General features: G+C 66.9%; 49 protein-coding genes and 4 pseudogenes (2 of these 53 only partly in view). 37 read left to right on the top strand and 16 right to left on the bottom strand.

The window, feature by feature from the left end; all coding sequences use genetic code 11:
* From folP to IMZ29_RS04830, 3 genes are all read right to left on the bottom strand, one after another.
* Window positions 1–195, bottom strand: partial view of a dihydropteroate synthase gene (folP, locus tag IMZ29_RS04840; protein WP_216181238.1) — the start only. It extends 642 nt beyond the left edge of the window; 195 of the gene's 837 nt are visible here — the first part of the coding sequence; its start codon is at window positions 193–195; its stop codon lies off the left edge, out of view.
* 77 nt (window positions 196–272) lie between these two features.
* A complete protein-coding gene (gene ftsH, locus IMZ29_RS04835) occupies window positions 273–2132 on the bottom strand; it encodes an ATP-dependent zinc metalloprotease FtsH (RefSeq protein ID WP_216181395.1) in 1860 nt (619 codons plus the stop codon).
* Between the two features lie 156 nt (window positions 2133–2288).
* Window positions 2289–2960 (bottom strand): RlmE family RNA methyltransferase, encoded by a 672-nt coding sequence (locus IMZ29_RS04830; protein WP_216181234.1) that lies wholly within the window; start codon window positions 2958–2960, stop codon window positions 2289–2291.
* Window positions 2961–3013: 53 nt separating this feature from the next.
* Between IMZ29_RS04830 and IMZ29_RS04825 the strand changes: the two genes are divergently transcribed.
* On the top strand, window positions 3014–3631 hold the full coding sequence (locus IMZ29_RS04825) for a YhbY family RNA-binding protein (protein WP_216181231.1): 618 nt from the start codon (window positions 3014–3016) through the stop codon (window positions 3629–3631).
* A 74-nt stretch (window positions 3632–3705) separates the two neighbouring features.
* On the opposite strand, the pseudogene greA reads toward IMZ29_RS04825, so the two are convergent.
* Window positions 3706–4181 (bottom strand): annotated as a pseudogene (gene greA, locus IMZ29_RS04820) (transcription elongation factor GreA).
* Window positions 4182–4375: 194 nt separating this feature from the next.
* On the opposite strand from greA, the gene hemC reads away from it, so the two are divergent.
* From hemC to IMZ29_RS04785, 7 genes are all read left to right on the top strand, one after another.
* Window positions 4376–5356 carry a hydroxymethylbilane synthase gene (gene hemC / locus IMZ29_RS04815; RefSeq protein ID WP_216181228.1) on the top strand — a complete coding sequence of 327 codons (981 nt, stop codon included), beginning with the start codon at window positions 4376–4378 and terminating at the stop codon, window positions 5354–5356.
* The gene (locus tag IMZ29_RS04810) at window positions 5353–6177 is read left to right on the top strand and encodes a uroporphyrinogen-III synthase (protein WP_216181225.1); all 825 of its coding nucleotides are present in this window, start codon (window positions 5353–5355) and stop codon (window positions 6175–6177) included. The genes hemC and IMZ29_RS04810 overlap by 4 nt, the downstream gene beginning before the upstream one ends.
* 63 nt (window positions 6178–6240) lie before the next feature.
* Window positions 6241–7461, top strand: coding sequence for a uroporphyrinogen-III C-methyltransferase (locus IMZ29_RS04805; RefSeq protein ID WP_216181222.1), 1221 nt, complete (start codon window positions 6241–6243; stop codon window positions 7459–7461).
* A gap of 2 nt (window positions 7462–7463) precedes the next feature.
* Window positions 7464–8903 carry a heme biosynthesis HemY N-terminal domain-containing protein gene (locus tag IMZ29_RS04800; RefSeq protein ID WP_216181219.1) on the top strand — a complete coding sequence of 480 codons (1440 nt, stop codon included), beginning with the start codon at window positions 7464–7466 and terminating at the stop codon, window positions 8901–8903.
* Window positions 8904–8946: 43 nt separating this feature from the next.
* Window positions 8947–9486, top strand: a complete 540-nt coding sequence (gene ppa / locus IMZ29_RS04795) for an inorganic diphosphatase (protein WP_216181216.1) — start codon at window positions 8947–8949, stop codon at window positions 9484–9486.
* A gap of 105 nt (window positions 9487–9591) precedes the next feature.
* On the top strand, window positions 9592–9729 hold the full coding sequence (locus IMZ29_RS04790) for an entericidin A/B family lipoprotein (RefSeq protein WP_216181214.1): 138 nt from the start codon (window positions 9592–9594) through the stop codon (window positions 9727–9729).
* Between the two features lie 147 nt (window positions 9730–9876).
* On the top strand, window positions 9877–10764 hold the full coding sequence (locus IMZ29_RS04785; protein ID WP_216181211.1) for a hypothetical protein: 888 nt from the start codon (window positions 9877–9879) through the stop codon (window positions 10762–10764).
* A gap of 49 nt (window positions 10765–10813) precedes the next feature.
* On the opposite strand, the gene IMZ29_RS04780 is transcribed toward IMZ29_RS04785, so the two are convergent.
* Genes IMZ29_RS04780 through ompR form a run of 3 tightly spaced genes read right to left on the bottom strand, consistent with a single transcriptional unit; the run spans window position 10814 to window position 13523 of the window.
* Window positions 10814–11362 carry a peroxiredoxin gene (locus IMZ29_RS04780; RefSeq protein ID WP_216181208.1) on the bottom strand — a complete coding sequence of 183 codons (549 nt, stop codon included), beginning with the start codon at window positions 11360–11362 and terminating at the stop codon, window positions 10814–10816.
* 32 nt (window positions 11363–11394) lie between these two features.
* On the bottom strand, window positions 11395–12732 hold the full coding sequence (locus IMZ29_RS04775) for an ATP-binding protein (protein WP_216181204.1): 1338 nt from the start codon (window positions 12730–12732) through the stop codon (window positions 11395–11397).
* A gap of 50 nt (window positions 12733–12782) precedes the next feature.
* Complete coding sequence (gene ompR / locus IMZ29_RS04770) at window positions 12783–13523, bottom strand: osmolarity response regulator transcription factor OmpR (RefSeq protein ID WP_216181201.1); 741 nt, start codon at window positions 13521–13523, stop codon at window positions 12783–12785.
* Between the two features lie 163 nt (window positions 13524–13686).
* Here ompR and IMZ29_RS04765 point away from each other — a divergent pair, with 163 nt between their 5' ends.
* The 4 genes from IMZ29_RS04765 (at window position 13687) to IMZ29_RS04755 (ending at window position 16272) form a co-directional block, all read left to right on the top strand.
* A complete protein-coding gene (locus IMZ29_RS04765; protein WP_216181198.1) occupies window positions 13687–14013 on the top strand; it encodes a hypothetical protein in 327 nt (108 codons plus the stop codon).
* Window positions 14014–14090: 77 nt separating this feature from the next.
* Window positions 14091–14864, top strand: coding sequence for a tRNA (adenosine(37)-N6)-threonylcarbamoyltransferase complex dimerization subunit type 1 TsaB (tsaB, locus tag IMZ29_RS22585; protein WP_253206831.1), 774 nt, complete (start codon window positions 14091–14093; stop codon window positions 14862–14864).
* The gene (gene rimI / locus IMZ29_RS22580; RefSeq protein ID WP_253206829.1) at window positions 14861–15325 is read left to right on the top strand and encodes a ribosomal protein S18-alanine N-acetyltransferase; all 465 of its coding nucleotides are present in this window, start codon (window positions 14861–14863) and stop codon (window positions 15323–15325) included. The genes tsaB and rimI overlap by 4 nt, the downstream gene beginning before the upstream one ends.
* Entirely contained in the window at window positions 15322–16272 is a 951-nt protein-coding gene (locus tag IMZ29_RS04755) for a hypothetical protein (RefSeq protein WP_216181195.1), read from the top strand. The genes rimI and IMZ29_RS04755 overlap by 4 nt, the downstream gene beginning before the upstream one ends.
* Before the next feature lie 75 nt (window positions 16273–16347).
* On the opposite strand, the gene lplT is transcribed toward IMZ29_RS04755, so the two are convergent.
* Complete coding sequence (gene lplT, locus IMZ29_RS04750; protein WP_216181391.1) at window positions 16348–17652, bottom strand: lysophospholipid transporter LplT; 1305 nt, start codon at window positions 17650–17652, stop codon at window positions 16348–16350.
* 245 nt (window positions 17653–17897) lie between these two features.
* On the opposite strand from lplT, the gene smc reads away from it, so the two are divergent.
* The 4 genes from smc to IMZ29_RS04730 are packed head-to-tail and all read left to right on the top strand — an operon-like array spanning window position 17898 to window position 25368.
* Entirely contained in the window at window positions 17898–21431 is a 3534-nt protein-coding gene (gene smc / locus IMZ29_RS04745; RefSeq protein ID WP_216181192.1) for a chromosome segregation protein SMC, read from the top strand.
* Window positions 21432–21452: 21 nt separating this feature from the next.
* On the top strand, window positions 21453–22586 hold the full coding sequence (locus IMZ29_RS04740) for a cell division protein ZipA C-terminal FtsZ-binding domain-containing protein (RefSeq protein ID WP_216181189.1): 1134 nt from the start codon (window positions 21453–21455) through the stop codon (window positions 22584–22586).
* Window positions 22583–24610, top strand: a complete 2028-nt coding sequence (gene ligA / locus IMZ29_RS04735; protein WP_216181186.1) for an NAD-dependent DNA ligase LigA — start codon at window positions 22583–22585, stop codon at window positions 24608–24610. Before IMZ29_RS04740 ends, ligA begins: the two co-directional genes overlap by 4 nt.
* Entirely contained in the window at window positions 24610–25368 is a 759-nt protein-coding gene (locus IMZ29_RS04730; protein ID WP_216181183.1) for an S-methyl-5'-thioinosine phosphorylase, read from the top strand. The genes ligA and IMZ29_RS04730 overlap by 1 nt, the downstream gene beginning before the upstream one ends.
* A gap of 70 nt (window positions 25369–25438) precedes the next feature.
* Here IMZ29_RS04730 and IMZ29_RS04725 read toward each other — a convergent pair whose 3' ends face one another.
* Complete coding sequence (locus IMZ29_RS04725; RefSeq protein WP_216181179.1) at window positions 25439–28039, bottom strand: [protein-PII] uridylyltransferase; 2601 nt, start codon at window positions 28037–28039, stop codon at window positions 25439–25441.
* Window positions 28040–28055: 16 nt separating this feature from the next.
* The gene (gene map / locus IMZ29_RS04720; RefSeq protein WP_216181176.1) at window positions 28056–28859 is read right to left on the bottom strand and encodes a type I methionyl aminopeptidase; all 804 of its coding nucleotides are present in this window, start codon (window positions 28857–28859) and stop codon (window positions 28056–28058) included.
* A gap of 157 nt (window positions 28860–29016) precedes the next feature.
* On the opposite strand from map, the gene rpsB reads away from it, so the two are divergent.
* The 16 genes and pseudogenes from rpsB (at window position 29017) to IMZ29_RS04640 (ending at window position 44767) form a co-directional block, all read left to right on the top strand.
* Complete coding sequence (rpsB, locus tag IMZ29_RS04715) at window positions 29017–29772, top strand: 30S ribosomal protein S2 (protein ID WP_216181174.1); 756 nt, start codon at window positions 29017–29019, stop codon at window positions 29770–29772.
* Between the two features lie 210 nt (window positions 29773–29982).
* Entirely contained in the window at window positions 29983–30867 is an 885-nt protein-coding gene (gene tsf / locus IMZ29_RS04710; RefSeq protein WP_216181171.1) for a translation elongation factor Ts, read from the top strand.
* Window positions 30868–30942: 75 nt separating this feature from the next.
* Window positions 30943–31668, top strand: a complete 726-nt coding sequence (pyrH, locus tag IMZ29_RS04705; protein ID WP_216181168.1) for a UMP kinase — start codon at window positions 30943–30945, stop codon at window positions 31666–31668.
* 9 nt (window positions 31669–31677) lie between these two features.
* Window positions 31678–32238 carry a ribosome recycling factor gene (gene frr / locus IMZ29_RS04700; RefSeq protein ID WP_216181166.1) on the top strand — a complete coding sequence of 187 codons (561 nt, stop codon included), beginning with the start codon at window positions 31678–31680 and terminating at the stop codon, window positions 32236–32238.
* 28 nt (window positions 32239–32266) lie between these two features.
* A complete protein-coding gene (gene uppS, locus IMZ29_RS04695) occupies window positions 32267–33049 on the top strand; it encodes a polyprenyl diphosphate synthase (protein WP_216181163.1) in 783 nt (260 codons plus the stop codon).
* A gap of 4 nt (window positions 33050–33053) precedes the next feature.
* On the top strand, window positions 33054–34040 hold the full coding sequence (locus tag IMZ29_RS04690) for a phosphatidate cytidylyltransferase (RefSeq protein ID WP_216181160.1): 987 nt from the start codon (window positions 33054–33056) through the stop codon (window positions 34038–34040).
* Window positions 34041–34044: 4 nt separating this feature from the next.
* Entirely contained in the window at window positions 34045–35244 is a 1200-nt protein-coding gene (locus IMZ29_RS04685) for a 1-deoxy-D-xylulose-5-phosphate reductoisomerase (protein ID WP_216181157.1), read from the top strand.
* A gap of 64 nt (window positions 35245–35308) precedes the next feature.
* Complete coding sequence (rseP, locus tag IMZ29_RS04680; protein WP_216181155.1) at window positions 35309–36388, top strand: RIP metalloprotease RseP; 1080 nt, start codon at window positions 35309–35311, stop codon at window positions 36386–36388.
* Window positions 36389–36503: 115 nt separating this feature from the next.
* Window positions 36504–38789 (top strand): outer membrane protein assembly factor BamA, encoded by a 2286-nt coding sequence (bamA, locus tag IMZ29_RS04675; protein ID WP_216181388.1) that lies wholly within the window; start codon window positions 36504–36506, stop codon window positions 38787–38789.
* A gap of 242 nt (window positions 38790–39031) precedes the next feature.
* On the top strand, window positions 39032–39526 hold the full coding sequence (locus IMZ29_RS04670) for an OmpH/Skp family outer membrane protein (protein ID WP_253206859.1): 495 nt from the start codon (window positions 39032–39034) through the stop codon (window positions 39524–39526).
* Between the two features lie 25 nt (window positions 39527–39551).
* Window positions 39552–40684 (top strand): annotated as a pseudogene (gene lpxD / locus IMZ29_RS04665) (UDP-3-O-(3-hydroxymyristoyl)glucosamine N-acyltransferase).
* 132 nt (window positions 40685–40816) lie between these two features.
* Entirely contained in the window at window positions 40817–41263 is a 447-nt protein-coding gene (gene fabZ, locus IMZ29_RS04660) for a 3-hydroxyacyl-ACP dehydratase FabZ (RefSeq protein WP_216181150.1), read from the top strand.
* Window positions 41264–41266: 3 nt separating this feature from the next.
* On the top strand, window positions 41267–42055 hold the full coding sequence (gene lpxA, locus IMZ29_RS04655) for an acyl-ACP--UDP-N-acetylglucosamine O-acyltransferase (protein WP_216181148.1): 789 nt from the start codon (window positions 41267–41269) through the stop codon (window positions 42053–42055).
* A gap of 2 nt (window positions 42056–42057) precedes the next feature.
* Window positions 42058–43218, top strand: a complete 1161-nt coding sequence (lpxB, locus tag IMZ29_RS04650) for a lipid-A-disaccharide synthase (protein ID WP_216181146.1) — start codon at window positions 42058–42060, stop codon at window positions 43216–43218.
* Window positions 43208–43882, top strand: coding sequence for a ribonuclease HII (gene rnhB, locus IMZ29_RS04645; RefSeq protein ID WP_216181144.1), 675 nt, complete (start codon window positions 43208–43210; stop codon window positions 43880–43882). Before lpxB ends, rnhB begins: the two co-directional genes overlap by 11 nt.
* Before the next feature lie 78 nt (window positions 43883–43960).
* Window positions 43961–44767, top strand: a complete 807-nt coding sequence (locus IMZ29_RS04640) for a TrmH family RNA methyltransferase (protein ID WP_216181142.1) — start codon at window positions 43961–43963, stop codon at window positions 44765–44767.
* A 155-nt stretch (window positions 44768–44922) separates the two neighbouring features.
* On the opposite strand, the gene IMZ29_RS04635 is transcribed toward IMZ29_RS04640, so the two are convergent.
* The 3 genes and pseudogenes from IMZ29_RS04635 to ppsR all read right to left on the bottom strand — a co-directional run bounded on the left by IMZ29_RS04635 (window position 44923) and on the right by ppsR (window position 48681).
* Window positions 44923–45840, bottom strand: a complete 918-nt coding sequence (locus tag IMZ29_RS04635; protein ID WP_216181140.1) for a DUF6999 family protein — start codon at window positions 45838–45840, stop codon at window positions 44923–44925.
* Window positions 45840–47824, bottom strand: a pseudogene (locus IMZ29_RS04630) (3-oxoacyl-[acyl-carrier-protein] synthase III C-terminal domain-containing protein). Before IMZ29_RS04630 ends, IMZ29_RS04635 begins: the two are co-directional and overlap by 1 nt.
* Before the next feature lie 20 nt (window positions 47825–47844).
* Window positions 47845–48681 (bottom strand): posphoenolpyruvate synthetase regulatory kinase/phosphorylase PpsR, encoded by an 837-nt coding sequence (gene ppsR / locus IMZ29_RS04625; RefSeq protein WP_216181136.1) that lies wholly within the window; start codon window positions 48679–48681, stop codon window positions 47845–47847.
* A gap of 228 nt (window positions 48682–48909) precedes the next feature.
* Between ppsR and ppsA the strand changes: the two genes are divergently transcribed.
* Window positions 48910–51273, top strand: a complete 2364-nt coding sequence (ppsA, locus tag IMZ29_RS04620) for a phosphoenolpyruvate synthase (RefSeq protein ID WP_216181133.1) — start codon at window positions 48910–48912, stop codon at window positions 51271–51273.
* A gap of 90 nt (window positions 51274–51363) precedes the next feature.
* On the opposite strand, the gene IMZ29_RS04615 is transcribed toward ppsA, so the two are convergent.
* Window positions 51364–51975 carry an arylesterase gene (locus IMZ29_RS04615; protein ID WP_253206857.1) on the bottom strand — a complete coding sequence of 204 codons (612 nt, stop codon included), beginning with the start codon at window positions 51973–51975 and terminating at the stop codon, window positions 51364–51366.
* Window positions 51976–52060: 85 nt separating this feature from the next.
* Here IMZ29_RS04615 and IMZ29_RS04610 point away from each other — a divergent pair, with 85 nt between their 5' ends.
* A complete protein-coding gene (locus tag IMZ29_RS04610) occupies window positions 52061–52765 on the top strand; it encodes an ABC transporter ATP-binding protein (protein ID WP_216181127.1) in 705 nt (234 codons plus the stop codon).
* 16 nt (window positions 52766–52781) lie between these two features.
* On the opposite strand, the pseudogene IMZ29_RS04605 reads toward IMZ29_RS04610, so the two are convergent.
* Window positions 52782–52952: pseudogene (locus IMZ29_RS04605) on the bottom strand (chemotaxis protein CheB); the annotation flags it as partial.
* A gap of 71 nt (window positions 52953–53023) precedes the next feature.
* Complete coding sequence (locus IMZ29_RS04600) at window positions 53024–53920, bottom strand: DMT family transporter (RefSeq protein WP_216181124.1); 897 nt, start codon at window positions 53918–53920, stop codon at window positions 53024–53026.
* Window positions 53921–53984: 64 nt separating this feature from the next.
* Here IMZ29_RS04600 and IMZ29_RS04595 point away from each other — a divergent pair, with 64 nt between their 5' ends.
* The 3 genes from IMZ29_RS04595 to IMZ29_RS04585 form a co-directional block, all read left to right on the top strand.
* Window positions 53985–54896: a LysR family transcriptional regulator gene (locus tag IMZ29_RS04595; protein WP_216181121.1), complete on the top strand. Its 912-nt coding sequence runs from the start codon at window positions 53985–53987 to the stop codon at window positions 54894–54896.
* A gap of 250 nt (window positions 54897–55146) precedes the next feature.
* Window positions 55147–56184 carry a TRAP transporter substrate-binding protein gene (locus IMZ29_RS04590; RefSeq protein ID WP_216181118.1) on the top strand — a complete coding sequence of 346 codons (1038 nt, stop codon included), beginning with the start codon at window positions 55147–55149 and terminating at the stop codon, window positions 56182–56184.
* Between the two features lie 79 nt (window positions 56185–56263).
* Window positions 56264–56273 carry the start of a TRAP transporter small permease subunit gene (locus IMZ29_RS04585; protein WP_216181115.1) on the top strand. The gene runs 611 nt beyond the window's last position, so the window shows 10 of its 621 coding nt (coding positions 1–10); its start codon is at window positions 56264–56266; its stop codon lies off the right edge, out of view.

Raw genomic sequence — 56273 nt, 5'->3', positions numbered from 1 at the left:
GGCACCGGGGCGCGTGGACTCGCCACCGATGTCCAGAATGTGGGCGCCCTGGGCCACGAGCGCCCGGCCATGGGCGATGGCGGCTTGCGGCGCGAAGAAGCGCCCGCCATCCGAGAAGGAGTCCGGGGTGGCATTGATGATGCCCATCACCAGGGGCGCATGAACGGGGAGGGTGAAGCGACCGCAGAGCAGCATGACGGGAGATAACGGGGAAGCTGAAAAAACAAAGCCGGGATCAGAGATCCCGGCTTCGTCACGACCGGACGAAAACGTCAGGCCGGTGCCGTGGCATTGTTGCCCGACGCCACGCCGCCCGCGGGCGGGGTGGCCGTCGAGTCGCCCGAGCTGTCGCTGGGCGGGCTCGGCGGACGCGGGTCGTTGCCAGCCATGATGTCGTTGATCTGGTCGGCATCGATGGTTTCCCACTCGAGCAGGGCACGGGTCATGACTTCGACCTTGTCACGCTGCTCTTCGAGGATGCGGCGCGCCGTGGCGTACTGCTCGTCGATGATGCGACGCACCTCGTTGTCGACCTTCTGCATCGTGGCTTCGGACACGTGCGTCGTCTTGGTGACGCTGCGGCCCAGGAACACTTCGCCTTCGTTATCCGCATACACCATGGGGCCGAGGCTGTCGGTCATGCCGTAGCGCATCACGATATCGCGAGCGATGGTGGTCGCACGTTCGAAGTCGTTCGAAGCGCCCGTCGTCATCTGGTTCATAAAGATTTCTTCGGCGATACGACCACCGAAGAGCACCGCGATCATGTTGAGCAGGCGTTCCTTGTCCATGCTGTAGCGATCGCCTTCCGGCAGCTGCATGGTGACACCCAGGGCGCGGCCGCGCGGGATGATGGTGACCTTATGGACCGGATCGGTCTTGGGCAGCATCTTCGCGACGATGGCGTGGCCGGACTCGTGGTACGCGGTGTTGCGGCGCTCTTCCTCGGGCATCACGATGGAGCGGCGTTCCGCACCCATGATGATCTTGTCCTTGGCCTTTTCGAAGTCCGCCATGTCGACCATGCGGCCGGCGCGACGGGCGGCGAAGAGGGCGGCCTCGTTCACCAGGTTGGCCAGGTCAGCACCCGAGAAGCCGGGCGTGCCGCGGGCCAGCACGGTGGCGTCCACGTTCGGCGCCAGCGGCACCTTGCGCATGTGCACCTTGAGGATCTGGGCGCGGCCACGGATGTCCGGCAGCGACACGACGACCTGGCGGTCGAAACGGCCCGGGCGCAGCAGGGCGGGATCGAGCACGTCCGGACGGTTGGTCGCGGCGATGACGATGATGCCTTGCGTGGTCTCGAAGCCGTCCATCTCGACGAGCATCTGGTTCAGCGTCTGTTCGCGTTCATCGTTGCCACCGCCCAGGCCGGCGCCGCGCTGGCGGCCGACGGCGTCGATTTCATCGATGAAGAGAATGCAGGGCGCGTGCTTCTTGGCCGTTTCGAACATGTCGCGAACGCGCGAGGCGCCCACGCCGACGAACATTTCCACGAAGTCCGAACCGGAGATGCTGAAGAAGGGCACCTTGGCTTCGCCGGCGATCGCCTTGGCGAGCAGCGTCTTGCCGGTACCGGGCGAGCCCACCATCAGCACGCCGCGCGGAATGCGGCCGCCCAGCTTCTGGAAGCGGGTCGGGTCGCGCAGGAAGTCCACGAGCTCCTGGACGTCTTCCTTCGCTTCGTCGCAACCGGCCACGTCCGCGAACGTGGTGACGTTGGTGGCTTCGTCCAGCAGGCGGGCCTTGGACTTGCCGAAGTTGAAGGCGCCACCACGGCCGCCACCCTGCATCTGGCGCATGAAGAAGATCCAGACGCCGATCAGCAGCAGCATCGGGAACCAGGACACGAAGATGCTCATGAGGAGCGAGGGCTCTTCACGCTGCTTGCCGGAAACCTGCACGCCGGATTTCATGAGGTCGCTGACCATCCACAGGTCACCCGGAGAGGTGAGCGAGTAGGGGCGGCCCGACTGCGGCGTGACATAGAGCACGTCGCCCTGGACGTCCACGCTGCGGATGCGTCCGTCGCGTGCGTCCTGCATGAACTGGGTGTAGGAAACCGAATCGGCGCTCTGACCGCGGCCTTCGAACTGCTTGAAGACCGTGAACAGTACCAGTGCGATGACCATCCACACTGCCACTTTGGAAAAGGTGTTGTTGTTCAAGCTCGATCTCCTGCTTGCCGACGCGACGGGCTTTCCCGGGACCGCCGTCCGGCCGATGGTACTGCTGAAGGGGCTGGGTGCTTGACCGGCACCCGGTCCGATTGCGATAGTCGCCTGATTTTACCCTTGTTGCTCGAGGCGAGCGTGCTCGCGCACGTTTGGTTTCAGACGGCGCGCCACGATGAAAGTTTCCGCGGACTTGTCCCGGGAAGCCTTGGGCTTGCGCTCAACCACGCGCGTGAAGTTTTGTTTCATGTCCTGGACGATCTGCGAGAACCCGCTGCCGTGGAACGCCTTGACGATCAGGGCGCCATCCGGCGTCAGGTGCGCGCGCGCGAAATCCAGAGCGATCTCGCACACGTGCTGGATGCGGGCGGCATCTGCCACCCCCACGCCCGACAAGTTGGGGGCCATGTCCGAAAGCACAAGGTCCACCGGCGCGCCCTGCAGCAGATTTTCAAGCGTGTGCAGGACGCTGTCCTCGCGAAAGTCGCCCTGGATGAACTCCACGCCCGCGACAGGCTCCATGGGGAGAAGATCCAGCGCGATGGCGCGCCCGCGCATCACGCCACCCGGGCCCACCAGACGCTCGCGCACCACCTGCGACCAGCTGCCCGGTGCAGAGCCGAGATCCACGACAACGTCGCCCGGCTTCAGGAGCTTCTCGGTGTCGAGGATCTCGGTGAGCTTGAAAGCCGCCCGCGCGCGATAGCCGCGCGCCTGCGCGAGCTTCACGTAAGGGTCGTTCATGTGCTGGCGCAGCCAGTCTTTGGAGAATCGGTTCTTAGCCACGTTGCATTCGTTCGTTTCAGCCGGCCGCTCGTGCCGGTACAATTCGGTCCATCATGCCCACCATTGAACTAGAGTCCAAGATGCGCAGCGCACTGCGCGCTGCTGCCCACCCCCTGCGGCCCGTCGTCCAGATCGGCGACAAGGGCTTGTCCGACGCCGTCGTGAAGGAAATCGACCGCGCGCTCACCGCCCATGGCCTGATCAAGGTCCGTGCTGGCGGCGACGAGCGCAGCGAGCGTCAGGCCATGCTCGACGACATCTGCGAGCGCCTCGGCTGCGCTGCCGTCCACCATCTGGGCAAGATCCTCATTCTCTTTCGCCCGACGGAAAGCGATCCCCAGGCTCGCAAGCTCCTCGATGGCCGGATGCCTGCACCGGCTGCCTCGCTCGGCGTGCAGCCGCGCAAGTCGGACGAGCCGCACGTGCCCAAGAAGCTCGCCGCCGAAGGCAAGCCGGCGCCTGCACGCCGCAAGACGGAAAAGCCCGTGCGCGACGATACGTCGCTGTCGCCTCGCGAACGCTACCTTGGGGCTGCTGCTGCCCGCAAGGCCTCGCCTGCGCGCCCGGCTCGTGCCGGCAGCGCCTTGTCGCTGCGCGCCGGCGCCCGTGGGCGTCCTGCCGGTGGTGCCGGGCGTCCGCTGGCGGCTGCCCGCAAGCGCAGCAAGCCCTGACGCATCACACGCCCCGGAGCCAGCGGCTCGCGGGGCGTGCGTGACGTGCCGGCGCCAGTCGCCGACACACGGCATTACACGTAGCGCACTTCCAGAACCGCGTATTCGCGGATGCCCGAGGGCGCTTGCACCTCGGCCACGTCGCCAGCGGACTTGCCGATGAGCGCACGTGCGATCGGGCTCGACACCGAAATCTGATTCATACGGATATCGGCTTCGGTATCGCCCACCACCTGATAGGTGACCGTGTCGCCCGTCTCCAGATCCTCCAGATCCACCGTGGTACCGAATACCACGCGGCCATCGGCCTCGAGTTGCGTGGGATCGATGATCGTGGCGTTCGACAGCTTGGCCTCCAGATCGCTGATCCGGCCCTCAATGAAACCCTGACGCTCTTTGGCAGCGTCGTACTCGGCATTCTCGGAAAGGTCGCCTTGAGCCCGGGCTTCGGCAATCGCATTGATGACCGCCGGGCGTTCGATCGTCTTCAAGCGATGCAGTTCTTCCTTCAAGCGCGCGCGCCGCGCACCGTCAACGGGATGGCAGCCATAGGGTGTCTTCCTGAGAATTCAACGTCAAAACGACAAAAGCAAAAACAAGCCCCGACTCAATGAGTCGGGGCCGCGGGTGTCCGCGCATTGTGGGGGAAGTCGCCCCAAGTTGCAAGACGCGAGGCGGCCTGCCGAGGGGCCTGGCGGCTTGCGTGTGGCACACTTCGGGCTGTCTTCACTTGATGCGCCTCGCATGTCCGACACCACTGCCTCCTCGCCTCGCCGTCTTGTCATCGCCACCCGGGAAAGCCGGCTCGCCCTCTGGCAGGCCGAGCACGTGAAGGCACGGCTCGAAGCCCTGTACCCGGATTGCACTGTCGAGCTGCTCGGCATGACGACACGGGGTGACCGCATCCTGGATCGCACGCTGTCCAAGGTGGGTGGCAAGGGGCTCTTCATCAAGGAGCTGGAGACGGCGTTGCTCGACGGGCGCGCGGATCTCGCCGTGCATTCGCTCAAGGACGTGCCGGTTGATCTGGAAGCCGAATTCTCCCTCGCGGCGGTCATGACCCGGGAAGATCCGCGGGACGCGTTCGTCTCGCCGCAGTACGCCACGCTCGCGGACATGCCCCCGGGCGCGCGCGTGGGCACCTCCAGCCTGCGTCGCGAATCCCAGATCCGGGCGCGCTATCCGCAATTGCAGGTGTTGCCGCTGCGCGGCAATCTGGACACGCGTCTTGGCAAGCTCGACCGTGGCGAGTACGACGCCATCGTGCTGGCGGCAGCCGGCCTTACTCGCCTCGGCCTGGGCGATCGCATCCGCGCCCTGCTGGCCGTGGAAGACAGTTTGCCGGCCGCAGGGCAGGGCGCGCTCGGTATCGAGGTGCGCGCTGACCGCGCCGATCTGCACGCGTGGCTGGCGCCCTTGTCCGATGCGGCAAGCCTGGCCTGCGCCACGGCGGAGCGGGCCGTGTCGCGCGCGTTGGGTGGGTCGTGCCAGGTGCCGCTGGCCGCCTATGCCGAGCACGACGCCGATGGCGCATCGCTCTATCTGCGTGCGCTGGTGGCGCGTCCCGATGGCAAGACTGTGATGCGTTCCGAGCAACGCGGCCCCGCCGCCGACGCCGACCGGCTCGGCCGTCTTGCCGCGCAGAGTCTGCTGGACGAAGGCGCCGACCGGCTGCTCGCCACCGTGGCGCAGGTCGTCGCTGACGACTCGGTGCAGTCGCGGTGAGCGCCGACGACGCCGGCGCGTCCCAGGCGCCGGGCAGTCACGTCGCCATCCTGACCCGGCCTGCCGGGCAGTCCGCAGAGCTCGCCGAATGCTTGCTCGCCCAGGGCTGGCAGGTCTACGACTGGCCCGCGCTTCTCCTGACCGGCTTGCCCGCGATCGACGTGCCGCAGCCGAGCGCCTTCGATCTCGTCATGTGCGTGAGCGGCAATGCGGTGCGCTTCTACTTCGAGCAGTTGGCCGCCGCCCGTGGCACGGCAGAGGCCGCCTGGCCCCGTGACGTGCCGATCGCCGTGGTGGGGCCGACCAGCGCGGCGGCGGTGCGCGCGGCGAGCAACGGCCGCATCGACGTCATCGCGCCCCCGCTCGATGCGCCGTCCTTCGATTCGGAAGCCCTGTGGGCACGGCTTCAATCCCTGCCGCAGATGCCGCGCAAGGTACTGATCGTGCGCGGCGGCGAGGGGCCCCAGGGCCACGGCCGTAGCTGGCTCGCGGATCGCCTGGTCGAATCCGGTGCGCAGGTGACGCTGCATGCAGCCTATCGGCGCACCGCGGCGATCTGGCCTGCCCAGCGCATGCGACAGCTGCGCGCCTGGCGCGCGAGCGGCCTTCGGCCGGTGTGGCATGTCTCCAGTCGCGAGGCGCTCACGTCCATCCTGCAGCAGGTGGGCACGACGGCTGCGATTGCGGGGTGGGCCGGCAGCCGCATCGTGGTCCCGCACGCGCGCATCGCCCAGGCGCTCGTCGAGATCGCCGACAGTTGCGGCGCGCGACACGCGTCGCGGCGGGTCCGGGGACGGCGGCAGACCCCGCATGCATCGTGATACAAACGAGCATGCCAACCGACGCTGCCGTGTTTGCAACCATCGTCAACTAGAATTCCACGCATGAGCATCCCAGACGACAACGATCACGCCGCGCGTACCGGCGACAGCGCGCCCGGCGCGCCCTTGGCGAGCCCGCAGCCGGTCTCGCATCCCGCGGCCCCGACAGCGCCGGATTCCACCCAGGAGGAGCGCCGCCGTTCGGTGTCGCGGTGGCTGGGTGCCGGCTTGGTGGTTGCCGTCATCGTGATCGTGGCGCTGGCCGCTGCACTGCGGCATCAGCAACAGCAGCTCGACAATTTTGGCCGTGAAGCCACGCGGCGTTTGAACGACATGAGCGCGGCCGTGGAAGAGGCCCGCACGCAGTCGCGCCAGGCGGCGTCCGTCGCCACCGGGCAGGATGGTCGCCTGGGTGCGCTGGATCAGCGCGTGCAGCGCGCCGAAGACCAACAAAAGGCCCTGGCGCAGTCCTATCGCGAACTCGTGAGCGGCAACGACGAGGCATTGCTCGTCGATGTCGAACAGAGCTTGATGATGGCGGCCGAGCAATTGCAGTGGACGGGCCGTGTGCCGAGTGCCATTGCCGCCCTTCAATTGGCCGAGGCGCGTCTGGCTCGCGCCGGACGTCCGGGATTCATCAGCGCCCAGCAGGCGATCGGCCGTGATGTGAATCGTCTCCAAGCCGTGCCGGCACCCGCCGTCTCCGACATCGCGGCGCGCATCGAGCGCCTCATGACGCAGGTCGATTCGCTCCCGCTCGCCGCCGTGGGCACGGGCGTGACGCCGGTGGAAGGCACTGCCGCACCGGTCGAGGCGCCCGTGGCGGAAACGCCGGAGGCCGTCGCGCCCGACGCGCCGTGGTGGAAGCGGGCCTGGGCGCCGGTGAGTGAATGGTCTGGCCGCGCCCGTGAGGCCACGCTTGCCGAGCTGCGCGAGCTCGTCAACGTGCGTCGCATCGATTCGCCGGACGCCTTGCTCCTGGCACCCGAGCAGGGCACGTGGCTGCGCACCAACGTGCGCTTGCGCCTGACCGAAGCCCGCATCGCATTGCTGTCGCGTCACGCCGACATCTGGCGCGCGGATCTGGCCAGTGCCGCCGATGCTGTGCGCCGTTACGCGGATCCGGAAGCGGCCGCCACGCGCCAATGGCTGCGCCAGGTGGAGGAGCTGGGCGAGATCGATCCGGCGCCCGCGCTGCCTGATCTGAACGAGAGTCTGACCGCCGTGCGCGCGTTGCTCAGTCGCGCCAGTGCCGAGGCATTGGACGCCCAGACGGGAGGCTGAGCATGAAAACCTGGGTCTGGACCCTGTTGCTCCTGATCGTCGCAGTCGGCCTGGCGGTCGTCGCGCGCGACCATGCCGGCAATGTCGTCATCATCGCCCCGCCTTACCGGATCGAAGTGAGCCTAGCGTTCGCGATCGCGGTCCTCGTGGGTCTATTCATCCTTTTGCATCTGTTGCTGCGCCTGGCTGGCTGGACGCTGGGTGTGAGCCAGCGCGTGCGTCTGTGGCAACAGCAGCGCGAGCTCGTGCGCGAGCATGAGCGCCTCGAGCAAGGCTGGATCAACCTCCTGCAGGGCCATTACGTGCGTGCCGAGCAAGGCTTCGGTCAGGTCGCGCTCGCCACCCACCACGTCGATCGGCGCGTGCTGGCGTATCTGTCCAGCGCGCGTGCTGCGCACGCCATGCAGCAGACGGACCGTGCCGAAGCCGCGCTGCAGTCGGCCGCATCGGCCGCACGCAACAAGCCGCCGCTCGCCCTTGCCGTGGCCTGCACCGGCGCGGACATCCGGCTCGCGCAAGGCCGCGCCGCCGATGCGCTGGCCACGCTGGAGCCCGTACGTCAGGGTGGCGCCCGTCACGTGCACGTGCAGCGCCTGCTCCTGCGCATCTATCTCGCGTTGCCGAACTGGGAGGAGGCGCTCAAGCTCGCGCGTACGCTCTCCCGTCATCGTGCGGCGGACATGGATGTGAATCCCACGATCGCCCAAGCGGCGGCGCAGTGGCTGCGCAGCGCCGGCGACGAGCCGGCTCGCCGTGCCGTGTGGAAGTCCTTGAAGGCCTCGGAACGCACCCAGCCGGAGGTGGCGCTGGCGGCCGCCGACGTGTTTGCCGACGATCCCGTCTTTGTGCGCAAGATCCTGCAGACCGCGCTCGAACCGAATCTCGATGCCCGCCTGCTGACGGCCTATGCCGTGTGCGGCCCCGAGGAAGCTGGCCAGCGCTTGCAGCGGGCCGAGACGTGGCTGCAGACGCATCCGCGTCACCCTGAGTTGCTGCGTGTGCTGGGAAGCCTCTGCATGCAGCGCCAGTTGTGGGGGCCGGCCACGGGCTATCTGCAGCGCAGCCTGCAGGAGCGCGACGATCCGCGCACGCACGCGTTGCTGGGCAGCCTGTATGATCGCCTGGACAAACCCGCGTTGGCGAGCCGCCATTGGCAGCTGGCGACGGCGGCCGTGGTTGGCCTGACCGTGCTGGATCGCGACGGCGCACTGCCCGCCGCCGATATTCTTGGCGACCCGGAGCGCCTGGCCCTGGACACCACGGATTTCGAGGACGAGGCGCTCACGGTCCCCGTCGTGATCGAGGCGCCGCCCTCGACCGCGACCGCCGAGGACGAGGATGCCTGGGGTGCGGCCGATCTGCCCCCGCGCGATCCGGATACGCTGTCCACGGGTGACGAGCCTGATGTGCGGCCCGTGCCGGGTGCGCCGACGTCGCGTTGAAGCCACTTTCTTTTTTACCCGTTTTCCGCAGAAGGAAACTCAGATGAGCCTGACCCAAGTCCCCGCCGGGAGCAAGCTGCCCGACGAATTCAACGTGATCATCGAAATCCCGATGACCGCCGACCCGGTCAAGTACGAAGTCGACAAGGAAACCGGCGCGCTGTTCGTGGATCGCTTCATGACCACCGCCATGCACTACCCGTGCAATTACGGCTACGTGCCGGCCACGCTGTCGGATGACGGCGACCCCGTCGACGTGCTCGTGATGGCCCCGTTCCCCGTCGTGTGCGGCGCGGTCGTCAAGTGCCGCGCCATCGGCGTGCTGGAAATGGAAGACGAAGCCGGCGGCGACGCCAAGGTGCTCGCCGTTCCGGTCACCAAGCTGCTGCCGAACTACGCGCACCTCGAGAAGCCCGAAGACCTCCCGGCCATCGAGCTGGCCCGTATCCAGCACTTCTTCGAACACTACAAGGATCTGGAAAAGGGCAAGTGGGTAAAGGTGAAGGGATGGGCCGGCCCGGAAGCCGCTCGCGCTGAAATTTCGCAAAGCGCCCAGCGCTACGCGGACCAATCCCGCGCCTGATCGGAGTCAGGCACGATTCTCGCTGAGGGGGCGCGAGCTGGACCGTTTTCAACGTTCCGCTCGCCGCGGGAAGGCCCGCAAAGCTACCGTACTCAGGAGATCGTCATGATTCAAAAGTTTGTTCTCGCGCTGCTGTTGGGCGCCAGCACCTTGGCCGCAGGCTGCAACACCGTCGAGGGCGCTGGTCGCGACATCGAGCGCGGTGGTGAAAAGATGCAGGGTGCTGCTGAACGCGCGCGTTAAGCAGACGTCCCAAAACAAAAAAGGGTGCTCCCAACGGAGCGCCCTTTTTTGTTGCGCGCCGGCGGCGCGTTCTTTTCCTCCCGCGACGACGGCGGGCATTGTTCGGACATTGGCGATGCCCTTGGCGCGCTCTGATATATTGCGGCGATGCATGTTCTGTTGCTTGTCGCTCTCGTGTCTCTGGGCTTGGTGTCCGTTGTTGCCGCAGCCTTTGGCGTGATTCTGGGCGGCTCATTGATCATCGTCGGCGCGCAGGGCGGGATGGGCTTCCCATTCGTGGGCGTCGGGTGGCGCGAAGGCCTGGTTGTGTTGGCCGCCGGCAATGGCATCAGCTGCCTTGCGAATGTCATTATTCTGGCATTGCTGCGTTGGCCGGCCGAACTGGGTTGGCTTCGGCGCCTTGTTGTCCGTGTCCAGGTGGTTCCTGCAGTCATCGCGCTTGCCCTCGGGATCGCACACGGTGCGACGGTGTGGCGAGACGACATCGGTAGATCACGTGCACATACCGTCGACACGCAGCTGGCCGATGGCAGCGCCGCAGCCGTCTCGGCGCTGATGCGCTGTACCGGCACCTGCGAGAAGTGGCTGAGCGCCGACAATCAGTTGCTGCTGGGCGCCCGCTACGATCGGCAGGATTGGGTTGCGATGGCACTCGAACGCGGCGGCGGCCTGAGATCGTACGGCTATCGCGCCAGCCTCGAGACGCCCGTATCCTGCAGCGCAGGTGTCGTCGTGAAGTATGCGGATGCGCTCGAACTGGCCTTGATCCATGACAATGCCCAGATGATCGATGCGCTGCTGCGTAGCGCAGATCATGGCGCCATCCTCGGCGCTCTTTATACGGCCGTCGTACTTGGACGACAGGCAAGCACGCAGCGCTTGCTCGCCGCCGCAGGATGGCCAGGCCTGCCCCCAGCGCTCGCCGATCATGCAGAGATCGTCACCGGCAGCCGGGACATCGTGGCTCCTGCGCAGCCCTTGTCGTGCGATCTGCCATCCTGGGAATCGCTGGGTTATCCGGCGAAGGGGCGTTGACGACGGCAGCAAGTGCTGCCGTCATGGGCGATAGCGGTGTCGCCGCTCGCTACAGCGTCACGCCGCCGACAGGGCGCCCAGCGGGGCAGGGCTCGCCCGTCTGCAGCGCATCGAGCAGACGCAGCGTTTCATCGGGGCTGCGGCCAATCATGGCGTTCGTCACGCTCACGTGCTGGATCACGTTGTCGTGATCGACGAGGAAGGTGGCGCGCATGGGCGTGCCGGTGCTGCGGTCGCGGATGCCGAGTTGTTCGATGAGATCGCCGGTCATGTCGGCGAACTGGTAGTGGTTGAGCCGAGAGAGTTCGGCGTGCTCACGGCGCCAGCCAAGCTTGGCGTATTCGCTGTCCGTGGAGCCGCCCATGAGCACGGCGTCGCGCGCCTCGAATTCGGGGGCCAGTCTGGCGAAGCCCAGGATCTCGCTGGGGCACAGATCGCTGAAATCCTTCACGTAGAAGTAGATGACCTTCCACTTGCCGGGGAAGGAGCTTTCCGTGATGGTCTCGAAAGCTGAGATGCCGTTCTCATCGGCCAGGTTGAAGCCGGGCTTGACGCCGGTGACGCGGAAGGGATCGAGTTTGTCGCCTACGGTTTTCATGCAGTCTCCATGCAGGGGTCACCCTACCGATTCTACTTGCCGTTGTAGGCGGGCAGCGTGATCCTGGCGCACAGGCCACCGTTCGTGCGGCGAATGAGTTCCAGGCTGCCGCCCGAGGGGAGCAGCAAGCGGCGCACGATGGCCAGGCCCAGGCCAGCGCCGGAGGCGTCGGTACGCGCACCCGCGCCGCGTACGAATGGGCGGATGAGGCGCTCGCGCTCCTCGTCGGCAATGCCGGGTCCGCGATCGCACACGTCGATGCAGATCTCGTTGCCGCGCGCGAAGGCGCGCACCAGGATCTCCAGCGGCTTGCCGGGCGACTGGCCGTACTTGCGTGCGTTCTCGATCAGGTTGACGAGCGCGCGCTGCAGATCGGCGGAGTTGATGCGGGCCTGCAATCCTGGCGCGATCGCCATGCTCAGCAGGCCGCCGCGCGCCACCGTCACGGTCTGCTCGCGCTCGGCCACGGTGAGGGCGAGTTCGGAGACGTCCGTGGCGCCCTTGGCGTTGGAGGCGGGGCGGGCGTACTCCAGGAACTGGCCGATGGTGTGATCGATCTGGGCGAGGTCGCTATCGATGCCGTTGCGAGCCTCGTCCGACATCGGGCTCATCTCGATCTCGAGCCGAATCCGTGCGAGCGGCGTGCGCAGGTCGTGCGAGATGCCAGCCAGCATCAGAGCGCGATCGGCTTCGGCGCGATCGAGCTCGCTCACCATGCGATTGAAGCTCGCGTTCACGCTGCGGATCTCGTCCGGGCCGGATTCTTCGGGCAGCGGCGTGGGCGGCTCGCCGCGCGACAACGCCTGAGCCGCGCGGGCAAGGCGGGAAAGGGGACGATTGACGAAGCCCACGATCATCGCGGCGCCCAGGAGCGAGAGCAGCAGGGCGGCCAGACCCCAGCCCAACCACTGCACGCCATCATGCCGTTCCGTACGTGCGCGTTCGAGCACGGCCCAGTAGTTGTCGCCCTCGATGCTGAAGCTTACCCACAGGCCAGGCATGTCGTTGACCGCCCACTTGATCTGCGTCTGCGGGCCGAGCTGGTGCATGATCTGCGCAGACACCCACTGCATCAGCGTGGTGTCAGGCAGCGGCTCGGATCGATCGGCGGGGTCGCGCGGGTAGATCTGGATGCCTTCGTTGGTGGCGAGGTCCAGAAGGAGGAAGCGGCGGCGGATGGGGGCGGAGTAGACCAGTGCGGCGCGCGTGATGTTCACCGCGGTGACGATCTGCTGCGCCATCTGGTGGGCACGAGGCTCGATTTCCATGTTGCGGAAAGCCTGAAGCCAGGCAGCCAGGCTCGCGACCATCAACGCGGTCAACAACAGGAACGTACGGCCGAAAAGCCCCCAACGAACGATTCTACGCATGGTGGGGCAGGTGGCCGGCGGCCGAGGCCGCCGGATTGCAAGGCATCAGATCAGGTCCCGCCGTCCGGCACGAACACGTAGCCCATGCCCCAAACCGTCTGGATGAAGACCGGCTTGGCCGGATCGACTTCGATGAGCTTACGCAGACGCGAGATCTGCACGTCCAGGCTGCGGTCGAAGGCCTCGTATTCGCGGCCGCGGGCGAGCTCCATGAGCTTGTCGCGCGACAGCGGAATCTTGGGGTGGCGGGCAAACACCTTCAGGACGGAGAATTCGCCGGTGGTGATCGGCACCGGCTCGCCATCCTTCAGCAGGGTACGCGTGGACAGGTTGAGGACCCAGGGACCGAAGCGGACCCAGTCGTCTTCTTCCTGGCTGGGCGCGCCGGGATGCTCTTCGGGGCCGCGGCGACGCAGCACCGCATTGATGCGGGCGAGCAGCTCACGCGGGTTGAAGGGCTTGGAGAGATAATCGTCGGCACCCATTTCCAGGCCCACGATGCGATCGATGTCCTCGGCCTTGGCCGTGAGCATGATGATCGGGGTATTGTTGTGGGCGCCACGCAGGCGGCGGCAAACCGACAGGCCATCCTCGCCAGGCATCATGAGATCGAGCACGAGGAGATCGAAGTGCTCACGCTGCCAGGCCTTGTCCATGGCATTCGCGTCTTCGACGGCGGTGACGTTGAACCCTTGCTCGGACAGGTAGCGCCGAAGCAGGTCCCGTAGCCGCCCGTCATCATCCACGACCAGGATTTTCTTGGGCAGAGCAGGTGTATGGCTATGTGGCATTTGACGCAAGGAAGGGAGTCGGGATAAATGTAACTGTAGCGGAGAGGCCACGCCTCCACTATGGGAAATCATCCGTTGTTACATAATAACGCGACTGGTGACGCCTGACCCCCGAAACCCCCATCGTATGATGGCCACTCAGTGCAGTGAAGAGTGTCGAGTCATGCTCCAAAAGCTTGCTTGTCTGGCCGTTGTCGCAGGGGGATTGCACTCCGGTGCGGCCTTTGCGCAGTTCGCTCCCGTGCGCAGCGATGATGGTTTGCCCCGTGCTGCCGGCTTCGAATCGCCCCATGCGTCGCTGGGTGCCGTGACGGCGCAGACCCTGTCGCTCACGCATGCCGCGGGGCTGTCGGACGAGACCTTCGGGTTGTCCGATTCCGAGCGGTTCCAGCTTCGCCAGCAGATCCGCGATGCTGCAGAGGATATCTACGCATCGCCCAGCCGCAAGCCGTCGTTGCCGCGTGATCGCGCGGTGCCGGTGCGTCGCTGATTCCTATCTTTCTGATGCGTCGTTGAGACGGCTCCGTGCCCCTCTGACGCCCGGGCTGCCGCTACAATGCGCGCAGTATGCCCGACTGCCTCCTTGCCCTCGAAACTTCGTCCGATCGTTGCGGCGTCGCCTTGCTGCGCACGCATGCCGACGGCACGACCCGCCTGCATCTTGCCGCCCATGATGGGGCCGCAGAACACTCGGCGCGCATTCTCCCCCTGATCGATTCCGTGCTGGCCGAGGCCGGGGTGTCGCGCGAGGCCATCGGCGCCGTGGCCTTCGGCTCGGGCCCGGGCGGCTTCACCGGCCTGCGCGTGGCGTGTGGCGTGACGCAGGGCATCGCGTTCGCCCTGAACATCCCTGTGGTGGCGGTGCCGTCGCACGCGGCGGTGGCCTGGCGTCTGCGCGACGATCCGGCGCCTGTGCGGGTCATCGCGCTCGATGCTCGGATGGATGAAATCTACGCCGCGGTGTATCGCCAATCCGGCGACGACACTGTCTGTCTTCAGGCGCCCGTGCTGATTGCCACGGCGGGCCTCGCGCCGTGGGTGCAGGCTCAGGCCGAGGCGTGGGGCGTGCCGCCGGACGACGATGCGGGTCTGTGCGTGGCGGGCGATTGCGCGTCGGCACTGCACCAAGCCGGTGGCTTGCGCCCGGCGTGGTTGCGCGATGCGCCGTTGCGCCCGGACGCTGAAGCGGTGGCCTGGCTGGGCCTGGCGGCCTGGCGGGCCGGCGAGACCGTGCCCGCCGAGGCCGCGCAGCCGCTCTACGTGCGGGACAAAGTGGCCTTCACCACTCGCGAGCGCGCCGAAGGCGCGGGTGGCAATCCTCGTGCAGGGAGCCCGGTATGACGTTGCGCTACGCGCGCATGAGTGTGGCCGACCTCGATGACGTCAGCCGTATCGAAAACGCCGTCTACACCCACCCCTGGACGCGAGGCAACTTCGCCGATTCGCTCGCCGCGGGCAACTTGGCCTGGGTGGTGCGCGAAGATGGCCGGCTGCTCGCCTATTGCGTCGTGATGATGTCTCCAGACGACGCGCATCTCCTGAACATCAGTGTGGACGCGCCCGCGCAGCACCGTGGCATCGGCCGCGAGCTGCTGGCCTGGGTGGCGGATCAGACCTTGGCTGCCGGCGTGCCTGCCGTGTTGCTGGAAGTGCGGGTGAGCAATACCCGGGCGCTGCAGATGTATGAACGCGCTGGCTATGTCCGAATCGGCTTGCGTCGCAGCTATTACCCTGCCATGGAAGGCCGCGAGGATGCCATCGTGATGCGCAAGACGTTGATGGCGAACGAGGAAAGCGCATGAGTCAGCCGACAGGACTTCGTCGCGCGTGGATGCGCGAGATCGGCATCGAACACCTGTGGCGCCTGCCCGAGCCGCCGGCTGTGCCGGAGGCGGTTGCTGCGGCGCCCGCGCCTCAGGAGGCGGTTATCGCCGCCGAGCCTACGGCGCCTGTGGAGGCGACGCCCGAGCCCGCGCCAGCAGAACACGTGAGCGCCCAGCCAGCCTCGACGGCGCCTGGCTCCTCTGAATTGACGCAGACGCCGCACTCTTTGGGGGACGCGATATCGAGCGAGTCCGCCGACAGGGAGCCGACGCCGGCCGCTGCTGAGGCGTCCGAGCCCGTGGGTGACGAGCCGGCCGCGTCGGCCTCGGCCGATCTGTTCCGGCGCGAGCCGCTCCCGGATCCTTATCGGTCGCAATCCCCGTCGACGAAGGCGTCGGCGCCATCGGATGAGGCACCCGTCCACACGCGGGTCCCGGTGGCCGACGTCTATCACCGCGAACCGTATGTCGATCCCGCCGAGGCGAGCCAAGCCGCATCGGAAGCCGATGCTGCCCCGGACGCCCATCCCTGGGTGGCCGTGCGCGCGCCCGCCACGCGACCCGATCAGGAAGATTGGCTGCTCGTGGGCGATACGCTGGACAAGGATGTCGCTGCGCCCGGACGTCAGCGTTTTCTGACGGCGCTTCTGGCAGCCCAGGGGCATGCCCTGGGCGACGTCGCGGCCTGGCCGCAGGCGGCGGAAGAGGGCGCCGCTGCGCTCGTCGTCATCGGCGAGGCGGCCATGGCCGCGCTCGCGCCCGGTGGCAAGCTCTATGCAGTCGGGGAAATTGCTGTCGATGGCGTGCCGTTGCCGGCGTTGCTGCTGCCTTCCCTGGCCCAGGCGAGTCTCAATGCCGAGGGCAAGGCCGCCACGTGGCGCGGCCTGTTGCGCCTGTCGGCGCAGGTCAACGGCGAGCCTGACTGAGCACTGAGCACGCGGCGCCGTTGCCGCGCCGCGGGCGCAGCCCCCGCCCGGGTTGCCGGGCGGGCAGGATGAGGCTCAGCGCTTGAGCGCCGTGCCGTAGCCGTGATGGCCGATCTGGTCGTCCAGGTTCGGATCGGCGCGGTGATTGGCGCGGTTCCACGCCATGATCATCAGCATCAGCGAGGACACCAGCAGGCCGAACATCACGATGATGACGTTGATGGAGATGTCCATCCAGAGCATCAGCGAGTAGGCCGCGACCATCAGCAGGATGTTCAGCTGTTCGTTGAAGTTCTGCACGGCGATGGAGTGGCCGGCCGACAGCAACACGTGGCCGCGATGCTGCAACAGCGCATTCATCGGGACCACGAAGAAGCCGCCCAGCCCGCCGATGAGAATGAGGAGGATGTAGACCGCCACCATGTTCTCGACGAGCGGCATCAGCAGCACGACGAAGCCCATGCCCACGCCCATCGACAGCACCGTGAGTGCCCGCTTGAGCGGCACGCGGCCGGCGAGGATGGCGCCGCCGATGGTGCCGACGGCTGCCACGCCCATGAGGATCGAGGACTCGTCCAGGGTGAGCCCCAGGTGCTGGCCGCCCCATTCGATCACGACCATCTGGAGCGTGGCGCCCGCGCCCCAGAAGAGCGTGGTGACGGCCAGCGAGATCTGACCGAGCTTGTCGCGCCACAGGGTGCGCACGTAGTAGCTGAATTCCTTGACCAGGCGCACCGGGCTGGTGTGCTGCGGCGGGTAGATCACGCCCGTGCGCGGGATCAGCAGGTTGAAGATCGCGGCGACGACATAGACGAGTGCGATGACGACGAGCGCGGCTTCGGCTGGGGTAGAGAGGCCGGGCACGATGTGCCAGCTGAGAATGCGGCTGGAGATGGCCGGGCTGATGAGGGCGCCGCCCACCATCACGCCCAGCAGCACCGAGACCACCGTAAGGCCTTCGATCCAGCTGTTGCCCTTGACCAGCAGGCTCGGGGGCAGCATTTCCGTGACGATGCCGTACTTGGCCGGCGAGTAGGCCGCCGCGCCGATGCCCACGACCGCGTAGGCCACGAGCACGAGGTAGGTCTGCTGGTCGGTGGTGAGGCCGAAGCTGCCATAGCAGAACATCAGCAGGCAGCCGGCCACCTTGATCGTGTTCGTGTAGAACATGACGCGGCCCTTGGGCCGGCTGTCCGCGAACGCGCCGACGAACGCGGCCAGCACCACATAGGACAGCGCGAACGACCACTTGGCCATCGGCGCGAGCCAGCTCGGGCCGTGCAACTGCTGGATGAGGGCGATCGCTGCGATGAGCAAGGCATTGTCCGCCAGCGATGAAAAGAATTGGGCCGCCATGACCAGGTAGAAACCTCTGGGGATGGATGCCTTGCTGGCGTGACTCAAAATGTCTCTCTCAGTACACACGGACCTGGGAAGGCCGCTGGTTCAACAGGGGCAACTGCGCACGCTGGGACAGCCGCATGCGGTGTGAGTTCCGGGACATCGCGACCGACATTTCTGCCATGCCGCACCGCGGCGGGAGACAAGCCCCGACAGGCGGTGGGGTATTATACGGAGCACTTTCCACCCTTGCCTTACAACCCTTACAACCGTCTAGTCACCCGGTGCGGCTTACCCAGATCAAACTAGCGGGCTTCAAGTCGTTCGTGGACGCCACGTCCATCCAGGTACCGAGCCAGCTCGTCGGCGTCGTCGGTCCCAACGGCTGCGGCAAATCCAACATCATCGACGCGGTGCGATGGGTGCTGGGGGAAACCCGCGCTTCGGAGCTGCGCGGCGAGTCCATGCAGGACGTCATCTTCAACGGCTCGGGCAACCGCAAGCCGGCAGCGCGCTCGTCCGTCGAACTCGTCTTCGACAACGAGCAGGGGCGGGCGGCCGGGCAGTGGAGCCAGTACGCGGAGATCGCCGTCAAGCGTGTGCTGACGCGCGATGGCACCAGCAGCTACTTCGTGAACAACCAGCTGGTGCGCCGGCGCGACATCAACGACATCTTCCTCGGCACGGGGCTTGGCGCGCGCGGCTACGCCATCATCGGGCAGGGCATGATCGCGCGCATCATCGAAGCGCGGCCCGAAGAGCTGCGCGTGTTCCTGGAAGAAGCCGCGGGGGTGTCCCGCTACAAGGAACGTCGCCGCGAGACGGCCAACCGCCTGGAAGACACGCGCGAGAACCTGACCCGGGTCGAGGACATCCTGCGCGAGCTCACGAGCCAGCTCGAGAAGCTCGAGGCGCAGGCGGCCGTCGCCCAGCGGTATCAGGATCTGCAGCGCGACGGCGAGCGCAAGCTGCACGCCCTGTGGCTCATGAAGAAGGAAGAGGCGGACACCAATCGCGACAAACTCGCCCACGAGACCGAGCGGGCACAGACCGCACTCGAAGGCGCGCTGGCTGACCTGCGGCGCGAACAGTCGCAGCTCGAATCCATGCGTCAGGCCCAGTACGCCGCGAGCGACGCCTTGCATGCGATGCAGGGCCGGCTCTATGAAGCCAACACCGAGGTGAGCCGCCTGGAAGCCGAGATCCGGTACGTGGTCGAGGCGCGCAACCGCCTGCAGCAGCGACGGGATCAGTTGCAGACGCAGATCGCGCAGGCGGGCGAGGAAGCGGAAGACGGCCAGGCGAGCATCGCGCAGGCCGAGGAAGCGCGCGAGATGGCGGCGATGCGCACCGAGGAAGCTCGCGCGCGACTGGACGACCTGCACGCGGCACTGCCCGCGCAGGACACGCGTCTGCGCGAGGCCCAGGCAGAGATGTCCACGTTGCGTGGCGACGTGGCGCGCGTGGAGCAGGCGTTGGCCTTGTCCGCGCAGGCGCAGCGCGACGCCGATCGTCAGTTGCAGCAGCTGGCCCTGCGCCGCGAACGCCTGCAGCAGCAGGCGCAGGAACTCGCACGGCCGGACACGGGCCGGCTCGAGCAGCTGGCAGGTGATCTGGCCGCCGCGGCACAAAGCGTGGAAGAAGCCGAGGGCGAACTCTTCGAGCTCGAGGAGCGCGTCCCCGCCCTGGATGCCGAGCGCCGCACGGCCCAGCAGCACGCGCAGCAGCAGGCCAACGCGGCCGGCACCATCGAAGCGCGGCTCGCCGCGCTCACGCGCCTGCAGCGCGACGTGGAGCAGCGCGGTGCCCTGCAGCCCTGGCTGCAGAAACACGAGCTCGCCAATCGCGAGCGGCTCTGGCAGCGCCTGCAGGTGGAGCCGGGCTGGGAAACGGCGCTGGAGGCCGTGCTGCGCGAGCGCATGTCAGCGCTCGAGATGAGCACGCTCGACTGGGCCGCGGGCTTCGCGGGCGAGGATGCGCCGCCCGCACGGCTTGCCTTCTACCAGATGCCCGTGCCGGATGCGTTGCCGGCGGCGCCTGCGGGGCTGCGCCCGGCCGTGGAGCTGCTGCGCGTGACGGATCCGCGTCTGCGCATGCTGGTGGGCAGCTGGTTGCGCGACACCTACGTGGCCGATGATGCCAGCCAGGCGCTCAAGGCCCGGGGCACGTTGCCGCCTGGCGGGGTGTTCGTCGTGCGTGCGGGCCACTTGGTCGATGCGCATGGCATCCGCTTCTATGCGCCCGATACCGAGCAGGCCGGCATGCTGGCGCGCCAGCAGGAAATCGACAATCTGCAGCGCGAGCTGAAGGCGCAGCAGCTGATCGCAGACGAGGCGCGATCGAGCGCCACGCGGGCCGAGCAGGCTTACGCGGGCTTTGCGCAATCGCTGCCTGCCGCGCGCCAGCGACTGGCCGAAGTGACGAGCCGTCGCCACAACATCCAGCTCGAACACGAGCGCCTGGCCCAGCAGGCCGCGCAGAGTGCCGCGCAGAGCGAACGCATCGCTCAGGACCGCGCGGAGCTCGCGGCGCAGGAAGAAGAACTGCACGCGGCACGCGAAGAGGCCGAGGCCCGCTTCGAGGTGCTCGATGGCGAGTTGGGCGAGAAGCAGTCGCGCGTGGCCGATGCCGAGATCGCGCTGGAGACGCTGGAAGCCCAGACCCGCGGCGCGCGCGATGCGGTGCGCGAAGCCGAACGTGCGTCGCACGAGGCAGAGTTCGCCGAGCGCGGCGCGGCCGCGCGTATCGGCGAGCTCCAGCGTTCATTGCAGCGCGTGGCGGAGCAGGCCGAACGTGCCCGTGCGGAACTGAGCGGCGTGGCCGAGGAGCTCGTCGTCCTGGATGATGCGGCCGCCCAGGCCGGGCTGCAGGAAGCGCTGGCCGAGCGGGCCGAGCGCGAGGATGCCCTGGCGCGCGCGCGCGCCGAACTCGACGACCTCAACGCGCAACTCCGGGCGGCGGACGAAGTGCGCCAGCAGGTCGAGCGCTCGCTCGATCCGCAGCGCGCGAAGATCACCGAACTGCAATTGCAGGAGCAGGCCGCGCGACTCGCGCAGGAACAGTACGATCAGCAGCTCACGGATGCCCAGGTCGATCTGGCGGCGGTCGCCCAATGGCTGGACGAAGCGCCCGCCGAGCGGCGTCGTCTGGGCTGGCTGCAGGCCGAAGTGGGGCGGGTGGGCCGCGAAGTCACGGGCCTGGGTGCGGTCAACCTCGCCGCGCTGGAAGAACTCAATGCCGCGCGTGAACGTCAGGGGTTCCTTGCCTCGCAGCAGACGGATCTCGTGTCGGCCATCGAGACCCTGGAAGATGCCATTCGCCGCATCGACCGCGAGACGCGCCAGTTGCTGCAGGAAACCTTCAACACGGTGAATGGGCACTTCGGCGAGCTTTTCCCGCGCCTGTTCGGCGGGGGCGAAGCCAAGCTGCAGATGACGGGCGACGAGATCCTCGACGCCGGCCTGCAGGTGATGGCACAGCCCCCTGGCAAGCGCAACAGCACGATTCACCTCCTGTCCGGCGGCGAGAAGGCGCTCACGGCCACGGCGCTCGTGTTCGCGCTCTTCAAGCTCAATCCGGCGCCCTTCTGTCTGCTGGACGAAGTGGATGCGCCCCTGGACGACGCCAACACCGAACGCTATGCCAACCTGGTGCGCAGCATGAGCGAACACACGCAATTTCTTTTCATTTCCCACAACAAGATTGCCATGGAGATGGCGCATCAGCTCGTCGGGGTTACCATGCAGGAACAGGGTGTGTCCCGTATCGTGGCGGTCGATATCGAAGCCGCGGTTCAATTGACCGCAGAAGCGGCCTGAAGCAGGAGGCGGGAGACCTATATGAGTGATTTGCAGATCGGCTTGATTGTCCTGGGCGTCGCGCTCATCGTCGTGGTGCTGGGCCTGAACTGGTGGCAGGACCGCCGGGTACGGAACAAGATGCAGGCGACGTTCTCGCCGGCGCAGGAAGATCCTTTGCTGGGCGACGCGGCGCCAGAGCCTGTCGTCAAGACGAAGCCCGTCAAGAAGGCAGCGCCCGTGCCGACCGAGCGCGTCGAGCCCGCCTGGCAATCGGCGGCGACCGATGACGCTGCGCCTGAGGCCGACGACGAGGACGTGTTCCGCCGCGAGCCGGCCGTGGGTGCAGGAACGGTGTCGCGGGTCGACGAGGACCAGCCCGACACCGCTGTCGAAGCCCTCATCGATCTGGGCTTTGCCCGTCCGGTGCCTGGCCGGGACCTGCTGCCCCTGGTTCGCGAGCTCGATCGTGTGGGCCAGAAGCCCTTGCGCGTCTTCCTGCGCACGGTCGATGGCGACCAGTTCCTCAAGCTGCGGCTCGATCGCGATTACGTGTCCCTGCAGATCGCCGTGCTGCTCGCGAACCGCAGCGGCGCGTTGACGGCAAGCGAGTGGGCACAGGCCTGGAGCCGCGCCGAGCGCATCGCCGAACAACTCGACGCGAGCATCGAGGGCCCGGATCCCGCTCACGTCGCGGAACACGCGCGTCAGCTCGACGAGCTGTGCGCTGCGCTCGATACGTCCGTCGGCCTGACCCTGGTGCCCCAGCGGCCGCAGCCCTGGCGTGTGGCCGAGGTGCTGGCGCAGGCGCACGACGCTGGCTTCGTCGAGGGCACGGACCCGGATCGACTGGAATGGCGTGATGAACGAGGCGCGGTGCGCTTCGTCCTCGTGCATCCGGCCAGCGAAGCGCGCGGTGGGGCCGTGGCCGGCCGCGTCAGTCTGCTGCTGGACGTGCCGCGCCATGCTGCGAGCGACACGGCGTTCGCCGACATGGCGCACGTCGCCCGCCAGCTCGCCGACGTGCTGGAGGCGGGTGTGGTCGACGACAACGGGCAGCCGCTCGCCGATGGCAGTGAAGGCGCGGTCGATGCGCACCTGCGCCGTCTGTACGGCCAGCTGGCAGAGAACGGCCTGAAGGCCGGATCGCCGCGTGCCGTGAGGGTGTTCGCTTGACCCAGGCACGACTGCAGCAGCTGCGCGAGGAGATCGCGCGGCACGACTATCAGTATTACGTGCTCGATGCGCCCACGATCGCAGACGCCGAGTACGACAGGCTTTTCCGTGCGCTTGCCGATCTCGAGGCCGAGCACCCGGAGTGGGTGACGCCGGATTCCCCAACGCAACGGGTCGGCGGCACGCCGGCCTCCGAGTTGGGCGAAGTGCAGCACAGCGTGCCCATGCTCTCGCTGGGCAATGCGTTTTCCGACGAGGAAGTCGAGGCGTTCGACAAGCGGGTATCTGACGGCCTGACCGCGTCGGGAGCCTTGGCCGCGGGTGCCGCACCGGCCTATCTGTGTGAACTCAAGCTCGATGGTCTTGCGATCAGCCTGCGCTACGAGGACGGCCATCTGGTGCAGGCCGCCACGCGCGGCAACGGGCAGGTCGGCGAGGACGTCACCGCCAATGTCCGCACCATTCGCGCCATCCCGCTGCAGCTTCGCCAGCCGGTGCCGGGCGTGGTGGAGATCCGCGGGGAGGTGCTCATGTTCCGCCAGGATTTCGAGCGCCTGAACCAGGCCCAGGGCGAGCGTGGCCAGAAGCTCTTCGTCAATCCGCGCAACGCCGCAGCCGGCAGCCTGCGCCAGCTCGATGCCCGCATCACGGCCGCGCGCCCGCTGCGCTTTTTCGCCTACGGCTGGGGCCAGGTCGACCAGATGCCGGACGTGCGCACGCACTCGGCCATGCTGGCATGGATTGCTGATCTCGGCGTGCCGGTGAATGATCGCCGGCGCGTGGCCGAGGGCGCGGCAGGGCTGCTGGCGTACTTCACCGAAATCGGCGAAGCCCGGTCCTCCCTCGCCTACGACATCGACGGCGTCGTCTACAAGGTCGATAGCCTGGCCGCTCAGCGGCAGTTGGGCTTCGTGTCGCGTGCGCCGCGCTGGGCGCTGGCCCACAAGTTCGCGGCGGAAGAGGCCACCACCGAACTGCTCGGCATCGACGTGCAGGTGGGCCGTACCGGGGCCATCACGCCGGTGGCCCGCCTGAAGCCCGTGTTCGTTGGCGGCGTGACGGTCACGAATGCCACCTTGCACAACGAGGACGAGGTGCGGCGCAAGGACGTGCGCATCGGTGACACCGTCGTCGTGCGTCGCGCCGGCGACGTCATTCCCGAAGTCGTCGCGCCCGTGCCCGAGTTGCGGCCCGAACACGCCGCGCTTTTCGAGATGCCGACGGCCTGCCCCGTCTGCGGATCGGCCATCGAGCGGCTGGAGGGCGAAGCGATCGCCCGCTGCACGGGTGGCCTCGTCTGCGCGGCCCAGCGCAAACAGGCGCTGGCGCATGCCGTGGGCCGCCGCGCGCTGGATATCGATGGCCTGGGCGAGAAGCTGATCGACCGGCTGGTGGATCTGGGTCGGCTCACGTCGCTTGCCGACATCTACACCTTGAAGGCCGAGGAGCTCGCGGGCCTGGAGCGCATGGGCGAGAAGTCCGCACAGAATCTCGTGGCTGCTATCGACAAGGCGCGTCGGCCCTCGCTGGGCCGGCTGCTCTTCGCCTTGGGCATGCGGCACGTGGGCGAGACGACGGCGCGCGACATCGCGCGCCACTTCGGCTCGCTCGATGCCGTGCTGGCCGCCGACGAGCACGCGATGATGGGCGTGCCCTCGGTGGGGCCCGTGGTGGCGGCCGCCGCCGTGCATTTCCTGGGCGAGCCGCACAATCGCGAGGTGCTGCAAAGCCTGCTCGGCGAGTGTGGCGTGGAGCCTCAGGCCGAGGCCGCACCCGCGGCCGCAGGCGCGGTGCTGGCCGGCAAGACGTTCGTGCTCACGGGCACGCTGCCCACGCTCACCCGTGACCAAGCCGCGCAACGCATCGCGGCGGCCGGCGGCAAGGTGAGCGGCTCCGTGTCGCGCAAGACGAGCTATGTGGTGGCGGGCGAGGAGGCGGGCAGCAAGCTCACCAAGGCGCAGGAACTCGGCGTGCCCGTGCTGGACGAGGCAGGCCTCATTGAATTGTTGGGAGATTCGAACTGATGCGCGCAATCCTTGGCGGCACCGGCTTTTATCGCATGGCCGGCCTCACCCCGACGCGACGCCAGGCGGTGCGCACCCCCTACGGGCTGCCGTCCGGTGCGCTCACGTTCGGGCGCATTCAGGAGTGCTCGGAGATCGTATTCCTGAATCGTCATGGCTACGGGCACACGCTCGCGCCGCACCTCATCAATTACCGCGCCAATCTGTGGGCATTGCACGAGGTGGGCGTGCGCCAGATCATCGCCGTGGCGAGCACGGGCGCCGTGCGGGCTGACTGCGCGCCGGGCTCGCTCGTGTTGCCGGATCAGTTGATCGACTACACCGCAGGCCGTGCGGGCACCTTCGTGGATGCGACGGACCGCCCGGTGGTGCATGTGGACATGACCGAGCCCTATGACGCGGCGCTGCGTGAGGAGCTGCTGGCTGCGGCCGCGGCCTGCAACATCCCCGTGGTGGATGGGGGCACGTATGCCTGCACGCAAGGCCCGCGACTGGAGACGGCTGCCGAGATCCGCCGCCTGGCCCGTGATGGCTGCGATCTGGTCGGCATGACCAGCATGCCGGAAGCCGCGCTGGCGCGCGAGCTGGGCATCGCCTACACGTCGTTGTGCGTGGTGAGCAATTATGCGGCGGGTGTGGGCGACAGCCAGCGGGAGATCGCATTCGATGGGGCGCAGGCCCGGTTCGAAGCCGCGATGCAGTCGGTACAGCATCTGCTGGCCGCATGGTGCCAGATGCCCGACCCCGTGCAGGCCTGACGAGGCCAGCACGCCAGCAGGGGCGGCAGAGGCGGCGCGAGAAGCGCCGTACCTGCCGCCCCTTCGCACATCAGGCCGCGAGCGTGCCCAGCAGCGCCTGTTCGAAACGCAACTGGGCGCGGTTGTCGGTGAGCGCTTCGCCATCCAGCACGAAGACGTCCTCGACGCGCTCGCCCAGCGTCATCACCTTGGCGGAGGACACCGTGAGCGCGTGCGCATCGAAGATGCGGGCCACGGCGTGCAGGAGACCGGGGCGATCGGTGGCGCTCATGCTGAGAATCCACGCGCGGCCACGTTCGTCCGGGTGCAGCTCGATCGACGGCGTGACCGGAAAGACGCGCGAGCGCCGCGATGCGCGGCCGATCGTGCCCGAGGCGCCGCGCGGCAGCGGCTCGGCCGTGTCGAGGTATGCCGCGAGGTCGTGCTCAAGCAGCGAGACCATCGCGCGCAGCTCGCTGGCGCTACCCGATGACAGCACCACGAAGCTGTCGAGTGCCCAGCCATGTCGCGTGGTGGTGATGCGCGCATCCTGGATGCTCAGGCGTCGGCTCTCGAACCATGCGCACAGGCGGGTGAAGAGATCCGCCGTGCTGCGCGCATAGATCATGAACTGCAGGCTCTCGGCTTCCGTGTAGCGCGCACGCACCACAGGCGTCGGATTGGCCACCTTGTGATACAGGTGGCGGGTGTGCCAGGCGATGTCGCTTGCCTCATGGCGCAGGAAGTAGGCCACGTCCAGTTGCTGCCAGAGTGCGTCACGGGCGTCGTCGCGCAGGCCCGCCAGGCGCAGCAGGCTCGCCGCTTCCTGCTTGCGTTGCGAGAGCACGGCGGTGGTCGAGACCGTGGCGCCGCCCAGCACCGCGAGCGTCTGCCGATACAGGCTTTCCAGCAACTTGCCCTTCCAGGTGTTCCACACCTTGGGGCTCGTGCCGCGAATATCGGCCACGGTCAGAAGGTACAGTGCCGTGAGACGGCGTTCCGTGCCGACCTTGTCTGCGAAATCCCGGATCACGGCCGGATCGGACAGATCCTGCTTCTGCGCCACGGTGGACAGCAGCAGGTGGTTGCGCACCAGGAATTCGAGGAGTTGCGCGTCTTCCTTGTCGATGCCGTGCGAGCGGGCGAAGCGGCGGACGTCGACCGCGCCGAGCTCGGAGTGGTCGCCCCCGCGGCCCTTGGCGATGTCGTGAAAGAGCGCGGCCACGTAGAGCAGCCAGTGCCGTTCGAAGTTCGCCACCAGATCGCTGCACAGCGGATATTCGTGCGCATGCTCCTGCATCGTGAAGCGCCGCAGATTGCGCACCACCATGAGCGTGTGCTGATCCACCGTGTAGACGTGGAAGAGATCGTGCTGCATCTGCCCCACGATGCGCCGGAAGGGCGGCAGGTACTGCGGCAGCACGCCGAGGTCATTCATGCGGCGCAGCTCGTGCACGATGCCGCGCGGCTGCTGCAGCAGGGACAGGAAGAGCTTGCGGTTGACCGGGTTCGCACGGAACTGCCCGTCGATGCGGCGGCGCGCATGCCAGAGCGCACGCACCATGCGCGCCGACATGCCCGTGAGCTCGGAGTGTTGCTGCATCACCAGGAAGGCGCGCAGCAGCAGGGTGGGCTTGCGCTCGAAGGCGTCGTCCAGCCGGATATCGAGGAGACCGCGTCGATGGACGAAATCCTCGTCGATCTCGACGGGCTCGGCCTCCGAGCCATCGTCGTTCAGCCGCGACTCGATGTTCTGGACGAGGATGTTGTTCAGCTGGGTGACGAGCTTGGCGGCCCAGTAGTAGCGCTGCATCAGCACTTCGCTCGGACGCCGCCCACTGTTCGCAGGAATCTCGTAGACCCGGGCCAGCGCGGACTGGTGATCGAAGATGACGCGGTCCTCTCGGCGACCGGCGAGCAGGTGCAGCTCGATGCGCAGGCGCTTGAAAGCCTGTTCGGCGCGACGCAGGTGACGCGCCTCCTGCGGGGTGAGCAGCCCGGCATCGGCGATCTGCCGCCAGGTGCGGCCAAAGCCTGCCGCGCGCGCCATCCAGAGGATCACCTGGAGATCGCGCAGTCCGCCGGGGGATTCCTTGCAGTTGGGCTCGAGCGCGTACGGGGTGTTCTCGTAGCGCGTGTGGCGCTGCTGCATCTCCAGCTTCTTGGTGCGCACGAAAGCGCGCGGATCCATGCGCTTCTGCATCTGCTGGGTGAAGGTGCGCATGAGCGCGCGGCTGCCGGCCAGAAAACGGGCCTCGAGCAGGGCCGTCTCCACCGTGATGTCGGCGGCGGCTTCCTCCAGGCACTGGGCGACGGTGCGCACGCTGTGGCCGGGCTCCAGGCCCAGGTCCCACAGGGCCGTGAGCAGATCCGAGACGGCGCTCTCGTCCTCGGCCCGCGGTGCCTCCGGCAGCAGGATGAGGATGTCGACGTCGGAATAGGGGTAGAGCTCGCCGCGCCCGTAGCCACCCACGGCCGCGAGCGCCGCGCCCGCGGGCAGGGGGTGGATCTCCAGCAACTGGATGAGGGTGCGGTCGACCAGACGGCGCAGGCCGTTCAGGAAGGCGTCCGGGCGCAGGTTCTCGCGGAAGGCCGCGACGACGGCCGCGCGCTCGCGCTGCAGGCTCTCGCGCAGGGACGTGAGCGTGGCCGGCCCGGAGGCCGGGGCGGGCGTGGCGGCGGCTGCGTGCATCGCGCGGCGCTCCTGCTCAGGGGTTGGCGGTGATGAGGGCGGGCGCAGCGGGCATGCCGGGGGAGACGGTCAGCACCTCGTAGCCGTCGGCCGTGACGCGCACGGTATGCTCCCATTGTGCGGACAGGCTGTGATCGCGCGTGACCACCGTCCAGCCGTCGGCGAGCTGACGGATCTCGCGGCGCCCGGCATTGATCATGGGTTCGATCGTGAAGATCATGCCCTCGACGAGCTTCACGCCCGTGCCCGGCTTGCCATAGTGCAGCACCTGCGGATCCTCGTGGAATTTCTGGCCGATGCCATGCCCGCAGAATTCGCGCACCACCGAGAAGCCGGCCTTCTCGGCGTGGCGCTGGATGGCCGAGCCGATGTCGCCCAAGGTGGCCCCGGGCCGCACCTGCGCGATGCCGAGCCACATGCATTCATAGGTGATGTCCGTCAGGCGGCGCGCGAGAATCGAGGATTCGCCCACGGCGAACATGCGGCTCGTGTCGCCGAACCAGCCATCCTTGATGACGGTGACGTCCACGTTGACCACGTCGCCGTTCTTCAGGATCTTGTCGCCCGGCATGCCGTGACAGACCTGATGGTTGACGGACGTGCAGACGTGGCCAGGGAAGGGCGGGTGCCCGGGCGGGGCGTAGCCGATGGTGGCGGAGGTGACGCCGAGCGCCTGCATGTGCTCGTGACAGATGCGGTCGATCTCGGCAGTGCTCACGCCCGGCTTGATGTGCGGGGCCACGTGATCCAGGACGGCGGCAGCAGCCTGGCAGGCGGCGCGCATGCGGTCGAGGTCGGTCTGATCGGTAACAATGCCCATGTCTAGATGCCAGAATCCCAAAAATGATAGAATTATAGGCTTTCCCTCGTTTTGACTCTGTGGGAAAAGCGCTTTTTAAATCGCGTGCCGTATCACCAGGGTGCTGCCACATGTGGCGGTGCAGATGCGGTGCAAGACCCAACCCTTGGAGAACTCCATGTCCGTCACCATGCGTGAAATGCTGGAAGCCGGTGTCCACTTCGGTCACCAAACGCGCTTCTGGAACCCCAAGATGGCCCCGTACATTTTCGGCCATCGCAACAAGATCCACATCGTCAACCTCGAAAAGACGCTGGCGATGTACCAGGACGCGATGAAGTTCCTGCGTCAGCTCTCCTCGCGTGGCGGTACGGTGCTCTTCGTTGGCACCAAGCGCGCTGCCCGTGACATCGTGGCCGAGGAAGCCGCCCGCGCCGGCATGCCCTTCGTCGACAGCCGTTGGCTGGGCGGCATGCTCACCAACTTCAAGACGGTCAAGACCTCGATCAAGCGTCTGAAGGACATGGAAGCCGTGATCGCCGAAGGCGGTCTGGAGCGCATGAGCAAGAAGGAAGCGCTGCTCTTCTCGCGTGAGCTCGACAAGCTGAACAAGTCCATCGGCGGCATCAAGGATCTGAACGGTCTGCCCGACGCCATTTTCATGGTCGACGTTGGCTACCACAAGATCGCGATCGCCGAAGCCCGTGCCCTGGGTATCCCGGTCGTGGCCGTGGTCGACACCAACCACTCGCCGGACGGCGTGGCCCACGTGATCCCGGGCAACGACGACTCGGGCAAGGCCATCGCCCTGTACTTCCGTGGTGCGGCTGACGCCGTCCTGGAAGGCCGCGAAGCCGCCCTGCAAGGCGTGGTGGACGCCGCTGCCGAAGAAGGCGCCGACGACGAGTTCGTCGAAGTCCGCGACGAAGCCTAAGCGGCGAAGTCCGCGACGCAGCCTAACCGGTTGCGTCCGAGCGCGCTGCCGGGGCCGGGCAAGGCCCGCCCTGGCGCGCCAAGCATGTTGCGGTTCGCAGTACGAGGCAAGGGGCATGGCGCCCCTTCTTTTTGAGCCCGGCGAACCGCGGGCAGGGCACCCCACGTGGCCTGCCGAATTGACAAACCGTTCGAACATTCAGGAGCGAGCATGGCAGAAATCACTGCTGCGATGGTCAAGGAACTGCGCGAGAAGACCGACGCGCCCATGATGGAGTGCAAGAAGGCACTCACCGAGGCTGACGGCGATCTGGCCCGTGCCGAGGAACTGCTGCGCGTCAAGCTCGGCAGCAAGGCGAGCAAGGCTGCCTCGCGCGTGACCGCCGAGGGCCTCATCGGCCTGCACGTCGAAGCCGACGGCAAGCTGGCCGCCGTTGTCGAAGTCAACTGCGAAACCGACTTCGTCGCGAAGAACGATGACTTCATCGCCTTCGTGAACGCGATGGCCGAGCGCGTCGCCAAGGACGCACCCGCCGACGTGGCTGCCCTGTCGGCGCTGCCGATGGGCGAAGGCACGGTCGATTCGACCCGTTCGGCCCTGATCGGCAAGATCGGCGAGAACGTCAGCATCCGCCGCTTCACCCGCATCCAGACCGCCAACAAGGTCGCCAGCTACAGCCACGGTGGCCGTATCGGCGTGCTGGTCGAGTTCTCGGGTGACGAGCAGGTCGGCAAGGACGTCGCGATGCACGTCGCCGCCACCCGCCCGCAAGCCCTCAACGCCGACGGCGTGCCCGCCGCTGCCATCGAGCAGGAACGCTCGATCGCCTCGCAGAAGGCTGCCGAGTCCGGCAAGCCTGCCGAGATCGTCGCCAAGATGGTCGAAGGCTCCGTGCAGAAGTTCCTGAAAGAGGTTACGCTCCTGTCGCAACCTTTCGTCAAGGACGACAAGAGCACGGTCGAGCAGATGCTCAAGGCCAAGGGCGCCGCTGTGCAGCAGTTCGTGCTGTACGTGGTGGGCGAAGGCATCGAGAAGAAGACCACCGACTTCGCCGCTGAAGTCGCGGCTCAGGCTGCTGCTTCCACGCGCGTCTGATGTCCCAGGGGCAGGCGTGACCGCCGCGTGCGGTCGTGCCTGCCCCTTTATCGTTTTTGCCTTTCCAAATTCGCCATGACTGCCTCGACGTCCCCCGCCTACAAACGAATCCTCCTGAAGCTCTCGGGCGAAGCCCTGATGGGTGATGATGCGTTCGGCATCAACCGCACGACCATCATGCGCATGTCCGACGAGATCCTCGACGTGACGCGCCTGGGCGTGGAGTTGGCCATCGTGATCGGCGGCGGCAACATCTTCCGCGGCGTCGCCCCCGGTGCGCAGGGCATGGATCGCGCGACGGCCGACTACATGGGCATGCTCGCCACGATCATGAATGCGCTGGCCCTGCAGGATGCGCTCAAGCACCGCGGCCTGGATGCCCGTGTGCAGTCCGCCCTGAACATCGAGCAGGTCGTCGAGCCGTATATCCGCCCGAAGGCCTTGCGCTATCTCGAGGAAGGCAAGGTCGTGATCTTCGCGGCCGGCACGGGCAATCCGTTCTTCACCACCGATACCGCAGCCGCCCTGCGTGGCGCGGAAGTGGGTGCGGAGCTCGTGTTGAAGGCCACCCGCGTGGACGGTGTCTACAGCGCCGATCCCAACAAGGATCCGACGGCCACGCGCTATGCGCGCATCTCGTTCGACGAGGCGATCAATCGCCGCCTCGAGATCATGGATGCCACCGCCTTCGCGCTGTGCCGCGACCAGAAACTCCCCATCAAGGTGTTCTCCATCAACAAGCCCGGTGCGCTGGCCCGCGTGGTCATGGGTGCCGATGAGGGAACGCTGGTTCACGTATAGGAGCAAACCATGTCCACTGCTGAAGTCACCAAGAGCGTCGACGCGCGCATGCGCAAGTCCATCGAGAACCTGCAGAACGAGCTCTCCAAGCTGCGCACGGGTCGCGCCCATGCGGGCATCCTCGATCACGTGCAGGTCGAGTACTACGGTTCGATGGTGCCGGTGAGCCAGGTCGCCAACGTCACCGTCGTCGATGCCCGCACGCTCAACGTGCAGGTCTGGGAAAAGCCGATGGCGGCCGTGGTGGACAAGGCGATCCGCGAATCCGATCTCGGGCTGAATCCGCAGGCCATGGGTGAATCCATTCGCGTGCCGATGCCCGCGCTCACCGAAGAGCGTCGCCGCGACCTCACCAAGGTCGTGCGCACGGAGGGCGAGGGCGCCAAGGTGGCCATTCGCAACCTGCGTCGCGATGCCAACGAGCAGTTCAAGCGTCTGTTGAAGGACAAGGCCATCTCCGAAGACGATGATCGCCGTGCCCAGGACGACGTGCAGAAGCTCACCGATCGCTACGTGGCCGAGATCGACAAGGTCGTCACGCAGAAAGAAGCCGAGATCATGAAGGTGTGAGCTTCGGCCCACAGCCCCGGTTGCCTGCATGAGCATCAGTTCGACACTCGGCATCCCCGATACGGGGATCGTCCCGCGCCACGTCGCGGTCATCATGGATGGCAACGGCCGCTGGGCCACGCGCCGGCGTCTGCCGCGCGTGGCCGGCCACGCCAAGGGCGTGGAGGCCGTCCGGGCCATCGTCCAGGGATGCGGCGAGGCCGGGGTCCGCTATCTCACGCTCTTCGCCTTCAGTTCCGAGAACTGGCGCCGTCCAGCCGATGAGGTGTCCTACCTCATGCGGCTCTTCATCCAAGCCATCCAGCGCGAAGTCGGCAAGCTTGCCGAGCGTGGGGTGCGCCTGCGGGTGGTGGGCGAGCTCTCCGCCTTCGAGCCCCGTCTGCAGGACATGATTCGCGACGCCGAGCGGCGCACCGCGCACAATGACCTGCTGCACCTGACCATCGCCGCGAACTACGGCGGGCGATGGGACATCCTTTCCGCCATGCGCGCCATGCTGCGCGACCATCCCGAGCTCGCGGACGATCCCGCCGGCATCGATGAGTCGCGTCTCGCACCGTATCTCGCCATGGCCTTCGCGCCCGAACCGGATCTGTTCATCCGTACGGGCGGCGAACAACGCGTTTCCAATTTCGCTATCTGGCAGCTCGCGTATACCGAGCTCTATTTCACCGATCGGTACTGGCCAGACTTCGGCCGCGCCGCCTTGGAAGAGGCGTTCGCGTGGTACCGTCAGCGTGAGCGGCGCTTCGGCCGAACGAGCGCGCAACTGGCCCCCGAGGCCGCCATCACCGTTACGCAGGAGGGGTGAGCCCATGCTCGGGCAGCGCGTCGTCACCGCAGTCGTCTTGTTGATCATCCTCGCTGCGGTCATGGCCGCACCGGGGCCATTGCCCTTCGCCATCCTGGTCGCCGTGTTCGGGATTGCCGCGCTCTTTGAGTGGTGGCGCCTCACGTTGGCCCGTGCGGTGCCCGCGGGCGGGCAGGGCGGCATGCCGCTCGCGAATGTGCTGTTCCAGGGCGAAACCGGCCTGCAGGGCGGTCTGCGTGTTCTCGCCACCGCCGCGGGGCTGGCCCTCGCCGTGCGGCTGCTGCTGGATTACTCCGTCCTGGGCGGACCGGTCGGTGTGCTGCTGTCCGGGGCGGAATCCGCGATCATCGGCTTCGGCACGCTGGGCTGGGTCCAGCTCATGCAGCAACTGGTCGGCCGCACCTGGATCTGGGCCATGGTGGGCTGGGTCGCCGTGCTCGGCTACCTCTTCGTCGCACGCACTGACAAGGCCCCTTTCAGCGTGCTCCTCACGGCGTTCGGCCTGCTGGCCGTGCCTGCCGCCTGCGCGGCGTTGCTGGTGGCCTATGGTCATGGCGTGCTGTATCTCGTGTCGCTGCTTGGTATTGTGTGGGCCGCCGATATCGGCGCCTACTTCGTCGGCCGGCGCGTGGGTGGGGCCAAGCTCGCGCCGCGCATCAGCCCGGGCAAGACGATCTCGGGTGCGATCGGCGGCATGGTGTGTGCCATCCTCTGGGTCGTGGGCTGTGCGGCTTTCGCGTCCAGCACGCCGGTCGGCCCCTCCACCTATGGCGGCGATCTCGTCGCCCACTGGGGCTGGTTCGGTGCGGTGGGGCTGACAGCCTTGCTGGCCGTGTTCTCCGTCGCGGGCGATCTCTTCGAGTCGCTGCTCAAGCGCCGTGCCGGCCGCAAGGATTCCAGCCAGTTGCTGCCGGGCCACGGTGGTGTCTTCGATCGCATCGACGCTGTGCTGCCCACGGCGCCGCTCGCCATGCTTCTCGTGTTGTCCTGACTTCATGCGTCACATCGCCATTCTCGGCGCCACCGGCTCGATCGGCGTCAGCACGCTCGACGTCGTCATGCGTCACCCCGATCGCCTGCGCGTTTTTGCGTTGAGCGCACATAGCCGCATGGAAGCGTTGGCCGCCCAGGCCTTGGCCTGCGATGCCCCCGTCGTCGTGGTGCCCGATGCGCCGGCGCGCGAGCGCTTCGAAGCCGCATGGCCGGCCGGCCGCCCGCTGCCAGAGATTCGTGTCGGGGCTCAGGCACTGGCCGACACTGCCGCCGATCCTGGCTGTGACACCGTCATGGCCGCCATCGTGGGCGCGGCGGGGCTGCCGTCGGCCTTTGCCGCCGCGCGCGCCGGCAAGCGCCTGCTGCTGGCGAATAAGGAAGCGCTGGTCGCTGCGGGCGGCCTCTTCATGCAGGCCGTGCGCGACAGCGGTGGCGAGCTGCTGCCCATCGACAGCGAACACAACGCGATCTTCCAGTGTCTGCCGTCGTCCGGGGCTGCACGCGCCCCCGCCGAGCCGGCGCGCGGCGTGCGCCGCCTGCTGCTGACCGCCTCGGGTGGGCCGTTTCGTACCCGCACGCTGGAATCCCTGGCCGGCGTGACGCCTGCCGAGGCCTGCGCGCATCCGAACTGGTCGATGGGCCGCAAGATCTCGGTGGATTCGGCCACCATGCTGAACAAGGGCCTGGAAGTTATTGAGGCCCATTGGCTCTTCGCCATGCCGGCCGATCGCCTGGCGGTGGTCGTGCATCCGCAGAGCGTCGTGCATTCGCTCGTCGAGTACGACGATGGTTCCGTGCTCGCGCAGTTGGGCCAGCCGGACATGCGCACACCGATCGCCTACGGCCTGGGCTTTCCAGAGCGCATTGCGGCGGGTGTCTCGCCGCTGGAGCTTGCGCGCATCGGCCGGCTGGATTTCGAGGAGCCGGATCTTGTGCGCTTTCCGTGCCTGGGCCTCGCCTGGGACGCTTTGCGCCTGGGGCAATGGGCGTGCATTGCGTTGAACGCAGCCAATGAGATTGCAGTCGAAGCCTTTCTTGAGGGTCGACTGGGCTTTACCGACATCGCGCCCGTGATCGCCGGCACGCTCGAGCGTGCCACCGGCGCCACGGGCGTGCCAGGTTCGCTGGAAGACGTGCTAGGCGCTGATGTGGCGGCTCGCGAGACGGCGCGCGCGCTGGCCGCGCATCGGCGGGTTGCCTGATGCCGGGGTTCCCAACGGGCGGTGTGCCGCCACTGAATAACCGCTTGCGACAGCGAGGCATCGCATGCTGCTGACACTCGCCGCCTTCGTGGTGGCGCTCGGGTTCCTGATCGTCATCCACGAACTGGGCCATTACTGGGTCGCGCGGCGGTGCGGCGTGCGTGTGCTGCGCTTTTCCGTGGGTTTCGGCAAGGTGATCGCGCAGCGCGTCGATCGCAACGGCACCGAGTGGGCGCTCTCGGCGATCCCGCTGGGCGGCTACGTGCGCATGCTGGATTCGCGCGAGGGCGATCTCATCGCGCCGGCAGATCGCGCCCAGGCCTTCGACGCTCAGTCCGTGTGGCGCCGCATTGCCATCGTGGCCGCGGGGCCTATGGCCAATCTCATCCTGGCAAGCCTCATCTACGCGGCGATGTTCATGGTCGGCACGCGCGTGCCGGAGCCCGGGCAGGGCGTGCCGCTGGTGGCTATCCAGGCCGTGACGCCGGATGGCGCGGCCGCTGCGGCGGGCCTGCAGCCTGGCGACCGTGTCCTGTCCGTCGATGGCATGGAGATGCCGCCGCCCGATCAGTTCGTGGCCATCATGAGTCGCTCCGTGGACCGCGCGGTGCCGCTGCGCATCGAGCGCGCCGGGGAGCGCCTGGCGCTGTCCGTCACTCCGCGCGCCGGCACGGACGCCGAGGGGCGTGCCGCCGGCCGCATCGGCGTACAGCTCGGGATGTCCACGCGTTTCGTCGACGTCCAGTACGGGCCATTCGAAAGCCTGGCCCAGGGGGTGGCACGCACGGGCGAAGTTGCCTGGCTGTCGCTGCGCACGCTGGGCCGCATGGTCACGGGCGAGGCGTCCTGGCGCAATCTGAGCGGGCCGGTCACCATCGCCGACTATGCCGGACAGACCGCACGCATCGGTCTCATGGCCTACGTGAGCTTCGTCGCGCTGGTCAGCGTGAGCCTCGGCATCCTGAATCTGCTGCCCATCCCGGTTCTGGATGGCGGACACCTGCTGTATTATCTCGTCGAAATCATTCGCGGTAGTCCGCCACCGGAACGCTGGCTCGAGTTCGGTCAGCGTGCGGGGTTGGGGATACTGGTGGCGCTCATGGGCGTAGCCTTGTTCAACGATTTCGCCAGACTGCTGGGATAGTGCGTCGCGCGGGGGAGCCGCGCGATGTTCCAGGATTGCATTCTTCCATTTCAGGATTCTCGCCTTGCGCCGTCTCTCGTCTCTGCACGGTATCGTCCGGTCTCCCTCCCGTTTCATGCACCAGGTGTCGCGCGCTGCCGTCATGGCCGGCGCACTGACCTTCGTCATGCCTGCGGCCCACGCGTTCGATCCTTTCACGGTGCGCGACATCCGCATCGAAGGCTTGCAGCGCATCGAACCGGGTACCGTGTTCGGCTATCTGCCCGTGAAGGTCGGCAGCCAGTTCAACCAGGCGCAAGCCACCGAAGCCGTGCGCGCGCTCTTTGCCACGGGCTTCTTCAGCGACGTGCGCATCGAGGTGCAGAACGGCGTCGTCGTGGCGATCGTCCAGGAGCGCCCGACGATCGCGTCCGTGTCCTTCAATGGCATGCGCGAGTTCGACAACAAGACGGTGACCGAGTCGCTCTCGCAGGTGGGCTTCGCGGACGGCCGGATCTTCGATCGCGCCGTGCTCGAGCGCGCCGAGCAGGAACTGCGCAACCAGTACCTCGCCCGCGGCAAGTACGCGGTCGAGATCACGAGCACCGTCACGCCGCTGCCGCGCAATCGCGTTGGCGTGGCGTTTGAAGTGTTCGAAGGCGACGTCGCCAAGATCCGCCAGATTCGCATCGTCGGCAACCAAGCCTACTCCGAGAAGCAGCTGCTGAGCCTCTTTCAGCTGTCCACGCCGGGCTGGCTCACCTGGTACACCAAGGCGGATCAGTACTCCCGCCAGAAGCTCCAGGCCGACATCGACGCGCTGCGTTCGTACTACCTGGATCGCGGCTACCTCGAATTCAACGTCGAGCCGCCGCAGGTGTCGATCTCGCCCGATCGCCAGGACATCTTCATCACGATCACGATCAACGAGGGTGAGCCCTACAAGATCAACGAGGTGCAGCTCGCAGGCGACCTGCTCGGCCTGGACAGCGAGTTCCAGCGCCTGATCGAGGTCAAGCCGGGCGATACGTTCTCGGCCGCCCGCGTCAACGCCTCCGGCCAGGCCATCAGCGACTACCTGGGCGACCTGGGCTACGCGTTCGCCAACGTGAACCCGAACCCCGCGATCAACCGCGAGAACAAGACCGCGGATCTGACCTTCTTCATCGACCCGAACCGTCGCGTGTACGTGCGCCGCATCAACGTGGGCGGCAACACCCGCACGCGCGACACGGTGATCCGCCGCGAGATGCGCCAGAACGAAGCCGCCTGGTACAACGCGGCCGACATCCAGCTCTCGCGCACCCGGATCGATCGCCTGGGCTTCTTCCAGCGCGTGGACGTCGAGACGCAGCCCGTGCCCGGCACGCCGGACCAGGTGGACGTGAACGTCAATGTGCAGGAACGTCCGACCGGCATGATCAACCTGGGCGTAGGCTACAGCAGCTCCGATCGCCTGATGCTCATGGGCGGCATCAGCGAGGACAACGTCTTCGGCACCGGCACGAACCTCGGCCTGCAGGTCAACACCAGCAGCCGCAACCGTGCCATCGTGTTGAGCCACACGGATCCGTACTTCACGCGTGACGGCATCAGCCGCTCGACCAATCTGTACTACCGCAAGCAACAGCAGTGGTATGGCAACACGGGCGACTACGAGCTGAAGACCGGCGGTCTGGGGATGAATTTCGGGATCCCGTTCTCGGAAATCGACCGCGTGAATTTTGGCGGTACCTACGAGCGCAACGAGATCACGATCTACGACAACAGCCCGTTCAACTATCGCGAGTACGTGGCGCAGTACGGCCGCAAGAGCGACGCCTTCATCCTGAACACGGGGTGGACGCGGGACACCCGCGACAGCGCGCTCGCGCCGCGCCGTGGCTACCTGACGCGCCTGAGCGTCGAGGGCTCGGTGCTGGGTGACCTGCGTTACTACAGTGCCACCGCCCAACAGCAGATCTACTGGCCGGTCACCCGTTCCATGACCCTCGCGTTGAACGCGCAGGTCGATTACGGTCGCGGCTACTCGGGCCAGCCGTATCCTCCGCTCAAGAACTTCTATGCGGGCGGCATCGGCTCGGTGCGCGGCTACGAAGGCGGCTCGCTGGGCCCGCGTGATCCTGCCACGAACGACTTCATTGGCGGCTCCAAGCGCTTCTTCTTCAATTCGCAACTCTACCTGCCGTTCCCGGGTGCCGGGCAGGACCGCACGCTGCGCTGGTTCGCGTTCGTCGATGGCGGTCAGGTGTATGCCAACAACCAGAGCATGAACTTCGGCGACCTGCGCTACTCCGCCGGTATCGGCCTGAGCTGGGATTCTCCGCTGGGTCCGCTGCAGATCTCGTGGGGCCGCGCCCTGAACAAGAAGGACGGTGACGACACCGAGCCCTTCCAGTTCCAGATCGGCACCACGTTCTGATCCTGGGTCGCCCGTTGGGAAGGCAAGTGCCGTAATTGTTACGAGCACTTGCCTTTTTCACATGAGTCTGCCTTTTGTCGTGCAGGATTAATGGCACAATTACCGCTTGGCACTGATCCTGCGGTTTGCCATTTTCGGTTCATCCGTATAGCGAGAGCTCAATGATTGTTAAGTCTCAGAACCCTGTTTCGACTGTTTCGCCGAGCCAGGCCGTGCGCCGTTGGGCCGGGCGTGCCGTGCTCATGGCTGCCGCACTGGGTTCGGCTGCAGCCCTGAACGTTGCCTCGGCACAGCAGCAGGGCGGCGGCGCGACGCGCGTCGGTTTCGTCAGCGTCGAGCGCATCATTCGTGATTCCTCCCCGGCCAAGGCCGCGGTGGCCAAGATCGATGCCGAATTCAAGAAGCGCGAAGCCGAGCTTCAACAGCTCGCTACCCGTCTTCGCACGCAGTCCGAGCAGTACGACAAGGACGCCGCCGTGATGTCCGATTCGGATCGCGTGCGCCGTCAGCGCGAGCTGAGCAACCTGGACAACGAATTCCAGCGCAAGCGTATCGAATTCCAGGAAGACCTCAACCGCCGCCGTAACGAAGAAATGGGCCGCGTCTTCGAGCGTGCCGATCAGGTGATCAAGCAGATTGCCGAAACCCAAGGTTTCGACATCGTGCTGCAGGAAGCCATCACCGTCAGCCCGCGTGTGGACATCACCGACCAGGTCATCCAGGCCCTTGGCCGCTGATCGGGCATAGCAGGAACGCTCGCGCATGCCGGTTTTCCTCGATGAGGCCACAGCGCCGTCTTTGGACGCGCTGTTGGCCGGTGTCCATGCCGACGGCCTGACCTGGCACATCGATGCCAAGACATGCCCGCAATTGCGGGCATCGGCACCTTGGAGCAGGCCGGCTCGCGTGAGATCGCCTTTCTCGCGAACCCTCAGTACGCCAGCCAGTTGGCCACTACCAAAGCGGGTGCGGTCATCCTCAGCCCGCGAGCTGCCGAGCAGTTCGGGGTCGATGCCGCGCCTGGTTTTGCGCGCGTGGTCTGCGCCCATCCCTATCTGCTCTATGCGCGCATTGCGCAATGGTTTGCCGAGCGGCTCACACCCGAGGCGAGCACGTTGGTGCACCCCAGTGCGGTCGTGGCGGAGTCTGCCACGCTGGCCCAGGGCGTCGTCGTCGGCCCGCAAGCCGTGGTGGGCGAGGGCGTCAAGCTCGCGCGCGGGGTGCGTGTCGGTGCGGGCTGCGTCATCGGCGATCACTGCGAGATCGGTCCCGATACGCTGCTGCATGCGCGCGTCACGCTGTATCACGGCGTGCGCATCGGGGCGCGTGGTGTGCTGCATGCAGGCGTGGTGATCGGCGCCGATGGTTTCGGGTTTGCGCCCGACGCCATGGCAGCCCAGCGCGGGGTGCGCGGTCAGTGGGTGAAGATTCCGCAGCTGGGCGGCGTGCGCATCGGCGACGACGTCGAGATCGGTGCGAACACCACCATCGATCGCGGCGCGCTCGACGACACCGTCATCGGGCATGGCGTGAAGCTGGACAACCAGATCATGATCGGCCACAACGTGCAGATCGGCGAGCACACCGCCATGGCTGGCTGCGTGGGCGTCGCTGGCTCCACCCGCATCGGTGCGCGCTGCATCATCGGTGGGGCATCGATGATCTCCGGTCACCTCACGCTCGCCGACGACGTCGTCGTCTCGGGTGGTACGGTGGTCGCGATGAACCTGGACAAGCCAGGGCAGTACACGGCGATCTACCCACTGCTCGAACACGGTGAATGGCAGCGCAATGCTGCCGTGGTGCCGCAGTTGTCCAAGCTGCGCCGGCGCGTGCAGGCGCTCGAGCGGTCGCTGGCGGCAGCGTCGCCTGCGACGCCATCCGCAGCGGATTGACCGTTCGGGCCCCGGAGGCCGGGCGCGGCCCGGCAGCGCTGGTCCCGCCTTGCAAGCTCGCGCCCACCAGTCCCGGCTCCAGCCGGGCTAAAATGCGCGTTTTCGTTTTCGCGTGTCACCAGGATCCGCCGCATGGAACTCGATATCAAGGCCATTCTCGACTGTCTGCCGCACCGGTATCCGATGCTGTTGATCGACCGCGTGCTCAATGTCGAGCCCGGCAAGTCGATCGTCGCGTTGAAGAACGTGTCGATCAATGAGCCGTACTTTCCCGGCCACTTTCCGCATCACCCGGTGATGCCCGGCGTGCTGATCCTCGAGGCGCTGGCCCAGGCGGCCGCCATCGTGTCCTTCATGGGCGTGGGTGCCAAGCCGGAAGACAAGTCGGTGTATTACTTCGTGGGCATCGACGGTGCGCGCTTTCGGCGTCCTGTGGTGCCCGGTGACCAGCTGCGCCTGGAACTCAGCGTCGAGCGCACGTCGCGTGGCGTTGGCAAGTACCGTGGCCGTGCCATGGTCGGCGATGAGCTCGCGGCCGAGGCTGAACTCATGTGCGCAATGCGCAAACTGGAAGCCTGACGCATGGCGAGAATCCACCCTACCGCGGTCATCGATCCGGCAGCTGAGCTGCATGAGACGGTCACGGTCGGCGCGTTCAGCGTCATCGGTCCGCATGTGCGCATTGATGCGGGTACGCAGATCGGTCCGCACGTCGTGATCGATGGGCATACGAGCATCGGCCGCGACAACCAGTTCTTCCCGTTCTGCTCCATCGGTGCGATCTCCCAGGACAAGAAGTACAAGGGCGAGCCGACGCGGCTGGAAGTGGGTGATCGCAACATGGTGCGCGAGTTCGTCACCATGCATCTGGGGACGGTGCAGGACGAGAGTCTCACCCGCGTGGGCAGCGACAACTGGATCATGACCTACGTGCACATCGCGCACGATTGCCGGGTGGGCGATCACACCGTGCTCTCGAGCAGCGCGCAGCTTGCGGGTCATGTCCATGTGGGCGATCACGCCATCCTGGGTGGGTTCACCGGCGTGCACCAGTTCGTCAAGATCGGCGCCCATTGCATGACGGGAGGTCAGTCGCTGCTGTTGCAGGACGTGCCGCCCTTCGTCATGGCCGCCGGCAGCCCCGCGAAGCCGGCGGGCATCAACACCGAAGGCCTCAAGCGCCGCGGGTTCAGCCCCGAGGCCATTCGTGCCTTGCGCGATGCGTTCAAGACGCTGTATCGCTCAGGGCTTACGCTGGTCGAGGCCAAGGCGGCCATCGCCGAGAAGGCCGCCGTGGGTGGCGAGATCGGCGAACGCCTGGGCCAGGTGCTCGCGTTCCTCGATACCGCCGAGCGCGGCATCATCCGCTGAGCATGTCCATGCAGATCGGCATGGTCGCCGGCGAGCCGTCGGGCGATCTGCTCGCCGCGCAGGTGCTGCAAGGCCTGCGTGCGCATACCCCGGATCTGGTGTGCAATGGCATCGGTGGGCCGCGGCTCCAGGCCGCGGGCCAGGATGCCTGGTATCCCATGGATAGCCTGTCGATCTTCGGTTATGTGGATGCGCTCAAGCGGCTGCCCTCGCTCTTTGCCATGCGCGAGAACGTGAAGCGACGCTGGCTGCGCGAGCGGCCGTCCGCCTTCGTCGGCATCGATGCGCCGGATTTCAATCTCGGCCTGGAGAAGGCGCTGCGCCAGCGCGGCATTCCCACCGTGCATTTCGTCGGGCCCTCGATCTGGGCCTGGCGTGGCGAGCGCATCCACGGCATCCGTGACGCCGTCTCGCACATGCTGGTGGTGTTTCCCTTCGAGGAGGCGCTATACCAGGAGGCAGGCGTGCCCGTCACGTATGTGGGCCATCCGCTGGCCAGCGTGATCCCGCGCCAGCCGGACAAGGCGGGCGCGCGCGAGCGCCTCGGCGTGGACGCGCAAGCGCGTGTCGTGGCCGTGATGCCGGGCAGCCGTCGAACGGAGTTGCAGCACCTCGCGCCGCCGTTCATCGCGGCAGCACGCTTGTTGCATGCGCGCGATCCGCAGCTGCAGTTCCTGGCGCCCATGGTGAATCCGGAGCGCCAGCGTCAGTTCGAGGCCGTGCTCGCCGAGGCCGGCATGACCGGCGTCATACGCTGTGTTCAGGGCGGCGCCTACGATGTCATGGCCGCGTCCGACGTGGTGCTGGTGGCCAGCGGCACGGCCACGCTGGAGGCCGCGCTCTTCAAGCGGCCGATGGTGATCGCCTATGCCGTGTCGCCGCTGGCGCTGTGGATCATGCGGCGCAAGTCCGGCCAGGAGCGTCCGTATCTGCCCTGGGTGGGGCTGCCCAACGTGCTCGCCCGCGAGTTTCTCGTGCCGGAGTTTCTGCAGCACGACGTGAATCCGCAGCGGTTGGCCGATGCCGTCTGGGATTGGCTGATCGACGAGGCCAAGGTGCGGCACGTGCAGGCCCGCTTTGCCGAGATGCACGAGACGCTCGCTCGCGATACGCCGCGTCTTGCGGCCGAGCGTATCCTGGAGGTGGCCGATCATGGCCGTTGACGCGTTCAATCTGTCACTCGTCATCGAGGAGGCTGCGCCGGCCGAACCGGTGCGCCGTCGCCAGCGTGTGATCTGCGGCGTGGATGAAGCCGGACGTGGCCCGCTGGCGGGCCCGGTGTATGCCGCGGCCGTGGTGCTCAATCCGCGTCGGTCCATCGATGGCCTGGATGATTCCAAGGCACTGACGGCGGCCCGTCGCGAAGATCTCGCCGAGCAGATCCGCACGCGGGCGAAAGCCTGGTGCATTGGCGTGGCCACCGTGGCCGAGATCGATTCGCTGAACATCCTGCAGGCCAGCATGCTCGCCATGTACCGGGCTGTGTCGGGTCTCGGCGTCGCGCCCGATCTCGCGCGGGTGGATGGCAACCGGGCGCCGAAGCTCGCTTGCGCGGTGGAGACCGTGATCGGGGGCGACGCGCTCGTGCCGGCGATCTCGGCTGCATCGATTCTCGCCAAGACGGCGCGCGATCGTGCCTTGTGCGATCTGCACCTGCAGTATCCCGAATACGGCTTCGACCAGCACAAGGGCTATGGTACGCCGCTGCATCTGGAGCGGCTGCTGGCGCATGGCGCCTGCCCCGAGCACCGGCGCAGCTTTGCCCCTGTGCGCGCCACGCTGCAACGGGATCTGCCGCCCGCCGAGCCGATGCTGGCGCTCTGGTAGCGCGGCAACCCGGACGTGGTGCCCGCGGAGCGCCAGTTATGATGGCGTCTCGACTTCCTGCGTTTCCTCCTCCTTGTCATGAGTTTGTCCTTCAAGCGCATTGCCGCCCGCGCCAATCCGGTCTTCAAGCAGCTGCGGCTGGACGCGCGTGATGCGGGCAAGGCGGGCCTGCCGGCCTGGCTGGAGGGCGTGCACCTGTGCCAGGAGTATCGGCAACGCATCGGCCAGCCGCGCCTGGCCGTCGTCGATGGTGCCGCCCTGGATGCCGGGCGTGCGGATCTCCAGGATCTGCTCCAGGGGCTGGACCCGCACACGGTGCTGGTGTTCGATGGCGGACTGCTGGCATCGGTGTCGGATATCGCCGGCGCGCAGGGCGTGGGGTTCCTCGTCGACGTGCCGGGCAGCGGCGATGTCGACGCGCCGATCACCGGCGATTGTGTCGTGCTGGATCGCGTCCAGGATCCGGGCAATGTCGGCTCCATTCTGCGCACTTGCGCCGCCGCTGGCGTGGGCTGCGCTGTCCTGACCGCGGGCAGCGCGGCGGCGTGGTCCTCGAAGGTGCTGCGGGCGGGGCAGGGCGCGCACTTTGCCTTGCGTATCGTCGAAGGCTTGTCGCCTGACGACGTGCTGCGGCGCGTGCGCGCACCGTTGGTGGCCACCACCCTGGAGCGTGCAGCCAGCCTCTACGCGCCGGACCTGGTCCTGCCCCAGGCCACCGCCTGGTGCTTCGGCCATGAAGGACAGGGCGTGGATCCGAGCCTGCAAGCTGCGGCGGCGATCCGCGTGCACATTCCGCAAGCAAGCGGCGTGGAATCGCTCAACGTGGCCGCCGCTGCGGCCGTGTGTCTGTTCGAGCAGCGCCGCCGACGTCTGGCGACGGCCTGATCCGGCGCGTCGCAGACTGACTGGCGCGGGCGCGATGACCGCGACGCGCCGTGGCTGGCGACTTCGGTCTTGCGGCGGTGGTCCTGCTCCGGTTGGCACGCTCGCCTCGTGCCGGATCTCCCCCGTCATGGTTCCTGTCGAGCTCGCCAGGTCTGCTAGGCGCCAGTGACCTCGCCAGCCGCGCTCGCGATCTCACCCGCCTGCTGACGCTTGTGCTGCATCAAGAGGCTGTGCAGCATCTCCGTCGACAATCCGTGCAGCACCAGGCGGTGCCCGGCGCGCAGCGTCGACAGCGGAATGAGCGGATGGTGGTTGTTCACCAGGATGAGATGCTCGGGCGCGTGCAGCAACTGCGCGGCATAGATGCCGATGGTCTCGTCCAGCTGCAGCGAATTGGTGGCGCGCCAGAAGTCGTTGTCCGTCAGCAGCAGCTGGTACACCGGCGTGAAGAGCTCGATGGCGCTTTGCAGGTCGATGACGTTGAATCGCCGCCGCGGCATGTCCGCGATCTGCAATGGCGGCTCGGCGATCATCGCGTAATCGAGGCGCTCGGGTGGCGTCATCGTCACACCCTTGGCCTGCAGGGCCTGATTCAACCGGATCACGAAGTTGAAGAGGTTGAGGTCGTGCTTGACGAAGAGGTCGTCCTCGAGATCGGCGATCTGCATCGGGGTGAGCGGCGTCGTGGCCACCGGCGCCGGTGCATTGGTGCCGATGAAGCTCAGGATCTGCGAGCCCATGTGGAAATGGCGCAGGATCAGCCAGTTGGCTTCGGGCGACACGAAGCGATCCAGTCCCCAGGCCAGGATGCGATGCAGCAGCCGGGAGTGCGACCAGCGGCGGGGCGTGAAGGTCTTGACGACCTGGATCAGGATGATGCAGAGGCGGGCCAGCGGCCGCAGGAAGGGCAGCAGGTACTGGCGCGAGCTGCTGCTCGAGTCCTTCAGCCACGCCGCCTTGACGTGATCGGGCAGCGGCGTGCTGCGATCCAGGTACAGCGCGAGCCAGGGATCGGGATCCTGCGGATCGTGCGGCTTGTCGAGGAAGTCCGGTCTGTGAGGTGGCGAGGACATCAGTGGCCGGGCTCCATGACGTATTGGAACTGCATCTGGTAGAGCGTGGCCGTATGCCGTGCGGTGTCGATGATCTCCCACTGGGCCCGTTCGGCGCCGTCCACGGCCATCACCATCTGCACCGCCTGCAGCCAGCGGGCGAGGTGGTCTTCATCGTTCAGGCCATGATAGTGCAGGAAGCGGTAGGTCTCGGGCGGCAACGGCAGCGCGGTCTTCAAGAGCGGCAGCAGGTGGGGCACGATGCGCTGACCCGTACCTTCGATGATGTAGATCGCGCCCAGCAGCCCGATCGGATTCGGCCGTGCCGCCAGGCCGTGCAGATAGGCGTTGAGGGCGTCACCGCCGGGGTTGCGGCGCAAGGCGTCGATGTCCTCGATGGGGCCGCCCGCGCGCCGGTAATCCTCGAAGAGGAAGGCGAAGTCGTTCTGCTCGTCGCTCGCATGGTGCTCGATGAGCCCGGCCAGGGCCGCGTAGGGGCCCGTCAGGGACGCGGCAGCCTCGCGCATCCACAGGCTGCCTTCGCGCACTTGCGGCACCCAGTGGGCCATCCAGCGTTGGTAGTCCTCGACCGTGAAGCGCTGCTCGCGCAGGGCCTGAATGAGCGGCGTGCGCCAGACGCGCGAGCGGTAGTCGTGCCAAATGGCGGCAAGTTCGGTCAGCAGGGGACGAAGCAGGTCGGGGGCGTCGGCCGGGTCGTGCGGGGCGGCGATGCCTTCATCATGCTCCTGCCGAGGCATCGGCTCCGGGTGGGCCCGCGCGGCCAGGTTCGGGCCATCTGCGGGGTTCGGGCTCGGCGTAGCCGCGACAGGGCGCGACACCGCAGATCCGGCCGACGCGGTCCCCGCAGGCGCCGCCGCCTCGGCTTCGAACAGCATGTAGGCGCAGGTGAACCGCCCGGATTCGGGTACGAAGCAGAGAATCTGCTCGCCCGGGGCCAGGGAGCGCGTCTGCAGGAATTCCGCCAGCATGATGAAGATCGAGGCCGCGCCCGTGTTACCGCGCCAGGCGAGATTGCTCCACCAACGCTCGCGCGGGATCGCCAGGCCCGCCTTGTCCATCAAATCCTCGACGACGGGAATGAAGCGCGCCGATGAGTAGTGGCAGAGGAAATGATCCACGCGCGCTGGGTCGATCCAGCCGTCGCGCACCAGCTGCGCATACTCGTGGATGCTGACGTCAAAGAGGTGCGGCAGCAGCCGTATGTCCTGGCGCAGCGAGAGCGCGCCGTCGCCTCGGCGTCGGCCCAGGACGGGTAGTCGAGATGGCCGTGCTGGCGGTCCAGCGTCAGGCCCAGTTGCATGCACACGGGATAGTCGCCCGCGAAGGAACGCTGGTGGATCCATTTGAGTTTGAGGGCGATGCCGGGCTGCGCGGTGGGCCGCCCTGCGGTGCCATCGCCCAGCAGCAGGGCACCGGCGCCGTCCGAGAGCATCCAGCGCAGGAATTGCGAGTCGAAGTCGGCCTCGTAGCCGCGGCTGGCGAAGCGCGAGCGCTTGAAAAGGCGTGACGGCATCTCGGCGGCGATCGCCAGGGCGCGGGCATGCGCGCCGAGCTCGATGGCTTGCGCCGCGGCCTGGACGGCGGCCACGCCCGCGGCGCAGATACCGTGCAGCGACAGGGTCTCCATGGGCGGCGCAGCGAGCTCGCCCTGGATCATGTTGGCAAATCCCGGCATCAGCACGTCCCCGCCCGAGGAGCCGCCGGCGAGCAGCGAGACATCGGCCGGCGTCGCCTTGGCCAGATCCAGGCACGCCCGGGCAGCGGCAGCCGCCAGTTGCGCGTGCGTGTGCGTGGTGCGACCGTCGGCGTCGAGTGCGTAATAGCGCTGGGTGATGCCGTTTTCGGCCAGCACGCGTCGCTTGATGCGTTCAGACGCGCGGTTCAGCGGCGCGATGTAGGCGTCCATCGCGTCGTTGGCGACAGGGTTGCCAGGAAACGCGAGGGCGGCGCTCTCGACGTGGACACGGTCAAAACGGAGGGGCATGTCGGATCCAGCAGCGAGCCTCAGCTCACCGCGCCGGGGCGCAGTTCCTGCAGGATCGTGGTGGCGATCTCTTCAATCGATTTGGTCGTCGTGGAGAGCCACCGGATGCCCTCGCGACGCATCATGCGCTGGGCTTCGGCCACTTCGTAGCGGCACTGTTCCAGCGAGGCGTACTTGCTGTCCGGGCGGCGCTCGTGACGGACCTCGGCCAGACGCTCGGGCTGGATCGTCAGGCCGAAGATCTTGTCGCGGTACTGGCCGATCGAACCCGGCAGCCCGCCGCGTTCGAAGTCTTCCGGGATCAGGGGGTAATTGGCCGCCTTGATGCCGTACTGCATGGCCAGGTACAGGCTCGTCGGGGTCTTGCCGCAGCGCGACACCCCTACGAGGATCACGTCGGCGATCTCCAGGCCGGTGTTCAGCTGGCCATCGTCGTGCGCGAGGCTGAAGTTGATGGCCTCGATCCGGTTGTGATACTGGCGCGAATCGACCTGGGAGTGCGTGCGGCCCACGGAGTGGTTCGATTTGATGCCGAGCTCTTCCTCGAGCGGCGCGACGAAGGTGGCGAACAAATCCATGAAGAGGCCGTGCGCCTGCCGCACACGGGCGTTGATGCGCGGATTGACGAGCGTGCTGAAGACGATCGGGCGCAGACCTTCGTCGTCGAACGTGCGGTCGATGCGGGCGGCCGCGGCCGCGGCCTTCTCCAGGTTGTCGATGAAGGGCATCCGGATCTGCCGGAAACTCGCCATGTCGAACTGCGAGAGCACCGAGTTGGCGAAGGTCTCGGCAGTGATGCCGGTGCCGTCGGACACGATGAAAACGGTGCGCTTGACCGTAGAGTCTGGTTGCGTCATGTTGGGGGGTGGTTCGCGTACAATCCGCCAAGGTTGCCGGGGTTGGGTCTACAGGCCCGGCGCGAGGGCCGGCACCCCGTGAATCACCCGCCTGCGGGCAGGGCCGGGCAATGCGGGCCACCAGCGCCCGGCGGCGTGGGTCGGCAGGCAAAGGCAGGTTTGGTCAGGGCATGGCAACGGCATGTCCTGACCAAACCCGCTTTCCTTCATTGATTGTATAGGTGCTTCATGTCTTATGTCGTTCCCTTCGAGCAGCTACGGATGACCGATGTGGACGCCGTGGGTGGCAAGAATGCCTCCCTCGGCGAGATGATCAGCCAGCTCGCCGGTGCCGGCGTGCGCGTGCCCGGCGGCTTTGCCACCACGGCGCAGGCTTTTCGCGACTTCCTGCGCGGTGCCGGGCTCGACGCTCGCATCGCCGAGAAGCTCGCCTCGCTCAACGCCGATGACGTGCGTGCGCTGGCCCAGGCCGGCGCCGAGATCCGTCAGTGGATCATCGACGCGCCGCTGCCCGCCGATCTGGAAGCCCAGATCCGCGAATCCTTCGCCAAGCTCGATGCCGATGGCAAGGGCAGCTTCGCCGTGCGCTCGTCGGCCACCGCCGAGGATCTGCCCGACGCCTCGTTCGCCGGCCAGCAGGAAACCTTCCTCAACGTGGTGGGTATCGAGGATGTGCTCGACAAGATCCGCCACGTCTTCGCCTCGCTCTACAACGACCGCGCCATCTCCTATCGTGTGCACAAGGGCTACGCCGACACCGACGTCGCGCTCTCGGCCGGCGTGCAGCGCATGGTGCGCTCGGACACGGGCTCGGCGGGCGTGATGTTCACGCTGGATACGGAGTCGGGCTTCACCGATGTCGTCTTCATCACTTCGTCCTACGGCCTGGGCGAGACCGTGGTGCAGGGTGCCGTGAACCCGGACGAGTTCTACGTCTTCAAGCCCTCGCTCGACGCGGGCAAGTACCCCATCGTGAGCCGCCGCATCGGCTCCAAGCTCATCAAGATGGAGTTCGATCCGGAGCGTCCGGAAGGCCGTGCCGTGCGCACGGTGGACGTGCCCGCGAGCGAGCGCAACCGCTTCTCGCTCACGGATGACGAAGTCATCGAACTCTCGCGCTACGCCGTCATCATCGAGAAGCACTACCAGCGCCCGATGGACATCGAGTGGGGCCGCGATGGTGTGGACGGCAAGATCTACATCCTGCAGGCGCGCCCGGAAACGGTGAAGTCCCAGCAGTCGGCCAACGACGTGCAGCTGCGCTATCGCCTGAAGGCCACGGGCAGCGTGCTCGTCACCGGTCGTGCCATCGGCCAGAAGATCGGCGCCGGCCCCGTGCGCCTCGTGTCGGACGTGTCGGAAATGGACAAGGTCCAGCCGGGCGACGTGCTCGTCACCGACATGACGGATCCGAACTGGGAGCCGGTCATGAAGCGTGCCTCGGCCATCGTCACCAACCGCGGCGGCCGCACCTGCCACGCGGCCATCATCGCCCGTGAACTCGGCATCCCGGCCGTCGTCGGCTGCGGCGACGCCACCGCCAAGCTGTCCGAGGGCGCCCAGGTGACGGTGTCGTGCGCCGAAGGCGACGAAGGCCGCATCTACGACGGCCTGATCGAAACGGAAGTCGAGGAAGTGCGCCGCGGCGCCATGCCCGAGATCCCCGTGAAGATCATGATGAACGTGGGCAACCCCCAGCTCGCCTTCGACTTCGCCCAGATCCCGAACGGCGGCGTGGGCCTGGCCCGTCTCGAGTTCGTCATCAACAACAACATCGGCATCCACCCCAAGGCCATCCTGGACTACCCGGGCGTGGACAGCGACCTGAAGACGGCGATCGAATCCGTGGCCCGCGGCCACGCGAGCCCGCGTGCCTTCTACGTCGACAAGGTGGCCGAAGGCGTGGCAACGATTGCCGCTGCCTTCTACCCCAAGCCCGTGATCGTGCGGTTGTCGGACTTCAAGTCCAACGAGTACCGCAAGCTCATCGGCGGCTCGCGCTACGAGCCCGAGGAAGAGAACCCGATGCTGGGCTTTCGCGGTGCGGCGCGCTACGTGTCGGAAGAATTCGACGCGTGCTTCCGCATGGAATGCGAAGCGTTGAAGCGCGTGCGGGACGACATGGGCCTGACCAACGTCGAAGTGATGGTGCCCTTCGTGCGCACCCTGAAGCAGGCCGAGCGCGTGGTCGAGTTGCTGGCCGAGTATGGCCTGAAGCGCGGCGACAACGGCCTGCGCCTCATCATGATGTGCGAAGTGCCCTCGAACGCCGTGCTGGCCGACGAATTCCTCAAGTTCTTCGACGGCTTCTCGATCGGCTCGAACGATCTGACCCAGCTCACGCTGGGCCTGGACCGCGATTCCGGCCTCGAGCTGCTGGCAGCCGACTTCGACGAGCGCGATCCGGCGGTCAAGGCCATGTTGAAGCGCGCGATTTCGGCGTGCCTGTCCGCAGGCAAGTATGTCGGCATCTGCGGCCAGGGCCCCAGCGATCATCCGGATTTCGCCCTGTGGCTGCGTGACGAGGGCATCCTGTCCATGTCGCTCAACCCGGACACGGTGGTCGACACCTGGAACAAGCTCGCAGAGTAACGCGGGTGGACGAAGCGGCAGGGGGCCGCTTCGTCGCACGTTCAACGCCGGCCCCGGGGCAACCTCGGGCCGGCGTTGTCGTCTGAGGGCCTACAGCAGTGGCTGCAGCACGGGCCAGACGTTGTCCAGCATGATCGGCTGGGCCTGGGCCGTGGGGTGGATGCGATCCGCCTGGAACAGCGCCGGATCGGTCGCCACGCCTTCCAGCAGGAAGGGCACGAGCTCAGCCTTCTCTTCCTCGGCCACCAGGCCGAAGGCCGCCTGGAAGCGGTTGGCATAGGCGCGTCCGTAGTTGGGCGGGATCTGCATGCCCACCACGATCACCTGGGCTCCCGCCGCGCGTGCGGCGCGGGCCATGTCGCGCAGGTTGTTCTCCGTCGTGCCCAGCTGCAGCCCGCGCAGGGCGTCGTTGCCGCCCAGTTCGAGGATCACGATGTCCGGATCGTGCTCGGCCAGCAGGGCAGGCAGGCGGGAGAGCCCGCCAATTGTCGTCTCGCCGCTGATGCTCGAGTTGATCACGGTATGGCCCGGGGCCTGCTCGTCAATGCGGTTCTGGAGCAACTGCACCCAGCCTGAGCCGCGTGCGAGCCCGTACTCGGCCGAGAGGCTGTCGCCGAGCACCAGGATGCGCTTGGGCGGGGAACCCGGGGCGGCAGCCGGTGTCTGTGCGTAGGCGGTGAGGGTGACGAGGCTTGCCAGCATCAGCCACAGCAGGACAGGAATGGCTCGCGTGAGCGAGAATCGAGGCACCATAGGATGTGTCGCCCGTTGAGAAGGAGTCATCAGGATGTCGGAGTCAGCTGCGATCGTCGCACGCAACCTCAGCCGCCAGGTCGAGGATACCGAAGGCATGCTCACCATTCTGGATGGCGTCGATTTCGCCATCCCGAAGGGTCAGACCGCAGCGATCACTGGCAGTTCCGGATCCGGCAAGTCCACGTTGCTCGGCCTGCTGGCGGGCCTGGACATGCCGAGCTCAGGCTCGGTGCACATGCTCGGGCATGACCTGTCGGTGCTGGACGAGGACAGCCGGGCACGGCTGCGCGCAGCCCACGTGGGTTTCGTGTTCCAGTCGTTTCAGCTGCTGCCGCACCTGACGGCGCTCGAAAACGTGATGCTGCCGCTGGAGCTCGCCGGCAAGCCTGCGCGCGACCCGGCGCGGCGCATGCTCTCGCGCGTGGGCCTGGATGCCCGGCTGCACCATTACCCGCGTACGCTGTCGGGCGGCGAGCAGCAGCGGGTGTCGATCGCACGGGCCTTCGTCATGCAGCCCTCGTTGCTCTTCGCCGACGAACCCACGGGCAGCCTGGACGTGGCCACTGGCAAGGCCGTGATCGATCTCATGTTTGCCCTGCACAGCGAGCACGGTGCCACCCTGATGCTCGTGACGCACGATCCGGGGCTGGCCAGCCGGTGCGAGCGCCAGATCGAGCTCGTGGCCGGACGGCTGGTGCGGGACTCCGGGGCAGACGGCGTCCAGGCGTCGGGCTGAGCCCGACACGGCAAAACTAGCGATTCACGAACACCCCGTCAGCGTGACTGCGCCTGGATCTCGCGGGCGATGGCGCTGAACGCAACGCTGCGCTGCGCTGCACGGCACCGCGGCGCACTGCTTCACGCGGCATCCCATAGACCACGCAGCTGTCCTCGTCCTGGGCCAGCGTGCGCGCGCCAGCGGCGATGACCGCACCCTGGCCCGGGCCGTCAAGCGCTGGACAGGGCATACGCCCGTCAAGCTACGCCGCCAGGCCTAGCGCCGGCGCCATTCCACCATGGCGATGGTGGCACCGCTGATGCAGATGACGGCGATGCCAAGCCACGTGATCTCGTCCGGGAAGTGCCCCCAGACGAGCCAGCCCATGGTCGTGGCAGAGACAATCTGCAGATACATGAAGGGCGCAAGCAGGGACGCTGGTGCGCGGCGAAACGCCTGGATCTGGAAGAGGTGACCGAGCGCGCCGGAGACGCCCGTCGAGATGAGCACGAGCCATTGCCACACGGTGAGCGAGCCCAGCAGGTCGAGCATGGGCGGCAGGGTGACGGGCAGCGACAGCGTCAGGAGGACGGTGCCCACCAGGCCGCTCCAGACCAGCGTGGTGAGTGGATCATCGCCAGCCACGCGACGCGTGGCAATGAACTGCAGCGCGAAGCACATCGCCGTGCCCAGGCCGAACAGCACGCCGATGGGGTCCAGGCCGGAGCCTGGCCGAACCACGATGAGCATGCCCCCGAATGCCACGCCTGCCGCGACCCAGCGCGAGACATGGCGGGGCTCGCCCAGGAGCCAGGGCGAGATCGCGAGCACGATCAGGGGTGCCAGGAAGTTGATCGACGTGGCCTCGGCCAACGGCAGGCGCGTGAGGGTCGTGAAGAACATCAGGGTGGCGCCGAGCATGACCACGCCACGCAGCAGCTGGCCGCTCAGGTGGCGGGTGCGCAGCAGCCGGCGTCCGCGTGAAGGCAGGGCCAGCGACACGACGAGGATCAAATGTACCGCGTAACGCACGAAGCAGAGGATGCCCAGCGACAACCCAGTCTGCATGACCCATTTGCCACTGGCGTCCAGTGTGGAAAGACACCATTGCGAGAGCAGGACGAAGGCAACGGCAGTGAGCGGATGAACGAGGAGAGGCGAGGGCGATGACATGCGAAGCGCGGCGTGCAACACCGCTTGTTGGAGTTCGGCTCGAGACCGTATTCTTTCACACACCATGATCGACCTGCGCAATATCGAGACGTTCTACTGGGTGGCGAACCTGGGCAGCTTTCGCGCGTGTGCGGAAAAGCTCAATACGACGCAACCAGCCATATCCCAGCGCATTGCCTCCCTGGAGGATTCGCTGGGCGTCAAACTCTTCGTGCGTGACGCGCGCGGCGTCACGCTCACCGCCAAGGGGCATGAGCTCCTGGGGCAGGCCGAACATATGCTGCAGGTGCGGCAGGACATGCTGCAGACAGCGCGTGCCGAGAACGTGATGCAGGGCAGCGTGCGCATCGGCGTGGCCGAGACCATCGTCCAGACCTGGCTCGTGGACTTCATCCAGCAGGTGCATGCCACCTATCCGTTGCTCGAACTGCAGATCGACGTGGACACGAGCGACGTGATGCGCTCGCAGTTGCTGTCGCGCCACCTGGACGTGGCGTTCATGCTCGGGCCCTTGCGGGAGCCGCGGGTGGAGAACCTGCCCCTGGGGGGCTACCCCTTGGCCTGGGTGGCCAGCCCGTCGCTCGATCTGCCCCCCGAGCCCCTCGAACTCGCGCAGGTCGCCCAGTTTCCGATCATCACGTATCCGGCCCACAGCCGGCCCTACCAGGTGTTGCGCGACATGCTGGTACGTGGGGGCGTGGCGCATCCGCGCATGTACGGCAGTGCCTCGCTGTCGATGGTGGCGCGCATGGCGCTCGCGCGCATCGGGGTGGCGGTGATCACGCCGGTCTTCCTGGCCAAGGAGTTGAGCGCGGGCACGCTCAGACTCATCGACGTACGGTCCGGACCGCTGCCCGACCCCGTCTTCACGGCAACGTGGATGCAGGGCCCGGACGGCCATATCAAGCACGCGCTGGCCCGTCTTGCCCACGAGACGGCCCGCGCGTCCCGGCCACCCATCTTCGAGTCGTTCTAATGGATTTCCCTAAAAGGGTTAAGTAAAATTTATATCCCGGCATCCGATCTTACGATTGGACGCACCCGAAGGCTTGCGTTGCAATGCGGTGACACTGTTCATCGGCCTGCGGGCCCGCACGTAGCCGCGTTTTTCCGCTCGCGGCCGGCTACGGCCCGCCCGCAGCTCACCTGGTGAACAGGCTGACCGCGTCCACCTCGGCTGACGGGAGCCTGGACTGCGCTGATTCCCGCATCCTTCGGAGTTCGACATGAAGAAAGTCCTCGCACTGGCCGCCGTCCTTGCCGCCGGCATCGTCCACGCCCAGGATCTGCCCAAGACCCAGCTCACCGTTGTCGGTGGCTTCAGCAACCTGACGGCCTACACGGAACACGAGCAGCCGTTCTGGACCAAGACCATTCCTGAGAAGTCCAACGGCCAAGTGACTGCGCGCATCCGCGGCCTGAACGAAATGGGCTTGAAGGGTCCGGAAATGCTGCGCCTGATGTCCCAGGGCGTGATCCAGATCGGTACGGCGCCGCTGTCCTACTTCGCCAGCGACAATCCGATCAACGAAGCCATCGACCTCGCCGGCCTGTCCACCGACGTCGAGACCGCTCGCAAGGTCACCGAAGCGTTCGAGCCCATCTACGCCAAACTTTACGACGGAGAAGCCAACGCGCGCCTGCTGGGCATCTCGACCTATCCCGGCCAAGTGCTCTTCTGCAACGCGCCCATTCAGGGTCTGGCCGACGTCAAGGGCAAGAAGGTCCGTACCAGCAGCCGCACCACGGCCGAGTTCGTGGAAGCTCTGGGTGGCACCAGCGTGACCATGGCCTTCGGCGAAGTGGTGCCTGCGCTGCAGAACCGCGTCGTGGATTGCGCCATCACCGGCTCCATGTCGGGCTACTCGGCCAAGTGGTATGAGGTGTCGACCCACCTGTATGCCATGCCGATCAACTGGAACCAGATGATCCACGCCGTGAACCAGAAGACCTGGAGCTCGCTGGATCCCAAGGTGCAGACGTTCCTGCAGGAAAACTTCGATCAGCTGGTGGACGACATCTGGACGGCTGCCGCCCGCGAAACGCAGGAAGGCTTTGATTGCAACACGGGTGCCGCCGCCTGCACGCGCGAGGTCAAGGGCAAGATGACGCTCGTCGAGCCGACCGACGCCGACCGTGCGCTGCTGCGCAAGGTGCTGGAAGAATCTGTGCTGCCCAAGTGGGCGGCGCGTTGCTCCGAGCAGTGCGTCAATGACTTCAATGCCACCATCGCCCCGATCGTGGGCGTGACTGCCAAGCGTTGATCGTCCCGCGTCCGGCGCCCCGCGCGCCGGACTGTCTTTGCCCGGTGCGTCGCGCTGGCGCGCCGTACGGAGTTCCCCTATGACCCAAT

The organism is Verticiella alkaliphila (genome assembly GCF_018904615.1).
GTDB lineage: Bacteria > Pseudomonadota > Gammaproteobacteria > Burkholderiales > Burkholderiaceae_B > Verticiella > Verticiella alkaliphila.
The sequence above is the reverse complement of the archived record's forward strand: the minus strand, read 5'-3'. Positions and strand labels throughout refer to the sequence as shown.

Bases quoted from the DNA above. Each gene is read 5' to 3' on its own strand.
- ftsH (WP_216181395.1), bottom strand. From the start codon at position 2,132: ATGGTCATCGCACTGGTACTGTTCACGGTCTTCAAGCAGTTCGAAGGC.
- IMZ29_RS04825 (WP_216181231.1), top strand. From the start codon at position 3,014: ATGCCCACCATTGAACTAGAGTCCAAGATGCGCAGCGCACTGCGCGCT.
- hemC (WP_216181228.1), top strand. From the start codon at position 4,376: ATGTCCGACACCACTGCCTCCTCGCCTCGCCGTCTTGTCATCGCCACC.
- IMZ29_RS04805 (WP_216181222.1), top strand. From the start codon at position 6,241: ATGAGCATCCCAGACGACAACGATCACGCCGCGCGTACCGGCGACAGC.
- IMZ29_RS04800 (WP_216181219.1), top strand. From the start codon at position 7,464: ATGAAAACCTGGGTCTGGACCCTGTTGCTCCTGATCGTCGCAGTCGGC.
- ppa (WP_216181216.1), top strand. From the start codon at position 8,947: ATGAGCCTGACCCAAGTCCCCGCCGGGAGCAAGCTGCCCGACGAATTC.
- IMZ29_RS04790 (WP_216181214.1), top strand. From the start codon at position 9,592: ATGATTCAAAAGTTTGTTCTCGCGCTGCTGTTGGGCGCCAGCACCTTG.
- IMZ29_RS04785 (WP_216181211.1), top strand. From the start codon at position 9,877: ATGCATGTTCTGTTGCTTGTCGCTCTCGTGTCTCTGGGCTTGGTGTCC.
- IMZ29_RS04780 (WP_216181208.1), bottom strand. From the start codon at position 11,362: ATGAAAACCGTAGGCGACAAACTCGATCCCTTCCGCGTCACCGGCGTC.
- IMZ29_RS04775 (WP_216181204.1), bottom strand. From the start codon at position 12,732: ATGCGTAGAATCGTTCGTTGGGGGCTTTTCGGCCGTACGTTCCTGTTG.
- ompR (WP_216181201.1), bottom strand. From the start codon at position 13,523: ATGCCACATAGCCATACACCTGCTCTGCCCAAGAAAATCCTGGTCGTG.
- IMZ29_RS04765 (WP_216181198.1), top strand. From the start codon at position 13,687: ATGCTCCAAAAGCTTGCTTGTCTGGCCGTTGTCGCAGGGGGATTGCAC.
- tsaB (WP_253206831.1), top strand. From the start codon at position 14,091: ATGCCCGACTGCCTCCTTGCCCTCGAAACTTCGTCCGATCGTTGCGGC.
- rimI (WP_253206829.1), top strand. From the start codon at position 14,861: ATGACGTTGCGCTACGCGCGCATGAGTGTGGCCGACCTCGATGACGTC.
- IMZ29_RS04755 (WP_216181195.1), top strand. From the start codon at position 15,322: ATGAGTCAGCCGACAGGACTTCGTCGCGCGTGGATGCGCGAGATCGGC.
- IMZ29_RS04740 (WP_216181189.1), top strand. From the start codon at position 21,453: ATGAGTGATTTGCAGATCGGCTTGATTGTCCTGGGCGTCGCGCTCATC.
- IMZ29_RS04730 (WP_216181183.1), top strand. From the start codon at position 24,610: ATGCGCGCAATCCTTGGCGGCACCGGCTTTTATCGCATGGCCGGCCTC.
- IMZ29_RS04725 (WP_216181179.1), bottom strand. From the start codon at position 28,039: ATGCACGCAGCCGCCGCCACGCCCGCCCCGGCCTCCGGGCCGGCCACG.
- map (WP_216181176.1), bottom strand. From the start codon at position 28,859: ATGGGCATTGTTACCGATCAGACCGACCTCGACCGCATGCGCGCCGCC.
- rpsB (WP_216181174.1), top strand. From the start codon at position 29,017: ATGTCCGTCACCATGCGTGAAATGCTGGAAGCCGGTGTCCACTTCGGT.
- tsf (WP_216181171.1), top strand. From the start codon at position 29,983: ATGGCAGAAATCACTGCTGCGATGGTCAAGGAACTGCGCGAGAAGACC.
- pyrH (WP_216181168.1), top strand. From the start codon at position 30,943: ATGACTGCCTCGACGTCCCCCGCCTACAAACGAATCCTCCTGAAGCTC.
- frr (WP_216181166.1), top strand. From the start codon at position 31,678: ATGTCCACTGCTGAAGTCACCAAGAGCGTCGACGCGCGCATGCGCAAG.
- uppS (WP_216181163.1), top strand. From the start codon at position 32,267: ATGAGCATCAGTTCGACACTCGGCATCCCCGATACGGGGATCGTCCCG.
- IMZ29_RS04690 (WP_216181160.1), top strand. From the start codon at position 33,054: ATGCTCGGGCAGCGCGTCGTCACCGCAGTCGTCTTGTTGATCATCCTC.
- IMZ29_RS04685 (WP_216181157.1), top strand. From the start codon at position 34,045: ATGCGTCACATCGCCATTCTCGGCGCCACCGGCTCGATCGGCGTCAGC.
- rseP (WP_216181155.1), top strand. From the start codon at position 35,309: ATGCTGCTGACACTCGCCGCCTTCGTGGTGGCGCTCGGGTTCCTGATC.
- bamA (WP_216181388.1), top strand. From the start codon at position 36,504: ATGCACCAGGTGTCGCGCGCTGCCGTCATGGCCGGCGCACTGACCTTC.
- IMZ29_RS04670 (WP_253206859.1), top strand. From the start codon at position 39,032: ATGGCTGCCGCACTGGGTTCGGCTGCAGCCCTGAACGTTGCCTCGGCA.
- fabZ (WP_216181150.1), top strand. From the start codon at position 40,817: ATGGAACTCGATATCAAGGCCATTCTCGACTGTCTGCCGCACCGGTAT.
- lpxA (WP_216181148.1), top strand. From the start codon at position 41,267: ATGGCGAGAATCCACCCTACCGCGGTCATCGATCCGGCAGCTGAGCTG.
- lpxB (WP_216181146.1), top strand. From the start codon at position 42,058: ATGTCCATGCAGATCGGCATGGTCGCCGGCGAGCCGTCGGGCGATCTG.
- rnhB (WP_216181144.1), top strand. From the start codon at position 43,208: ATGGCCGTTGACGCGTTCAATCTGTCACTCGTCATCGAGGAGGCTGCG.
- IMZ29_RS04640 (WP_216181142.1), top strand. From the start codon at position 43,961: ATGAGTTTGTCCTTCAAGCGCATTGCCGCCCGCGCCAATCCGGTCTTC.
- IMZ29_RS04635 (WP_216181140.1), bottom strand. From the start codon at position 45,840: ATGTCCTCGCCACCTCACAGACCGGACTTCCTCGACAAGCCGCACGAT.
- ppsR (WP_216181136.1), bottom strand. From the start codon at position 48,681: ATGACGCAACCAGACTCTACGGTCAAGCGCACCGTTTTCATCGTGTCC.
- ppsA (WP_216181133.1), top strand. From the start codon at position 48,910: ATGTCTTATGTCGTTCCCTTCGAGCAGCTACGGATGACCGATGTGGAC.
- IMZ29_RS04615 (WP_253206857.1), bottom strand. From the start codon at position 51,975: ATGCTGGCAAGCCTCGTCACCCTCACCGCCTACGCACAGACACCGGCT.
- IMZ29_RS04610 (WP_216181127.1), top strand. From the start codon at position 52,061: ATGTCGGAGTCAGCTGCGATCGTCGCACGCAACCTCAGCCGCCAGGTC.
- IMZ29_RS04600 (WP_216181124.1), bottom strand. From the start codon at position 53,920: ATGTCATCGCCCTCGCCTCTCCTCGTTCATCCGCTCACTGCCGTTGCC.
- IMZ29_RS04595 (WP_216181121.1), top strand. From the start codon at position 53,985: ATGATCGACCTGCGCAATATCGAGACGTTCTACTGGGTGGCGAACCTG.
- IMZ29_RS04590 (WP_216181118.1), top strand. From the start codon at position 55,147: ATGAAGAAAGTCCTCGCACTGGCCGCCGTCCTTGCCGCCGGCATCGTC.